We start from the raw sequence: 56100 nt of genomic DNA, 5'->3' as shown, positions 1-56100 counted from the left end.
CGGTTCGGCACAGTCTCGTTCACCCCGGTCCGATACACCCGATACACCCAATTCGACGCGTCAGTACTCACGCTCCGCGGACGAGCAGCAGGGCCGCACCGGGTATGCCCCGCGCCAGCAACCGGAGCCGTTCACCGAGGAGCGCAAGCAACCCGCAGCGCCTGCACAGCGCCGGCCGGAACCCGCTAGACCACAACCGGCTCGACCACAACGAGATTCGCGTCCACCGAAGGCCGCGAAGCCGCGCAAACCCAGACGCTGGGGTCGACGATTCCTGATCGTGCTGCTCGTTCTCGTGCTGGGAATCGGCGGCGTCGTCTACTACGTCGACAGCTCGTTGACGCGAGTCGACGCCCTCACCTCCTACCCTGGTCGCGTCGGAGACACCCCGGGCACCAATTGGCTTCTCGTCGGGTCGGATTCACGGGCAGGCCTCACGCCGGAGCAGGAGGCCACGCTGGCCACCGGCGGCGATGTGGGCCCGAGCCGCACCGACACGATCATCCTGATCCACATTCCCGAGGGCAGCGGGGCGACCACGATGGTCAGCCTGCCTCGCGATTCGTACGTGTCCATTCCGGGCAACGGCGAAGACAAGCTCAACGCGGCCTTCGCATTCGGTGGACCGTCGCTGTTGGTACAGACGGTCGAAGGCGCGACCGGGGTGCACATCGATCACTACGCCGAGATCGGCTTCGGCGGCTTCGCCGGGATAGTCGACGCGGTCGGCGGGGTGAACGTGTGCGTACAGAACGCAATCGACGATCCGTTGGCGGGCATCAACATTCCCGCCGGCTGCCAGGATCTCACCGGGTCCGAGGCGCTCGGGTTCGTACGGTCCCGCGCAACCGCGCTGGCCGATCTCGACCGGATGAACAACCAGCGGGCATTCATGTCCGCACTGCTCGAAAAAGCCACCAGCGCATCGACTTTCCTCAACCCACTGAAGCTGTGGCCGCTGGTGTCCGATACGGCGTCGTCGTTGAGCGTCGACGAGGGAGACCACATCTGGAACCTCGCCGCGCTGGCCTGGGCGATGCGCGGAGGTCCGGTGACCACGACGGTGCCGGTCGGCGGATTCCAGGACTCCGACGTCGGAAACGTGCTGTTGTGGGACGACACCCGCGCACCGGCATTCTTCGACGCCATCGCCCAGGATCGCGAAATTCCACCGGATCTGCTGACCGGCGGGCCCTGAGCCGCCGAATCGGTCGTTCCTGCAGGCTCCACTCCCACCCGAGACCGGTAGGTTATGGACCATGACACTGCCGTCTGCCCAGCCCGCCGTGACGCCCGGTGCGTCGTTCCACGATCTACTGCGTGCTCAGGTGCGGCACGAGTTCACCGCATCGCAGCAGTACGTCGCGATCGCGGTGTGGTTCGACCGAAACGATCTACCGCAGCTGGCCACGCGCTTCTACGCCCAGTCCGCCGAAGAGCGTCGGCACGCCATGATGATGATCCGGTTCCTCATCGACAATCGGCTCGACGTCGACGCGTCGAGCATCGGCGACGTGGTGACGGCGTTCGAGTCGGTGGTCGAGCCGGTGGAATTGGCACTGGCACAGGAGACGACGGTGACCGAGCAGATCACCGCGCTCGCGCGCGCTGCCCGGGCCGAGGGCGACTACATCGGCGAGCAGTTCACCCACTGGTTCCTCACCGAGCAGGTCGAGGAGGTGGCGGCGATGCAGAGTCTGCTCAACATCGTCCGGCGGGCCGAATCCAACCTGTTCGACATCGAGCAGTACGTCGCCCGAGAAATCGGTGGATCGGTGATCCGCGCCACCAATGCCCCGAAAGAGGCCGGGAGCGCGTAGCTTGCGCCCTGCTCAGAGCGGACATTTAGGATCCACTGTATTAGGCTACGTTCGCCTCAATAAGGTTCGACTTGGATGACAATGCCTCTGACCAGGCATATCGTCCTCGTCATGAGCGTAGATATCAAAGAAACCAGCCACACCAAGTTCCATGCACTTCTTCGCGACCAGATTCGCAACGAGTTCAACGCCTCGCAGCAGTACATCGCCACCGCTGTCTACTTCGCGAATGTCGACCTGCCGCAGCTGGCCAAGCACTTCTACGCGCAGTCGGTCGAAGAGCGCAACCACGCGATGATGATCGTGCAGTACTTCCTCGATCGCGACATCACGGTCGAGCTGACCGGCGTCGACGCGTCGAAGTCCGTCTTCACCGATCCTCGTGAGGCCATCGCCCTGGCGCTGGCGCAGGAAGAGACCGTCACCGACCAGATCATCGCGCTGGCGAGCACCGCACGCGAAGAGGGCGACTACCTCGGCGAGCAGTTCATGCAGTGGTTCCTCAAGGAGCAGGTCGAGGAAGTTGCCAGCATGAAGACCCTGCTCAACATCGCAGATCGCGCGGGCCACAACCTGTTCGACCTCGAGCAGTTCGTTGCCCGCGAGATGAACACCAGCGTGGTCGCCGATGCAGGCGCACCCACCGTTGCCGGCGGATCGCTGTAAGTCCCGCCGCAAGTAGCGCGCTCGTACGGGTGGCCGCCCGAACAAGGATTCTTGTTCGGGCGGCCACCCGATGTGCGTTTCCGAGCAATTCGTCTCGACCGCGTATCACGGCCGGGAGCCGTCAGCGCAACGTGACCTGACGACCGCGCAAGCCGTCGCGTGAGCGCAGCTGCGCTGCAGTGAGCGGAGCGTCGACAGCGAGAGCTTCGCTCAGCTTGTCTCCGAATTCCTTTGTGGGCGAAGCCCATTCGGTGGGGTGCATCTCGGGATCGAGATCGAACACCGGCACCAGCAATCCGTGCGTACGGAACGAACCGGCGTAGCGCGATCCCTCGCCCAGGTGCAGATCGCCCGCAGCGTGCAGCCGAGCGAGAGCGAGCATCACATCGTCTTCGCTCTCCGGCCGAACCCAGCGGATGTGCGCCTTGTCGCCCGCATCCACCCACCAGGCCGCGACGACGCCGTCCGCTTCGATCCGTGCCGACGGCATGATCGCTTGATTCGCACGCTCCACAGTTGCGGTCACATCGGCTGCGGGAGTGGCACTTTCGGGAATCCACCAGTTGAAGTCCTGATGGACGGTGATCTCGAGCAGCGCGGACGCGTCGAGCACCTCGGTCAACGCTGGGGTGCTGTCGGTGATCTTCGCGGCTTCGAGCGACTCGCCCGCGGAAGCAGTGGACACCCAGCCGAGTGCGCTACTGATATCTGCTGCAACGTCTTTCGACTGCGTCTGCACCTGCAGGCCGACAAATCCCTCGACGGTGCCCGCGTCTTCGCGCACCAGTGCCGCGACGGCACCGGGCAGCACCGTTGCCACCGTGATGGTGCGACCGTCCACCGTGATCGGCGCGGTGGCCGTTGCCGACGGGACGAACTCACGCAGCGCTACCAGATCGCATTCGGCGGCCAGGCCCTCGAACGGGCGGGTCGACGCCGAGTCGATGCTCGCGCGCTCGGCCTCACGCTGCGCCAGCTTCGCCGCTCGGTTGCTTCCCTGCTTCGGTCCACTGTTTCTTTTGCTCTTACCCACGCCCGAAAACCTACACGTTCTTCGATTCGAGCCAGGCTCGCGTTCGGCCGGGGTGGTTGGTGGCGATCCATCCGACACCGAGTTCGCGGCACAGGTCCACGTCCTCTTTCTCGTCGACGGTCCACACGTAACTGGCCCGGCCCGACGCGGCGGCGCGGTCGATGATGCTCGGGTGCTCCCGCAGCGCACGGATGGACGGACCGACCGCGGTGGCACCGACGGTCGTCGCCGCTCCTCCGCCGAGGTAGTGCGAGCTGTCGCCGAGGAGCACCGTCGGGAGCATCGGGGCAGAGCGCCGTACGCGCCAGACCGCCGACGGCGCGAACGACATGATGACCGCTCGCGAGTGGTCTGCCGATGCGGGCGCACCGATGCCGAACTTGCCCAGCTCCTCGAGTACCGCGCTCTCGATCAGCGAGCCGTAGCGCACGGGGTGCTTGGTTTCGATGAACAGCTTGACCGGCTTGCTGCTCCAGTCCAGCACGAGAGCGATGAGATCGTGCAGGGTCAGGAGTTCGGCGGGTTCGTCGGGTTCGCCGTAGTTCAGCTGCGCAAGTTCGGCGAAATTCATCTCGCTGACGATTCCGGTGCCGTTCGAGGTTCTGTCGACACGACGGTCGTGCACGCACACGATGTGACCGTCCTTGGTCAGCCGTACATCGCACTCGACGCCGTCTGCTCCCTCACGCAGCGCCAGGTCGTACGCCGCAAGAGTGTGTTCCTTCTTGGCCGCCGAGGCACCGCGATGCGCGACGACGAGCGGGCCGCGACGATCGGGACTCACGACGCCGTCACCGCTTCGTGCTCGACGGGCTCTTCCTTCGAGCGCTCGGGACCGTTCGCCTCGATGTCGGTGGCCTTGTTGCCCGTGGCCATGACCCATCGGGTGGGACGCGCCAGGGCCGATCCGCGCAGCGTGCGGCCCTCGAATCGGCGCATCACCGCCAGGGTGAGCACGGCCGAACCCGCAGCTACTGCCGCGACGACCGCCGACAGGAGAACTCCATCGGCCCGGGCCTGCAGGCTGCTTTGCAGATTCCACAGCAGTTGGACGACCACCAGCGCGTTGCTCGCGGCCCAGACACCCCACCAGATGCGCACCAGAAACAGCTCGCGGTGCACGTCGGCCTCGGTGTCACCCCGCAGGCGGGCCAGCTCGGTCAGATACACCCCGGGCATGACGATGCGCACGAGCGGCAGCATCGACAACAGCAGCATCCACCGCACCGATCGCGGATCGGTCGCGCCCGCCGCGGCGAAAGCGAGCCGACGTTGCCGGATCAACCAGCACGACGAGCCGACGAGAGCGAACAGGCCGACGACGAGCGAGCCGACCTGAGCGAAATACACCAACGCGTCGGATACGGCCAGGGTGATCGGCGAGACGAGTCGGGTGCGGTTGTACAGCAGAATTCCGTAGCGAAACACCTCGGCGAACGAGCCGAGAGCCAGCAGCAGCGCGGTGACGACGACGAGCAACTGCGCGTTCGCGGCGTACTGCTCGACGCGTCCCACCGGCCGACTCGCCGCCGGATCGCGCGGGATGTCACGCAAGCCCCAGGTAGGCGTCGAATCGTAGTGCGGCGTCGGCGTCGGGGCTGCGGTTCGAGTCGTGCGAGCGGACGTCGAGCGCGATGTCGCCGGTCGTGCGACCCAGCGGAAGTTTCGCCGGCCCTGCGCAGGTGCTTGGGTCGACACGGGCGAGAGCAGGACGCCGTGGCAGCGGGGGCACCACGTGCCCGGCCGTGCACCGACCGCCCAGCGAGTGCTGCAGCGGGCACAGACCTGGAACGCCTGTGCGCGTCCCCGCGGTGCCGTCATCTAGATGATTCTCGGTTCGTGGGAGTCGTCGTCGCGTTCGATCGGTCGACCTGCGGCCTGCCAGGCGAGCATCCCACCGTCGACGTTGATCGCCTCGAAACCCACTCGGTTCAGGTATTCGACGACGCGGGCCGACCGACCACCGGCTTTGCAGACGACGTAGACCTCGGATTGATTGTCGATCTCACCGGCGCGGGACGGGATGTCACTCATCGGGATGTGCACGGCATCGGGCGCGTGCCCGGCCTGCCACTCCTCGGGTTCACGTACGTCGAGTAGCAGCGCCGTCTCGGGAAACGGCACCGGGAGTCGGTCGACGGTGACGGCGGGCGGCTGCTCGGGGTGAGACACACCTCGATCTTGTCACGGCCTCGCGCGGGGCTGCCACCCGTGTCCCGACGACCCGAGCAAGGCGACGCTATGACCTACGTCACTCACGCCACAGAAGTTATCCACAGTATCCACAGGTTGATGCACAGAATCGGGGCCTGTGCCGGTTTCTATCCACAGGTCAGAGCGTCGAGTCGGTCTCGCGGTGTACCGAGTACCAACGCAGGTTGTGGATCGATGGTGATTTGACACAGCGACCGTCTGCGGTCCTGTGGAGTGGCTGTTTAGGCTGGCGAACATGACTAACCCGCCGCAGGTCGTTCCGCAGGCTCCCCTCCCGTCCGTAGAACTGCGCGTCTTCACCGAACCGCAACAAGGTGCCACGTACGACGACCTCCTCCGCGTTGCGAAAGCAGCCGAGGAATTCGGCTACGGCGCATTCTTCCGATCCGACCACTACCTCGCGATGAGCGGCGACGGCGGTCCCGGGCCCACCGACGCCTGGATCACGCTGGCAGGCCTGGCCCGCGAGACGTCGACCATTCGGCTCGGCACACTGGTCACCTCGGCCACCTTCCGCTACCCGGGGCCACTGGCCATCAGCGTCGCGCAGGTCGACGCCATGAGCGGCGGCCGCGTCGACCTCGGCCTCGGTGCCGGCTGGTTCGAGGACGAGCACAAGGCATACGGCATCCCGTTCCCGCCGCTCGGTGAGCGTTTCGACCGGCTCGAAGAGCAACTCGCCGTCATCACCGGACTGTGGGACACCCCCGTCGGCGACACGTTCTCGTACGACGGCACGCACTACCCCGTCACGGACTCTCCCGCGCTCCCCAAGCCGGTGCAGACCCCGCACCCACCCATCGTCATCGGCGGCGGCGGAAAGAAGCGCACCCCGGCACTCGCCGCGAAGTACGCCGACGAGTTCAACATCCCCTTCGCCTCGCTGGCCGATACCGAGACCCAGTTCGGTCGCGTCCGCGCTGCCTGCACTGCCGCCGACCGCGATCCGGACTCCCTCGTCTACTCCAACGCCCTCGTCCTGTGCTGCGGCCGCACCGAAGAAGACATCGCTCGACGCGCCGCCGCCATCGGCCGTGAGGTATCGGAGTTACGCGAGAACGGTGCCGCGGGCAGCCCCGCCGAACTGGTCGACAAGATCGGCAGCTTCGGAGCCGTCGGAGCCACCCGGGTGTACCTGCAGACCATGGATCTCACCGATCTCGATCACCTCGAACTCGTCGCATCCGAGGTTCTCCCGCAGCTCTGACCCCCGGGAACCGCCCGCCCGAGTCCACTCAACGTGACATTGACCCCCGAAAAGGCCACCAAATGTCACATCGAGTACCCAGGGGGCCTCGGTCAGGCAGCGGATCGAGCACGTAGGCGTGCGTAGGTCGAGCTGATGTGTCGAGCCGCGGGCAGTTCGATCCAGCGGTACATGATTTCGGCGAGTGCCGCCGTGCCGGCGAGGAAGGCCAGCACGGCGGCGCTGGGGCCCAGGTGCGGCTCGACGGTGGCGTAGATGCGGTAGAGCACGAGGGTGTGGATCAAATAGATCGCGTAGCTGCGCGTGCCGATCCAGTGGACGACGGGCCAACGGGTGATGGGCCCGTCGTATCGGGCCAGGATCAGGACGATGCCGGTGATGACCAGCAGGGTCCACAGGTAGGTGTCGCCCATCCAGAAGGTGTGGACGTCGATGGAGAGTCGGATGACTTCGATCTGCGCGATGACACCGACGACCACCCATCGCCAGCCGACCAGCTTCGCCCAGCCGAGGTAGATGATCTGGCCGAGGAACAGGGTCGGTAGTACGCCTGCGACCTTCGTCAGGAACGGGATTGTGTAGGGCTGCGGCAGGTAGAGGTTGTAGACGATGACCACAGCGCACAATGCAGCTCCGACCAGCGGCACCACGATGGGTCGGGTACGCAGCGGCCCGCGCATGGCGACGCAGTACAGGTAGAACACGATTTGCACGACGAGCGTCCAGGTGACGCCGAGGACGGCGACTTCGGGTCGGAGAAAGAAACCACCGAGGAAAAAGCTGAGCACGGCCTCGCCGTTGGTGATCCCGGGTTGACCGCTGAACATCCCGTTGAGGCCGAGTTTGACGAGGATGACCGCCAGGGCGACGGCGAACCAGAGTGCAGGGACCAGGCGGGCGAGACGCGCGACCATGAAGTCCCGACGCGAGTGCCGCATCGCCGATCGGGTGATCAGCAGGCCGGTGAGCAGCATGAACATACTGACGCCGACGAAGGACAGGTGCAGGTTCAGTCCGGCGTCCTCGATGAGGACCGTGTTGACCACGTCGATCACCCACCAGCCACCGCCGATGTCGTCGATCAGATAGAACGAAATGTGTGAGTACAGGACTGCGAAAACGGCGATGACGCGAAGGAGGTCGGCACCGTTCATCTGAACTCGGGGCGCGGTGACCGGCTCCACGACGGCGGAGTCCTCGACCGTATTTCGGCTCGGTCGGTCCCCTTCCACACCCGCGAGTTTAGGTTCCGTTCAACTTCAGGACCAATCCAGACCCGCTCCGCAACTGTTTCGTGATATTCGGAGCGAATTCGCAGCCGCGAATTCCGTTGCCTTGTTCACGTGAATTTATTCCGAGAAAAGCATCTCGGTTACAACGGTTGCACAAGGGGTAGGAATGAGATTGGGTTGAACCCTACGAAAGATCCGAAGTAGGACGAACGTGCCCGCATCACGCGATGGGTACGGCGTCGTTAGAGAAGGGAACCACGTGTCCGAGTACACCTTGCCCGACCTTGATTTCGATTACTCCGCCCTCGAGCCGCACATCTCGGGCGAGATCAACGAGCTTCACCACTCCAAGCATCACGCCACCTACGTGGCAGGCGCGAACACCGCCCTCGAGAAGCTCGCCGCAGCACGCGAGAACGACGATCACGCAGCCATCTTCCTGCACGAGAAGAACCTCGCGTTCCACCTCGGTGGCCACGTCAACCACTCCATCTGGTGGAAGAACCTCTCGCCCAACGGTGGCGACAAGCCCGAGGGTGAGCTCGGTGCCGCGATCGACGACCAGTTCGGTTCGTTCGACAAGTTCCGCGCACAGTTCACAGCTGCCGCCAACGGCCTGCAGGGCTCCGGCTGGGCAGTGCTGGGTTACGACTCGCTGGGCAAGAAGCTGCTCACCTTCCAGCTCTACGATCAGCAGGCCAACGTGCCGCTGGGCATCATCCCGCTGCTCCAGGTCGACATGTGGGAGCACGCCTTCTACCTGCAGTACAAGAACGTCAAGGCCGACTACGTGAAGGCGTTCTGGAACGTCGTCAACTGGGCCGACGTCCAGGCTCGTTTCGAGGCCGCCACCTCGAAGACCCCGGGTCTGATCTTCCCGTAGGTTTTTCGAGATTGCCGTAAGTCGCGCAATCGCAGACAGGGCCACCGCATCCGTTGCGGTGGCCCTGTCTCGTTCGAAAAATCATGCGCTCCCGGCTGCGGGAACCGACCGAATCGACGTGACGCCGTGGTCGGGCGTCGCGAACGCTTCGGAGCGGCAGGTCGTCCTGCGCGGGGTCTCGGGATCGGGCGTCACGTGTACCTGCACCGATCCCGACGCTGTCACCACGACGACATCGGACCCGCCGCTGGACGAGGTGACCTCCGTCGGGTGCACGTCGTCGATTCCGGTGAGGCCGTACTCGGTTCGTACTGCATGTTCGGCGATCTGAGCGGCCGTGTCGTCGGTGCAGCGGCCCCGGTAGTTGCGCAGGGTGAGCTGCCCGCGGTCGTGACCGTCCACCACTGCCTGCGCGTTCGCCGGGTCGAGGTTGCCGTAGTAGCTACCGTCCGGCAGTGCCACCATGCCGGCTGCGTATCGGTCCCCGCCCAGGTGCGTCGATTCCCATACCCGCCCATTCGGTCGATTCAGGGCAGCCGCTACCGGCCGACCGAGCACCGCACAGCACGGGTCCTTCTTGCCGTGCGTGCAAACGAGGTACAGCGGCTGGTCGACGCGAGTCCCGGTGCCGGGTGGGGTGCCTTCGGCGGCGGCTTCGAGCGGTAGTCGAAGTACTTGCTCGACAGTGTCGATCGCGTATTGCTCCAGCCATGCACCGCGGCGACCCGAATGAACCAGAAACACCCGTCGTGTATCGGTGGGTTCACGTCTGCCATGAGTTTCTCGCACCAGTTGAGGCCGAACCCCGACGGCCGTGCAGCGCCGCGAGAGTTCGGTACCGATCCGGCCCAACGGACCCTCCGGATCCCACGGTTCGCGACCCCACGGGCCCCGATGTTCGATCAATACCCAGCCTTCGGCCCTCGCTGCTGTTCCGCGGAGCGACTCGTTGCTTGCGCGCGCCACCGCAGCACAGCCCACCCAGCGTTCGGATGCAGGCACGTCAGCCCCCGATCTCCGACGCGGTGTCGATCAGAGCGCGGGCGGTCAGCACGTTGCCGAAGAGAAAATCCTTCGACGGCAGCTCGATCACCCGAGCACCGAGACCGGTGAAGAGCGGGTTCTGTCGTAGCTGTGCCACGGCATCCTCCGTCCCGGCGTCGGTCAGCAGGAGGATGTCGTCGGCCGCCAGTACATCGATCAATTCCGGACTGACGTCGACGGTCTGCACCGCGTCCGAACCGTGATCCCGCTGTGCGGGGGCTCGGTAGCCCAGATCGGCCAGAACCGAGTACGGGAACGATCCGTCCTCGGTCATGTATCGCAACGAGTCGGCTCGCACACGTGCGACGGTCAACGTGCTGTTCTCGCGAGGTGCGCGCGCCGCGGATTCGTCGACCGCTCGGCGATAGTCCGCCAACAAGCCGTCGGCGCTCTCCCTCCGGTCGAATATGTCCCCCACCTGCTGCAGAGTGTTCTGCCACGAGGCCGGGGTGTACTCCACGACGACGGTCGGGGCGATCGGGCGGACCTGGTCGTACAGCGCCCGGTTCTCCTCCCCCGTCGTTCGCATGACGATCAGGTCCGGTGCGGCGGCCGTGAGCGCCTCGACATCGATGTCGGAGTCGGCGGATCCGATGTCCACCGGTTCGTCGGTGAGCCGAGCACGTACGACGGGTGCGTAGTCGCCGGTCAGCGGCGGTTTCACCGCTGCGACGGGCTGCACGCCCAGAGCCACGACAGCTTCCAACGTGCGGTCGCCGTCGAGCACGGCAACGCGCTGCGGATCGACGGGCACACTCGTCTCCCCGAATGCATGCTGCACGGTGCGAACCTCGCCGCCGGTCTCCTCGGCGCTCGATGCCTCCCGACTGCACGCGGTCGCACCGATCAGTAGCGCACCGAACAGCAGGCAGACAACGGTTCGCCGAGCGGATCCTCTGTTTTTCACCGCAGCAGCGTATCGACCGCCGACCCGCCGTGGGGCGGCTACGTTTTCGGTTGGCACTCTCCCCATCTTGTGTGCCAGCCGTTTTCGGGTCATCCTTCTCCTTACCCAACGTCGTGTACCCGGCTTCTGCCTCGTACCTGTCTGGGAGGGATGCGCAATGGACGATCGAAATCTCATCGGTGTCTCGCCTTTTCACGCCGCCGGTCTGCTGCGCGGGTTCGTGATCTCCGGCCGTTGGCCGGACACCACCAAGGAGTGGGCCCAGTTTCTGGCGCTGGCCGTTCGGGTTGCGTCGATGCCGGGTCTGTTGGCGACGTCGACGGTGTTCGGGGTGCGGGAGGAGTTGCCCGAGGATCCCGAGCCCGGGACGGTCGGCCTGGTGGTGGCCGAGGGACCGGTGATCGGCGATTTCGCGTTGGCACCCGGACGGTTCTCGGCCCATCAGCCGGCCGCGTTGCTGATGTTGCATCCACCGTCGGAGACGACGCCCTCACTGCCGGAGTGCGCGGGCGCTGCCTCCGGTTGTGTTCTGCTGCCGGGTCTTCCGCATCTCGGCCTCGATCACCGGGCTGCATGGGTGGAGGCCGAATCCGACGGCACCGTGACATCGATGGTCAGTCGGGTCGGCCTCGATCCGATCAGCGATCCCGACACCGCAGTTTTGGCAATGCTCCTCGCCTCCTGACCGCTCCCCGCACACGATTTTTCGGGTGCCCAAACTTATTGGCGCATTGGACAATTCGCGAAACGGCACTTAGAGTCGTCTACAGCGAAGGGGAGTAGCCCCCAATCAACGTGTCGACATACTGGTCGTAAAACTGCGACCCGGCACCTGAACCGGTACATCCGGTGGGCGAGACCTTCGGTCCGTACGACGACCGAGGAGTCTTCTGTGCTGTCCGCACTGTTGTTGAGTTTTGCTGTCATTTTCGTGGCCGAGTTGGGTGACAAATCCCAGCTCATGGCCATGACATTCGCTCTGCGTTACAAGTGGTACGTCGTCATCGGCGGCATCACGGTCGCCACCACGATCGTGCACCTCGTGTCCGTCGCGGTCGGCCACTTCCTCGGCGTGTCGATCCCCACCGAGGCGATATCGATCGTCGGCGGCATCGCATTCGTCATCTTCGGACTCTGGACGCTGCGCGGCGACTCGTTGTCCGACGACGAAGGCGCGAAGGCCTCCCGCGTCACCAAGTCCGCCTTCCTGGCGATCGCTTCTGCGTTCTTCCTCGCCGAGCTGGGCGACAAGACGATGCTGGCGACCGTCACCCTCGCTGCCGACAACGACTGGGTCGGCGTCTGGATCGGCTCGACGATCGGCATGGTCGCGGCCGATGCGCTTGCCATCATCGTCGGTGCGGTTCTCGGAAAGCACTTGCCGGAGCGCATGATTCAGTACGGCGCAGCAATCCTGTTCTTCGTCTTCGGTGCCGTCCTGTTCTTCGAGGGCCTGATGCCGGGAACATCCGCACCGTACATCGCAGCAGGAGTGGTCGTGGCGATGTCCGCCGTCATCGTCGCGGTGCTTCGCGCCAAGGCGTCCCGCACCGAGTCCTCCGGCTCCGACGGGTCGCACGAGATCGAGCAGCAGACCACCACCGAAGACGCCTGACCTTGGTTTACACTCCTCCCTCGGAGGGGTGAATGGACGACGAGCAGCAGGTGGCCGGAGCCGACGCGGCGCACCGTTCGACGGATCGACTGATCAGAATTTTCGGCCGTTTCGTCGGTACCGGCTATCTGGTGTATCTGCTGCTGTTGATTCCCGATATCGGGCGCAGTAGCGACGCAGTTCCCGGTTGGTGGACCCCGGTCACCGTGGTGGTCGTGTTCGGCAGCGGTTTCGCGTTCGGTGCCTCCACCTTTCATCCGAGCATCACTGTCATCAGGATCGCCGGTTCGGTTGCGGCGGCGGCATTCCCGATCATGGCCCTGCTGTGGTGGGCCGCCTGGGACGGCACCTCCTTCGATCAGGCCGGGACATTTCTCGCGGCGTTCCCCGGCCTTGCCGCGCTCGCCGCTGCCACAGTGTGGCGTCCCGTTCCGGCGTTCGTCCACATGACCGTCGGCGTTGTCATCGTCCAACTCACCAATCAGGCTCTGCGAGAACCGTTCCCCCGCAGCAACATCGTTGCGGAGATCTTCTTCGCGATGATGTTCTGCACGGTGTTCGTGGCGGCCACACTCGCCGCGGTACGCACCGGACGCATTCTCGACGCCACCATCTCCGAAGCACACAACGACGCGGCACGGGCCGCTGCGGCCTCGGCGCGCGAAGTCGAGCGTGAGCGGTTCGACGCGTTGATCCACGACGAGGTCATGTCCTCGCTGCTCGCCGTCGCGCGCCATGGCCGCACCCCGAGTCTGGCCCGCCAGGCCCGGTCGGCACTCGCCCATCTGGACGATCTGACCACCGGCACCGTCTTCGACAATTTCTCCGCCGACGAGGCTCTCGCTCAGCTTCGTTCCGCCGCAACGACGGTCGACGAGTCGATCGAATTCACCGTACAGGCGGAAGAGCCCGAACGATCGGAGGACTACCCGGCCGACGTCGTCAGATCCGTCGCTGCAGCTCTCGCAGAAGCGCTGCGCAACAGCCGGATTCACGCACCGGCGTCGAACCGATCGGTCACTGCCCGCGTCGGCCCGTCGTCCCTGCAGATCACCGTTCGTGACGACGGTGCGGGCTTCGATCGGCGCTCGGTGCCGCCCCACCGACTGGGCGTCGCCGTCAGCATCGAGGGCAGGATGCGTCAGCTCGACGGCGGATCGGCCGACATCGAGTCCTCCAGCGCCGGCACCATCGTGCGGTTGGGTTGGAAAGGATGAACGGCCAGGACATCCGCGACCTGCTGTCGATGAAGTCGACGGCCGCGTATGCCGTCGCAGTGTTCTTCGTTCTCGCGTGTGCCGTGTGCGCCGGCGCAACGCTCGACGGGGTCTCGGCGGTGTGGCCGCCGTTCGCGGCGGTTCTCGTGTTCGCGGGAGCCGTCACCTTGTTGCTCGGCGCTTCGGGCGATCCATTAGGGGTGCGCTCGACAGCATTGCTCACCGTATCGGGTCCGGTCGCCGCGACCTCGGTCTTCGCGGTGCTACCGGTACCACTGACCGGAAGCCTGCAGACCTGGCCGTTGGGCATGTCCGTGGTGATCTACACCTTCATGTGCGTCCGCGGTCGCACACCGGCCGCGTGGCTCGGGTTGGTGCTGACCATGGCCGTCGCCATCGGGTGGGCGGCCGTGACGGGCCAGGGCGCGCTGTACGGGCTCTCGTTCAGCGCCATCAACGTCGCGCCGCTGTTGATGGCCACATTCTTCGCCTTCACCATCCGCCCCTTGGCCGCAGCAATCTTCGAGTTGCGCACGCAGTCCACGGTGCGTATCGCGTCCCGAGCCGCCGCGGCCGCCGTCCTCGAGGAACGAGACGCGCGTCTGGCCAGTCTCGACGCATTGGCCCGGCCGCTGCTCCAGCGCATAGCCGACGGCCCTGATCCCACCGACGAGGAAGTACTCGCGTGCGTCTTGCTCGAAGCGGAGCTGCGAGACTCCCTGCGCGCCCGCGGCCTGGTGCGACCGGACCTCGCTCGCGCCGCGAGATCCGCCCGGGCCCGAGGGGTCGAAGTGATGATGCTCGACGACCGAGCCCCGGCCACGTTGGACGACGACGCACGCGACCGCATCGTGGCCGCCGCGTCGAACAGCCTGGACGGTGCCCACGCCGGGTCCGTCACGGTCCGGCTCCTGCCTCCCGGACGCCCGGTCGCGGCCACCGTTCTGCTCGACGACCTCGGCGACAGCGCGCGGCGAATCGAGTACGACGACACCGGTCGAATCAGCAGCTGAACGCCGGGTTTGGGCCGAGACCGTCGTGGTTACCCTGCGGCGGACCAGTAGGTCTGTACAGCTGCTGCCGGTGAATGGAGCCCCGCCATGCCTCTCGATCGTCGATCGTTCCTGATCGGATCCGGTGCCGCCGCCGTGCCGCTGCTGTTGGCGGGGTGCGGCTTCGTCAAGTCCAGCCCGTCGCAGCAGGCCGAGGGCACACTGACGTTCACCACGTGGGGCACCGATGCCGAGTTGGCCGGCTTCCGCGCCTCGATCAGCGCATTCGAGGCGGCGAATCCCGGGTCCACGATCACTCTCAACGCGGTGCCGTACGAGCAGATGTTCACCAACATCGACGCCCAGCTGCAGGCGGGCAACCCACCCGACATCTTCCGCGTTCCGTATTACACGTTCGGCGCATACGCCGGCCGAGGCCAACTGCTGGATCTGTCGCCGCTCTTGGCGTCGGACACACGGGATCAGTTCACGCCGACAGCGTGGGCCGCAGTGCAGAACGGCGGAATCCCCTACGGCCTGCCGCACCACACCGATACCTCGGCAATCCTGGTGAACCGAAACCTGTTGTCGCAGGCAGGTATCGACTCGGTTCCAACAAATCTGGACGACGCCTGGACGTGGGACGAGTTGACGTCGATCGGCGATCGACTGCGTTCATCGCTGCCGACCGACAAGTATCCGTGGGCCTACAACTGGCAGGGCAACGGTGTCACTCGCTGGCTGAGTCTGCTGTTCCAGGCCGGTGGGTCCTTCCTGGCCGAGGACCAGAAGACTCCACTGATCGACTCCGACGAGGCGCGCCGGGCCGTCGAATTTTCGTCGTCCTTCTTCTCGAAGGGCTACGTGCCCGCCAACAACACCATCGCGTCGTCGAGTTACGCGAGCGAGGCGTGGTTCTCGCAGTCGGTGGCCATGGTCTGGTCGGGTGCGTTCCAATTGCCCGACGCCGATGCCACGGCCAGCTTCGATTGGACTGCCACCTATGCACCGCGAGATCGCCGGGGCGGCGGCGACTTCGGCGGCAACGCACTCGTCGCCACGTCGCAGACCTCGCAGCCCGAGTTGGCGGCGTCGTTCCTCGAGTTCGTCACCCAGCAGGAGCAGATGCGCAACTTCTGCAAGGCCGCCTCGCTGCTGCCCACGCGCACCGACCTGCTCAACTCCGACCTCGAATTCGACATCCGGTCGGAGCTGGCCCCGATCTTCGCGGCGCAGGCGACCACCGTGCAGCCGCAGGATGCAGCGCAGGTGGCCTCGCCGTCGATGTCGGGAATCATTCCGGTGCTCAAGGAGCAACTCGATCTCGCGTTCGCAGGCTCGCAGGACGCCGCTGCCACCGTGTCGGCCTTGCAGAGCGGAATCGCCGGGGTCACCGGCGCATGACGGCAACCATACCGACCACGACCAAGCGCGCCGGGGCCAGGAAAGAAGCATTCGCGGCCGCCGGATTTCTGGCCCCCAGCTACGCACTGTTGGCGGTGTTCGTCCTCGTTCCTCTCGTCGCCGCGTTCGTGGTCAGCCTGCAGCAGACGGACGGATTCGGTGCCGGGGAGTTCGTCGGTGCAGCCAATTACGCACGGCTGGTGGAGGATCCACTGTTCTGGCGGGCATTGATAAACACGCTGGTGTTCACCGCGTTGGTCACTCCGCTGTCGATGCTGTTCGGTCTGATCGCTGCGGTGCTGCTCAATTCCGCGTTACCTGCGCGGCCGTTGTGGCGCTCACTGGTGATCCTGCCGATGGCCGTCTCGGGTGTGGCGACCGGACTGATCGGCATTCTGGTGTTCGACCAGAACTCGGGCGTGCTCAACAATCTGATCGGTTTCCTCGGGCTGCCTGCTATCGATTGGCAGTCCTCGCCCGGGCCGGCTTTCGCGTCGATCGTCATCGCCACGGTGTGGTGGCGCACCGGGTTGAACATGCTGATCTACTTGGCCGGGCTCCAAGGTCTCGGTCCTGACCTGTACGAGGCGGCCAGGCTCGACGGCGCGAACGCATTTCAACGCTTCCGCAACGTGACGGTGCCGCTGCTGGGTCCCACCTCGTTCTTCCTGCTGGTGCTCAACGTCATCTACTCGTTCCAGGTGTTCGATCTGGTCTTCGTTCTCACCGGCGGCGGACCGGGCGGGGCGACGTCGGTGCTGGTCACGTACGCCTACGAGACGGGCTTCGTCACCCGCGATCAGGGTTACGCCGCGTCGATCGGCATGGTGCTGTTCCTGTTCGCCCTCACGTTCGCAGCCGCGCAGTGGCGCGCGAGCCGAACGAAGGATCTGGTCGAATGAGTGGGCCAAGGAACGCGTCCGCTCGCCGGGCACTGGTGCTGCGCACCGTGATCATCGCCGTCATCGGGCTGATCACCGTAGCGCCGCTGTATTGGATGCTCGCCGTAGCGTTCTCGACTCGCGGCGAGTTGCTGGGTGGGGGCGAGCTACGATTGTGGCCCCGCCGGGTGACGTGGGAGAACGTCACCCGCGTGTTCGATTCTTTCCCGGTCGCGACGTGGCTCGGCAACTCGATCGCCATTGCCGTCGTGGTCACGATCATCACCGTGGTCACGAGTCTGCTCGCCGGATATGCGTTCGCGCACTTGAAGTTCCGATTCTCCACGCCATTGTTCTTCGTCGCGCTCGCCACCTTGGTGCTGCCCGTGCAGGTGATCATGGTGGCGCTGTTCCGCATCGTCGTGGGGCTCGGCCTGTACGGCACGTACTGGGCGGTGATCCTGCCGAGCTCGGCCTCGGCGTTCGGGCTGTTTCTCGCGCGCCAGTTCATGCTCGGCATTCCGCGTGAGCTGCTCGAGGCCGCACGCCTGGACGGTGCCGGGCACTGGCAGATCTTCCGACGCGTGGTGCTGCCCTTGTCGGGGCCCTTGATCGCTGTCCTCGCCTTCATGAGCCTGCTGCAATCGTGGAACGACTTCGCGTGGCCGCTGATCGCGCTGCGGGAGAACGAGCTGTTCACGCTGCCGATCGGCCTGTTGTACCTGCAGGGCCAGGCGAACAGCGATTACGGTGCCACGATGGCGTTCGCGCTGATCAACGTCGTGCCGATGGCGCTGCTGTTCCTGTTCTTCCAGAAGTACTTCATCGCCGGATTCGCGCGCAGCGGGATCAAGTAGGTCCCCTTCAGGGCGCCTGAGGGTGGGTGAGGTGCCCCGCCGGTTATGGTGCAAGCGACTACGAGGTCGCAGCCTGTGCCGTGGCCCGCCACCGTGAGCGAAGGGGATCGTACGACGTGGAGATTTCAGGAACAGCAGCACTTGTCACCGGTGGGGCGTCCGGCCTCGGAGCCGCAACGGCCGCACGTCTGGCCGCCGCAGGCGTCACCGTGTTCGGCCTCGACCTGCCGCAGTCCATCGAGCGCGCCGGAGACAGCGTCCCGGCCGGGGTGACTCTGCTGCCCGCGGACGTCACCAGCGAAGCCGAGGTGGAGGCCGCACTGGACACCATCGTCGAATCCGGTGTGCCGCTGCGCATCGTCGTCAACTGCGCGGGCGTGGGCTGGGCGGGTCGCATCCTGTCCAAGAAGGGACCGCACGATCTCGAGCTGTTCCGCACCGTCATCACCATCAACCTGCTCGGCACGTTCAACGTGATGCGACTGGCCGCGAACCGGATGCAGTCGCAGTCGACCGTGGACGACGCGGGCCAGCGCGGCGTCGTCATCAACACCGCATCGGTGGCCGCATTCGAGGGCCAGATCGGCCAGATCGCCTACACCGCCTCCAAGGGCGGCGTGCACGCGATGACCATCACCGCGGCCCGCGACCTGGCCCAGGTCGGCATCCGTGTCAACACCATCGCCCCCGGCATCGTCGACACTCCGATGCTCGCCGGCGTCACCGAGGAATACCGTCAGGGCCTCGAGGCGTCGGTGCCGTTCCCCTCTCGCCTGGCTCAGCCCAGCGAGTACGCCCAGCTCGTCCAGATGATCGCCGAGCACGACTACCTCAACGGCGAGACCATCCGTATGGACGGCGCAATCCGCATGGCTCCGCGCTAGACAGCCGTCGCGTGACCCCGCTTCTCCAAGGCGGGGTCACGCACGAGCGCGCAGGTCCGCCACGGTCGGGATCTCCTTCTCGGCGCGGTCGGTCATCCACTCACGCAACACTTTTGTTGCCAGCACGTCGTCCTCGTTGTACACGAGCAGCCGCTCGCGCTGGGTGTGGTCGGGATCAGCGTCGTAGCCGACGGCCTCGCGGTACCAGCCCATCGACGCCTCTCCACCGGCCTCGTCGTCGCGCCATGCGAAACCGGCCACCGGGGCAATCTTCTTGAGCCCCTTGCCGTTCGGGCAGATGAACTGGTCACTGACGGCCTGGTAGACGTCCACCCACTGCTCGCTGTCGATGAACTCGCGAATCTGCGCCTCGGTGGGAACCCCGGGGACGTCGGCGAATCGGCGAGCGGAATCGAGCAACCATTTGTCTTCGGCTTGACGCGAATAGCAATAGGCGGCAAAGGTTTTACCGCGTGCGGCCGCGTCGGCCCTGACCTCCATCAACCAGTTCCAGAACACCGCGAACGAACGCCCCTCGTCGACGGTCGGCAGCGGATCCCACGTGACGAAACCCCGGTATATCGGCGGCGGCCCACCCGCCTCGGTGAGCAACGTGCCCCACAGGTAGGCACCGTGTTCCTGGTAGCTCTCCATATCGACGTCCACCTCGACGTCGGCGCGGTGCACCGAGACGGTCTCGGAGCGCCGGAGCAGAGGGACGTCGGCCCGCCAGGCCAGCGCCGCGGACACCGCGTCGTCGAAGTTTCCGAACGGCCACTCCTCGGGAGCCGGACCGCTCCACTGCGCCAACTCGTCGATGGTGCGCACACCTGCCGCGCGGAGCACGTCCGCCCGCGAACCCGATGCGACGAGTGAGACGTCACGAACGGCTTCGAGCTGCGGCTTGCAGTCGAACCACCATGCACACGAACGACATTCGCTCACCTGGGAAGGAACGGTGAATGCGCTGCCACGGGCCACGGCGAGCCGGTCTGCGAAGCGGGTGTCGTATTCGCCGAGCACCGTCGTCAGATCGTGGACCAGCATGCAGTCGCCGCGATAGCCCACTGCGCCGCCGACGGGCGAGGACGCTTCCAGTCCCTCGTGCACCAGCATGCGGTAGAGGTGGGCGAGCCGAAGCTGGTCACGCAACTGACTGCGCACCTTGCGGGTCTCGTCCACGGCCGGAGCCCAACGGTCCAGCGGTGTGGTTCTCGCGCCACGGCCCGGATCGGTGACCTTGTGGTTGACGACGATCACCGGGATGTACCCGCCGGCCGCGTCGCGCACCAGAAGTTCGCTGCGTCCGCGTCGACCGGTATCGCGTTCCAGAGGCAGTACCGCATTCCAGATTCGCTCGACTCCGGCCCGGCAGGCAGCGAGGGTGGCATCGGCCGCCGCACGGGCCGTCGGCTCGTCGATTTCGGTCCACTCCATCGGATCTGCCACGGCCAGCTGCGTACGGATGTTCTCGCGGTGCGCCTGCGCTGCTTCCCGGCGCTGGCGGACACCCGGATTCTCGGGTTCACCGCGCAGCAACGATCCGTAGGCGGTATCGAGATAGAGCCGATGACGGCAGCGCGTCAACGATCCGGCGTCGAGCAGCACGGGAGATGACAGCACGGGAGATGACCCTGACGCACCTCGTTGACCGTTCACACTCCAAGACACTAGGTCAGCCCTCCGACAGCCTGCACAGATCAGCGCCCGTTAGGCTGTGTGGAACCACCGTTTCCGCCGAGCAGTACATGTCAGGAGCCTTGTCGATGGGTTTGTTCCGTAAGCGTAAGGGTCGTGCCACTCGCAAGGCAGAGGCCAAGGCTCTCAAGCACAAGGCCACTCTGGAAGCGAAGCTCGGCGCGAAGAACGAGCGCAAGCAGCTGAAGTCGATCGCCAAGGCGCAGAGCAAGCTCAGCGCGGTGGAGGCGAAGTCGCAGAAGAATGTCGAGAAGGCGCAGGTGTCGGCTCTGCGGGCGCAGCAGAAAGCTGCCGCTCAGGGCACGCTCAACGTGGCGCAGATCCGTAAGTACCTCGGCATCGCTCGGCTGTTGCTTCCGGTGCTCGCTCCGATCGCCTATCGCGCGGCCACCGTCGTCCGGGGGCAGCTGGACAGCCGAAAGGCACAGCAGATGGGTGTCACGCCGGATCAGCTCAGCGAGTACACCGGCCACGGCGGCAAGCTCAGTGCCCGCATCGCCGGGGCAGAGAAGTCGCTGAGCACCATCGGTGCGCGTCACTCCGATCCCGAAACCAAGAGTTTCGGTGCCGCGATCAGCGAGCGCCTGGACGATCTGACGACCGCTGTGCGTGCATCCGAGCAGATGCCGCCCGCTCGCCGCAAGACCGCCCACGCGGCCATCTCCGCAGAGCTCGACGGCATCGAAGCCGATCTGCTGGCCCGCCTCGGCGTGCGCTGACCCCTGACCAACCGATGACCGACGCCTCCGCCTCACCACTGCGCGGCGGAGCTGTCGGTAGCGTCACCGCGGCGCTCGCGGTGGCCGCGCACGGCATGGCCGGCGGCGGTTGGCCCGACGGAGCCGCCCTGACTCTGCTTGTCGTCGTCAGCATCGGCGTCGGGGCCATGACGGCAGTACCGAGACGGTCGACGGTACTGCTCCCGGCCTTGTTGGGCGGCCAACTTCTCGCCCACATCGCGCTGAGCCTGAGCGACATGTCGGGCATGCTGCACAACCACTCGTTACTCCCCAGCACAGCGATGATTGCCTTCCACGCGGCCGCGTCCGTGGTCGCCACACTGTTGATCGCCGCCGCCGAACGCCTCTACGGACCGATCACATCCATCGTCCGCGCCGTTCTCGCGCTCCTCACTCCCCTTCCCGACGGTTCCGCCGTCGGTCGCGTCCGATTCTCCGTTGCGTTGCCGCCGATACACGGCACCGCGCTGGACTGGGCCATTTCTCGTCGCGGGCCCCCGATATCGGCGTACTGACCGATATCCCATTCCGCACTTCTCCACACAGAAATGACTCAATACTCATGAAGAGCTCTCTTTCCCGTGCCCTGTTCGTTTCCGGGGCCACCCTCGGCGCGTTGCTGATCGGCGCAGGCGCGGCATCGGCACACGTCGTCGTCTCTGCTCCCGACGCCGAGCAGGGCGGCTACTCGGTGCTGACGTTCCGTGTTCCCACCGAGTCCGACACCGCCTCGACCAGTTCGGTCAAGGTCACCCTGCCGGGCCTCAATTCTGCTCGTACGCAGCCCATCCCGGGTTGGACGTCCACCGTCGAGAAGGACTCGGCCGATCTCGCGGTGTCGGTGACGTGGACGGCGAACCCCGGTGCCGAGGTCGGCCCCGGTCAGTTCCAGCAGTTCTTGCTGTCGGCGGGCCCGCTGCCCGCGGAGGAGACCGTCTCCTTCCCGGCCACGCAGACCTACACCGACGGTGAGGTCGTCGAGTGGAACGAGCCCATGGCACAGGACGGCAGCGAGCCCGAATTGCCCGCTCCCACTCTGACTCTCGCCGCGGCCAGCGGCGAGGCGCACGGTGGCATGCAGTCGGCGACCACCGAGACCGCCGAGGCATCGTCGGAGGCGTCGACTTCCGACAACACCGCTCGCTGGCTCGCCGGCGTCGGACTGGTGCTCGGAGCCGTCGGCGCAGGCCTCGGCATCGGCGCAACGATCCGGGCCCGGCGCTCGTGAGGGCGCTGGCCTTTTATGCGAAGGCACTGGTCGTAGCGCTGCTGACGTTGCTGATCGCCGCCCCCATCGCGTCGGCGCACTCGCAGGTCACCGGATACAGCCCGGCCGACGGCTCCTCTCTCGACGCGTCTCCGGCCACGGCCTCGGTGACGTTCAACGAGGTACCGCAGTCGCAGTTCGCCACGCTGAACGTCGTCGGACCCGACGGCAACATCTGGTCGAAGGGCGACGCCCGCATCGAGGGCCAGAGTGTCGTCGTCGATGTCGGCGAGCTGGGACCGACCGGCGAATACACCCTCGCCTATCGCATCACCTCGGCCGACGGTCATCCGGTGAGCGGCACTGCGACGTTCACGCTGACTCAGGCGGGTTCGGGAACTCCGGGGGCACCGGCCGACGCGTCGGGCACCTCGGAAGAGGCCGAGAGCGGGTTCCTCGGCGGCTACGGACACATCGTGTTGATCGTGGTTGCCGTTCTGGCCTTCGCCGGCGCGTTGGGGTTCGCCCTGCGTAAGCCGAAGACCAAGAAGTAGGACGGGCGTGGCTGCGGTGAGCGAGAGAAGCGTTCGGCTCGTGCTCGCCGCCGCAGCCGCGTCGTTGCTGGGGGTGGCGGCCGCATTCGCGCTCGCGTACCCGACCTTCCCCGGCGGGTCGTCGTGGCTGCGGGTGGTTGCGGTGACCTCGGGTTCGGTGGTGTTGGGGTTCGGCGTTCTCGCTGTCATGGACGGCAATTCCGATTCCGGACGCCCCGCCGTCGACCCGCTGGTGATGTGGCGAGCGATCGGATTCCTGTCGGGGCTGTGGGCGGTGGCCGAGTTCGTTCTGCTCATCTCGGCCGCTGCAGATTCTGCCGGTCGCACACCGTTGACGTTGTCGCCGAGCGTATTCACCTCGTTCGCGACCGAGATCTCGGTTGGTCGACTGGGCACGGCGACCGTGATTCTTGCGCTCGCCCTGTGCGCCATCGGAGTGGCCGGCTATCGACGTGAGGCAGACTGGTCTCCGATTCCGGTGATCGTGTTGGCGTCCCTCGCCCTGGTCGCGCGCCCGATCACCGGCCACATGTCACAGTTTGCGTTCGGCTCCATTGCCGTTGCGGTGCATGTGTTGTTCGCATCGGTGTGGCTCGGCGTTCTCGGTGCGATGGCGCTGAGTCTGCGGAGCAAGTCCGCCTGGGCGACGCTGCTGCCGGTCTACTCCGGGATCGCCTTCTGGTGCGTATTCGCAGTCGCCGGCACCGGCGTGCTGGACGCGGTCCTCAAGCTGGACAGCATCGCCGATGTGGTCGAGACCGGTTACGGCCGAATCGTTCTCGCCAAGGTTCTGATCACCGTGATCCTCGTCGCGGTGGCCAACCGAATCCGCCGGACGTGGTTGCCCAGCGCCGCCGCGCACAGATCCACCGTGAAGTACTCACTGGGCCGTGCAGCCTCGCATGTGTGTCTACTGGCGGTGGCGTTCGGCCTGGCGGCGGCGCTGGCAACCACGGCGTAGGGCAGGAGTGGAGCCTGCGGAATGACCGGACAGGTCAGTCTGTCGGGAGTCTGTACTAGCCTGGGTGCATGCCGAAGTTGACTGTGGTGCCGGGTGGTTCTTCGGCGTCCGCGGCCGACGGTATCCCCACGGTCGCAGAGTTCTTCGCCGGCATCGGTCTCGTCCGAATGGGCTTGGAGCAGGCCGGTTTCGAGGTGCGCTGGGCCAACGACATCGAGCGCGACAAGCATCAGATGTATCGCCAGCATTTCGGTGACGATGCGGGCCATTTTCAGCTGGGCGATGTCGCCGCAACTCGCGGTCACGATCTGCCCGAGGGCTTGTCGTTGGCGTGGGCATCGTTTCCGTGCACCGATCTGTCGCTGGCCGGTGGCCGGGCCGGTCTCGCGGGCAAGAACTCGTCGACCTTCCGGCATTTCACGCGGGTGCTGAGTGAACTCGGTGCCGCGCGCCCGGAGGTGGTCGCGCTCGAGAATGTCGTCGGCTTGGCCACCAGTCACGGAGGAGACGATCTGGCTGCGGCGGTCCGGGAGCTCAACGAGCTCGGTTACTCGGTGGATGTGTTGACCATCGATGCTCGACGCTTCGTCCCGCAATCGCGTCCGCGCCTGTTCTTGATCGGTGCGCAGAATCCACCCGAGGATGCCCGCGATCCCAACAGTGAGCTACGACCCGATTGGCTGCAGGCGGTGTACGGCGATTCGACGTTGCTGACACATCGAGCACCGCTACCGAGTCCACCCATTCCGTTGACCAGTGGTCTCGGTGATGTCGTCGAGCGTATCGACTACCGAGACTCGCGGTGGTGGGATGCCGACCGTACCGCGGCGTTCGTGCAGTCGTTGTCGCCGATTCAGTTGCAGCGCATCGAGATTCTGAAGAAGGCCCGCAAGGTCAGCTACCGTACCGCCTACCGCCGTACTCGTAACGGCGTCGCGGTGTGGGAGGCTCGACCCGACGACATCTCCGGGTGCCTCCGTACCGCCCGCGGCGGCTCGTCGAAGCAGGCCGTCGTCAAGATAGGGAACGGCCGCTTGCAGGTGCGTTGGATGACGCCGGTGGAGTATGCCCGGCTGATGGGTGCCGGCGACTACACGCTCGATGGTCTGCGAAACAATCAGGCGCTCTTCGGTTTCGGCGACGCAGTGTGCGTACCCGTGGTCGCGTGGCTCGCCGAGCACTACCTGATGCCGCTCGTCACCGGATCTCTCGTCAATTCGACGGCCCTGAATTCTGCTGCGGCACATGTCCAGTCACGGTAGATCCTCACTGCGGGCGTCGGCCGTCGCGCCGCGAAAGAGCACCCTGCCGGCCGACGACGTGCAGTCCTTTCGCACAGCGCTACGAGAAGTGCTGAGCGAAAGGGACGATCAGGGGCGAGTGTGGTCGGCAGCCAAGTGGGGCGTGTACGCGTTCTACGATTACGACGGCGAACCGATCTATGTGGGACAGACCAAAGAGAAGCTCAGTGTCCGAGTGCAACGACATCTGACCAACCAGCGAACCGACGCCGTCGCGATGCGGGTACTCGATGTGTTCGAGGTCGCGGAGATCGAGATCTGGCCACTGTGGCAGTACGAGGACCTCAAGAAGTCCGATGGCGCAGAGCACTTCCGGGCTGCCGAGCGCGATCTCAATGCCCACGAGTACACGGCCTACCTCGAGGCCATCGACAAATCGCGACACAAAGCAATCCTCAACGAGAAGATTCCGCCGGTCTCGCAGCCCATTGCGCTTCCCGCATCGCTGCGTCGGTCGCTGATCTCCGAGCAGACCCGTCGCGAGCGCGGGCACCCCGACATCCGTATCGCGCGCCGCGCCGAGACAATCTCACGCTTGGCCGCCGTCACTCGTGAACGGGGAGAGGTCTCCGAGGGCCTACGACGCGTCCTCGTCGTGCAGGCGGTGCGGCTGGCGTACCTGTCGGCCGAGCGACTCGCCTTCGTCGAGGGGCATCCGATCCCCGATCCCGCAGCCATCGACGTCACCGCGCTGGTGGGCTCGGTGCTGCACGAGCGTAGCGATCCTGACGACCCCGAGGACACAGTAGAGACAGAGGGCAGCACCGAACCCGACGGCGAGCTGGACCTGTTCAGCGAATACTGACGAAAGTAGGCTCGCCCTGTGCCGCTTCCCCCTCACGTTGCCGATCTCACCAGCATCGATCTGTTGCTGTCGGTGGCCGAGCTCGGCAGTATCGGGCGAGCGGGGCGGGCTCACGGTATGTCACAACCGGCGGCCAGTTCCCGCATTCGTGCACTCGAGCGTCGTGTCGGCGCACCCTTACTGAAACGGGGCGCACGCGGAACGGTGTTGACCGAGTTCGGCGAGCTCGTCGCAAGTTGGGCCGCACCGGTCGTCCGGTCGGCCGAAGACTTGGCGACGGCGATCGCCGCGCTGCATGCCGAACGGATCGGCCACGTGCAGATCGCTGCGAGTCAGACTGTCGCAGAATATCTTCTGCCACGCTGGCTGGTCACGCTGCATGCGCATCTTCCGCACATCGTGCCGACCCTGAGTTCGGGCAACTCCACGGTGGTCGCCGAGAATGTGCTGGCAGGTAGCGCAGACATCGGTTTCATCGAAAGTCCCGAAATACCTGCAGGTCTCGATCATCGGACCATGGCCACCGACGAATTGGTGCTCGTGGTACCGCCGGGACACGCGTGGGTCAGCACCCCGCCCATCGCCCCCGAGATCGTCGCCACCGCACTCGTCACGCGAGAGACGGGCTCGGGCACGCGCTCGGCCTACGAAAATGCCTTGGCCGCAGCGGGGCTCGGGCAACCGGCGGCTCCGCTCCTCGAGGTCTCGTCGACGACGGCGATCAAATCGGCTGTCGGCGCAGGAATCGGCGGTGCCGTCCTCAGCTCACTGGCCGTTGCACCCGAGCTGGCCGCAGGAACGCTGATCCAGGTGCCGATCCCAGGGCTGACGCTGCGCCGAGAGTTGAGGGCGATCTGGCCGTCCGGTCGTATCCCGACCGGTCCGGCCGCAGAGTTGCTGGCTGTGGCCGCGAAGACACAGCCATAACCCCACGTTATGACCGGTGAACAAACCGGCGCCTACCGAGCGGGCGCGGCACCGCGCAGGCTGAACACATGACCGTGACAGTCCCCGCCCCGATCTCGACCGAGACCGAGACCGATACGCACCGCCGGACCTTCGAACACATCACCCCCAACTGGTTCGCCGCGGTGATGGGGACCGGCATCGTCGCCACCGCAGCCGCAACGTTGCCGGTGCAGTTCCCGGCTCTGCACATCTTCGCGGTCGCCGTCTGGGTCTGTGCCACTGCGGCGCTGGTCGTCATCGGCACAGCCTTCGCACTGCACTGGATCGGCCATCGCGACCGGGCCGTCGAGTACGCACGACATCCGGTGATGGTGCAGTTCTACGGAGCCCCGCCCATGGCACTGCTGACCGTCGGTGCAGGCGCCGGTCTCCTCGGAGCCGATGTGCTCGGCCCCTCGGCGTCGACCGCACTGTTCGCCATCCTGTGGATCACGGGAACGCCCGCGGGCCTGTTCACCAGCGTCGCCGTTCCGTATCGGATGATCACCACGTCCGATCACCGCAACGTCGCCGCCCTGCCGGCCTGGCTGATGCCTGTCGTCCCGCCGATGGTGTCGGCGTCGACCGGGGCGTTGCTGCTTCCGCACCTGCCCGAGGGTCAGTGGCGGCTGGCTCTGTTGTGCGCCTGCTACGCGATGTTCGGGCTGTCGTTGATCATCGGGATGATCACGCTGACGCTGATCTACGGACGTCTCGTGCACGGCGGTCTACCGCCCGTCGACGCGGCTCCGACGGTGTGGATCACTTTGGGACTGATCGGTCAGTCGATTACTGCGGCAAACCTACTCGGCACCGATGCATCGATGGTGTTCACCGGTTCACAGGCGTCGATCGCCGTCGGATTACACGTGTTCGGCATCGGCTACGGGCTGATCATGGGCGGCTTCGGAGTGCTGATGTTCGCGCTCGCCGCCGCACTCACCGTGTACGCGGCGCGCAGAAACATGGGATTCTCGCTGACGTGGTGGTCGTTCACGTTTCCCATCGGCACCTGTGTCACCGGAGCGACTGCCCTGGGTAGTGCCCTCGATTTCGGCGCCGTCCATGCCCTCGCCGTAGTGCTGTATGCGGCACTGCTCGCGGCCTGGATCACCGTCGCCACCCGCACCGTTCGAGGTGTTCTACGAGGAACTCTGTTGCACCCCAACTGACCTCACATGTGGGCGAGCACGTTCACCACATTGCCGCCCGCATCGCGGAAGAAGAATCGGCGTACGCCCCACTCCTCGTTGGTGATCTCGTAGACGATCTCGAGGTCCGCGTCGACTGCAGCTCTATAGGCCGAGTCGACGTCGTCCACCTCGATCGACGCCGACGGGTTCACCGGTCCGGTGGGGTCGGTGGTGATCAGACTCAGCTGCGCCGAGCTGTCGCCGGCCGGAGCAAGCGTCGCGATCCAACCGTGGTTCATCACGACCTCCATGCCGGTGACCTGGACATAAGCATCCAGCGTCGCATCAAGATCGGTGACCGTGAGCAGGGGCATCGCGCGCACAACGTCCATGTTCGGACTGTATCGCCGAAAACGTCCCCGCGGGGACGTCCGTTCTCCGCAACCGCCACACCGACCCGACTGCTCGTTCACCCCGACGACATGTGCAGTTCCCACAACACACGTCAGCGTGTCAGTTACGGTCGGAAGCATGAGCAGCTTCCGTGCTCGATATTTCTCAGGAGAAGTCTGAAGTGAACATCGTTTCTCGCGTCGCCGCCGGTGGAATCCTCGGTCTCGCAGCCGCTCTCACCCTTGCCTCCTGCTCCGAACCGGCGGCCCCCGAAAGCAGCGGCGGTACGAGCGGCACGCTAACGGTGTACACCTCGGAGCCGCAGGCCAAGATCGATGCTCTCAACGCCGAGTTCACCGCCGAGAATCCGGGCATCGACGTGCAGGTGTTCCGCGCGGGCACCGGCGATCTCAATGCCCGCATCGCCTCCGAACGGCAGACCGGTTCCATCGGTGCCGACGTACTACTCGCCGCAGACGCTCCGACGTTCGAGAAGTACAAGGCCGACGACCTGCTGCTGCAGTACACCCCGGCCGACGTCGATGCGCTCGATCCCAACGTCGTCGATCCCGACGGCTACTACGTGGGCACCCGCATCATCCCGACGGTCATCGCGTACAACACCGGGGCCGTCTCGCAGCCTCCGACGTCGTGGAAAGAACTGGCCGATCCGCGGTACAAGGGCCAGATCACGCTGCCCAATCCCGACGTGTCCGGCGCGGCAGCGTTCAACACCGCGGTGTGGCTCGGCCAGGAAGACCTCGGGCTTCCGTGGCTCACAGACCTCGTTGCCAACGAGCCCGTGGTCGCCGAGAGCAACGGTCCCGTCGCTCAGGCGGTCGCGGCAGGCACCCAGCCGGTCGGGATCGTCGTCGACTACCTGGTGCGCGAGCTGGCCGAGAAGGGCTCGCCCATCGCGGCGTCGTACCCCACCGACGGTGTCCCGTACATCTCCGAGCCGGCCGGCATCTTCAAGGACTCGGCCAACCAGGAGGCTGCACAGAAGTACGTGGACTTCCTGGTCAGCAAGCGCGGTCAGGAGATCGCCGTCGAGCAGCAGTACCTGCCGGTCCGGTCCGACGTCGGCACGCCCGAGGGCGCGCCTGCTCTCGACGACATCGCACTGCTGAACCCGGACCTCGACACCATCACCGCCTCGCAGCCCGATGCCGTCGCCACGTTCAACGATCTTCTTGGCTGACCGCGTCACCTGGGTACGCGCCTGCCTGTGGCTGGCCGTCCTGGCTCTGATCGGCGCACCGTTGGCCGCCGTTGTCTCGATCGGTCTGGGTGGCAACCACATTCAGGAGCTGCTCGACGGAGGAATCGCCTCGGCTGCGGCCAACAGTGTCGTATCTGCAGGTCTGTCGGCGGCAGCGGCGGTGGCGATCGCGACCATCATGGCCCTCGTTCTCGATCGCACCGATCTGCCCGGTCGCTCGGTACTACGTCTGATTCTGCTCAGCCCGTTGCTGATTCCGCCGTTCGTCGGCGCGATCGCGTGGACGGGACTGCTGGGCCCGAGCGGAATGATCAACTCGTTCTGGAGCGAGACGTTCGGCGGCGGACCGCTGTGGAACATCTACGGCGGTGACGGCGTGATCTTCCTGCTGACCGTGCACTCGTATCCGCTTGCGTACCTGATCATCTCGGCAGCGCTGCGACGAGTACCGGGCGATCTGGAACAGGCGGCTCGCATTGCCGGAGCATCACCGTTCCGGGCCATGCGCGACGTGACGCTGCCACTGCTGCGCCCGGCCCTGCTGGCATCACTGACGTTGACGGCCGTATCCAATCTTGCGGATTTCGGCATTCCGGCCCTGATCGGATTGCCCGAGCGCTACGTCACGCTCTCGACCATGGTGTACCGATACATCCAGTCGGGCACCGTCGATCGACCGCTCGAAGTGGTCTCGACCATCGGCATCGGACTCCTCGCATTCGCCGTGGTCGCAGTCGCGATCGATCGCATTCTCGGCCGTCGATCGATTCAGTTGGACGGCGCAGTCACGGCCCCACAGTCACTTCCGCTGGGCCGCAGTCGAATTCCGGCAGGCGTCGCTGTATGGATCCTTGGGCTGGCCCTGACGGTGCTGCCGATCCTGGCGCTGGCAACTCAGGCATTGTTGCCGGCCCCCGGCGTACCGCTCACCTGGGGAAATCTCACGCTGCAGAGTATCGAAAGTGCCGTCACTGCACCGGGAACCCTGGTGGGCATTCAGAATTCGGTGACGCTGGCCCTCGGGGCGGCTCTCGTCTGCGGATTCCTCGGCTTGGCCATCGGCGTGCTCACCACCCGCACCCGATCCCGCGACAACGTCGGCCTCGACCTGGCTGCCATGCTGCCGCAGGCAATTCCCGGCCTGGTCATCGCCGTCGGTTGGTTGATCATCGGACGCTACACCGGACTGTTCGACACCAAGTGGGTCATCCTGTGCGCCTACGTCATGGCGTTCCTCGCGATCGTCGTCCAAGCCGTCCGCGCGCCACTGAGTTCCACGCCGACGGCCCTCGAAGAAGTCGCGAGATCCTCCGGCGCATCCCATCTTCGGTCGCTGCGGGACGTGCCGTGGAAGATGGCGATCCCCGCCGCAGTCACCGGTGGGGTACTCGTCGCCCTCACTGCAGTGCGGGAGCTGACCATGTCGGTGCTTCTCGTCGCTCCGGGCACACAGACCCTCGGCGTGTCCATATTCAACCTGCAGCAGGCCGGCGACTACAACGCCGCCTCTGCACTGTCCCTACTCGTCGCGCTCGTCGGATTCGCTGGTCTGGGCCTGGTCGCCTCCACCCGAGCCGGACGCCCGCAAGTCCGACGCCGATAAGAAGGAATCCGATGTCTGCCATCACGATCGAACATCTCGGCCTCCGTTACCACGACGGCACGGTCGGCGTGGAGGGAATCGATCTCGACATCGCCGACGGAGAGTTCGTCGCACTCGTCGGACCGTCGGGCTCGGGGAAGACCACGCTGCTGCGCACTGTCGCCGGCTTCCTCACGCCGACCGCCGGTTCCATCTCCATCGGCCCGGATGTTGTGGCAAGCAAACACGTTTCGACGCCTCCCGAGGCTCGCAAGCTCGGGATGGTGTTCCAGCAGCATGCACTGTGGCCGCACCGCACCGTCGGCCGAAACGTCTCCTACCCGCTCGAATTGGCCAAGGTATCCAAATCGGAGCGTACGAAGAAGGTAGCCGACGTGCTCGAGCTCGTCGGGCTGCCGGGGCTCGAGAAGCGGGACCCGGCAACTCTCTCCGGTGGCCAGCGGCAACGCGTCGCGCTCGCTCGCGCTCTGGTCTCGTCGCCGCGGGCGCTGCTCTTGGACGAGGCACTCTCGGCGCTGGACGAGCCTCTACGCGATCGCCTTCGCCTCGAGCTTCGGGCGCTGACGCGCGCAGCAGGATTGACCGTCGTACATGTGACGCACGATCGCACCGAGGCCCTTGCCCTCGCAGACCGGGTGGTCGTCCTCGATCAGGGCACCATCGCGCAGGTCGGTACACCCGAGGACGTGGTGCGTGCCCCGAAGTCGGCGTTCGTCGCCCGCTTCCTGTCCGACGCCACCCTCGTCGACGGCACCGTCTCGCAGGGGACTTTCACCTCCGGCTCCCTCACACTGGCATCCGACGGCACCGGACCCGGGACACTCGCGGTCCTGCCGACCGACATCGATATCGTGTCCGACGGCGACATCAGTGGCACCGTGACCTCCTCGCTGTTCGGACGTGATGCCAGTGATGTGCTGGTGCGCAGCGGCGACGTCGGCTTCCGCTGCTCGGTACGCGGGCCGCGCCCGCAGGTGGGTGAGACCGTCGCGCTGACCGTCCGGCGGTCGTTCTTCTACGTGCACTAGCCGCCCTCGACCGCGGATCGGCTCCCCAGTTTCGGATTTGTGCCCGCAATCGGAGGCACAAATCCATATCCGGGGAGCTGATCCCCCGTGTGGATCTCCCCGAGCCCCAGCAGACCCGTCACTGTGATTCACCAGACAGGAATATTATTTGCTTAGCGCATGTATGTATATATATGGTTGCAGACAGCAAGTAAATCGAACTCAGTGTTGGAGTACTCATGGCAGTTCAATCCACGACGGCGGAGTCGCTGGTCGAAGAGGTTTTCCTCTTCGGGCGCACGCTGAAGCGGGCCGTGACCACCGGAGTCGAGGATTCACCGTTGCCGCAGGCGCTGACCGGAGTTCTGGCCATCCTGGCGACCGAAGGTGAATGCAGACAGACCGACCTCGCCAGCAGGCTCTGCGTCAGCCAGTCCGCCCTCAGCCGGCAGATCGCGGACCTCGTCGACCTCGGCTACATCGATCGGCATCCCGATCCGGACGACCGAAGGGCGTCCCGGGTCTGCGTGTCGGACGAAGGTCAGGCTCGACTGAAACAGATTTGGGACAGGCGAGCACGACGCCTGGCAGAGATGTTGAGCGAGTGGAGTGAAACCGAGGCACTCGATGCCCTCGATTCCATCCGCAAGCTCAACGACACGTTCACCGAAGACGCCCACGCCCAGCACCAGGACGTGGCCCGCATTGAATTGATTGCGAGATAAGACATGACCACAGCAGCGGAGAATCCGCCCAATCAGGCAGTCGCCGATCCCGATGCAATGTCGCATCGCCAGATCCTCGAAGCCCTCACCGGTCTGCTGGCCGCGCTGTTCACCGCGCTGCTGAGCACCACCATCGTTTCGACCGCACTCCCGACCATCATCGGTGACCTGAAGGGCTCGCAGACCGCGTACGCCTGGGTCATCACCACCGCACTGCTGGCCAACGCCGCGTCGACGCCCATCTGGGGCAAGCTCGCCGACCTGTTCAACAAGAAGGTCCTGGTTCAGAGCGCGATCGTCATCTTCGTCGCCGGCTCGCTGATCGCCGGCTTCGCGCACAACGTTCCGCTGCTGCTCGCCGCGCGTGTGGTGCAGGGCATCGGCATGGGCGGTTTGACGGCACTCGTCATCGCCATCATCGGCACCATCGTCTCCCCGCGTGATCGCGGTCGCTACTCGGGTTACACCGGCGCTGTCATGGCCGTGTCGATGTCCGGTGGCCCCATCCTGGGCGGCGTCATCGTGGACAGCCCCCTCGGCTGGCGCTGGTGCTTCTTCGTCTGCGTGCCGCTCGCTGTCATCGCCCTCGGCCTGCTGCAGAAGACACTGCACATCAAGACCGTCCGCAAGGACAACGTCTCCATCGACTGGCTCGGCGCACTGCTGCTGACCGCAGGCGTTTCCGTTCTCCTCGTGTGGGTTTCGTTCGCAGGCAAGGCGGACTACTACGACTGGATCTCCCGTGAGACCGCATACCTGGTCGGCGGCGGAGTTCTGCTGCTCGTCCTGACGATCATCGTCGAGGCTCGGCACAAGTCGCCGATCATCCCGCTCAAGATCGTCACCGAGCGCACCACCGGCCTGGCCATCGTCGCGTCCATCGCCGTCGGTGTCGGCCTCTTCGGAGCCACCACCTTCCTCGGCCAGTACTTCCAGACCGCTCGCGGCTACACCCCCACCGAAGCCGGATTGCTCTCGATCCCACTGGTGTTCGGCATGCTCGTCGCCTCCGTCGGCTCGGGTCAGCTCATCACCAAGTTCGGAAAGTGGAAGCCGTTCATCGTCACCGGTTCCGTTCTGCTGGTCGTCGGATTCCTGCTCCTGGGCACGATCGATCACGCCACCAGCCTGGTCACTGTCGGCATCTTCATCACCATCGTCGGCCTGGGTACCGGCATGTTGATGCAGAATCTCGTTCTCGCAGTGCAGAACACGGTCAGCGTGCAGAACGTCGGTGCAGCATCGTCGACGGTTGCCTTCTTCCGTACCTTCGGCGGCGCGATCGGCGTCTCGGTTCTCGGCTCCCTGCTGGCTACCCGAGTGGCCGAGAAGTCGGCGTCCGGTCTGGCTCAGCTCGGCGTGGACAGCTCGGCCAGCGGCGGCGGATCACTCGATCTGACGTCACTGCCCGCACCGATCCTCAGCGTCATCCGCACCGCCTACGGTGATGCGACCGGACGCATCTTCATGATCGCCGGCTTCGTTGCGATCGTCACGCTGATCGCAGTGATCTTCATTCCGAATCGTCCACTGCGCCAGACGATCGACATTGCCTCGACTCCCGCAACAGGACCGGTGGACGAGTCGAAGGATCAGTTCGCCGAGATCCCGTCCTTCGGTGCAACTCAGGAGTACGTCTCGACCGACTACGAGACAGAGTACGAAGCCGATCGACGCATCGAGAGTCGCCGCATCGAGGGTCGGCACGAGGCCCAGCCGGGGCAGCGCCCCTTCGAGGGTCTGAGCACCGACGCACGTGATCGACTGCTCGCCCTGCTGTTGCCCGAGCCCAAGGACACGTTGGCCGCACTCGACGAGGCCGAGACCATTCGCGCCGAAGTTGTTGCACTGCAACAGGAACTCGATGCGAAGATGATCGACTTCGACGCAGTGTGCGAGCGGCTTCGCCGCCTCGGACTCAGCGAGGAGCAGATCGCTCGGGTGTTGGGAGACAACCACATTCCCGACAGCCGCAATCACTACGCGAATGCCGGACTGAACGGCCACAGCGTCAACTAGGCCCAGCACGACGAAGAATTCCCCGCACCCCGTCAGGAGTGCGGGGAATTTTCGTTCTCTATGCTGACGGAACAGACCGCCCACCTTTTTCCCGGGAGCACCTTCCATGACACGTCGTTCCCAGTTGTCCGCCGCCGCGGTGCTCCTGGCAGCAGCCATCGCCTGCGGGGCGTGCGCGGCCGAGAAACAGCCGCCTCCGGCCGGCACACCGGTCGACGGTGCCACCGGCGCGGCACCCGGTCTGGGCTGGACCCTGTCGCCCTCGGACCTCGACGTGTCGGACGGACAATTCCGCGATCCCGTGCGAGGCAGCGAGACCGACTCGACGAAATCCGGTTCCATCACCGACGGGTCGACGGTTGTCACCCTCGTCGGCCGTCCGGACGGACGAGAGTACCTCGACGCCGCCCTGGTGGGTCTCGACATCGCCGACGGGGCGGTGCGCTGGCGTGTTCCCGCAGACGACATCGTGGGTTGCGGCAGGGAATTCGTCGACGGCCACGTCGTCTGCTTTCGCGGCAACGACGGCTCGGGCTCCGAAATCCTCACTGTCGACGGCGAATCCGGAGAGTCGACCACTCGGGACGCGGCATTCCCCATCACGAATCTGACGACGTCCGGCGGCCACGTCTACACCTCGCATGCGGCGGATAAGGCCGAGCCAACAGTGTCGCGCGGCACCGCGGACGCTCTCGACGCAGACTGGTCGGTGCAGTTCGATTCGGCGCAGTCGCTTTACGCCTCCACGCTGCACACGGAGAGCGGAATCGGACTGTTCGACGACGATCAGGGCCTGTTCGCTTTCGACCTCGACACCGGCGACAACCTCTGGTCCAGAACAGCTCCCGACTGCGCTCGGTCCGGCACTGCCTCGCTCGACGGCAACGTTCGGGTGGTACGGACCGACTGCTCCGACCCCAGCACGGTCACGGGCTCGGAGGTCGTCGATGCCGATGGATCCGCCGTCGCTGCAACGGATTCCGTCACCCTGCAGCAACCGTCGTTCGATTCTCCGGCCGAGTCGACACCAATACTGCTCGGCACCGGCGGATACCGACCGTCGATGCCCGATCCGGTGTGGACCAACGACGGTCTGGTCTGGGCTGTTCCAGCAGACATCTCCGAACCCGCCGCGCGATTCCTGGAAACGAACGGGCTCGCCTACGCCGTCGCGGGTTCGGTGGCGCTGCTCCGCAACAACGACACGGCCACCGAATCCGCAATCGACCTCGACACCGGAGCCACGTTGTGGAGTCGCGAGTCCGGCGGATTCGCCGAGGTCGGCGCACTGGACGGCGACGTCGCCACTCTTTTCGGCCCCGAGGTACTACGAGGCATCGACGTCAGAACCGGAAACATCTTGTGGGACATACCCACGACTGCACTCGACGACGAGGGAATCGATCTGCAGTCGTGGCCGATGTTCGATCGAGTCGATGCCGACTCGATCGACACCGACTCGATCTACAGCAGGGCCCTGAGCATCTCGGTCCTACGAAAGACGTAGAACCGCCTCGTCGTCGAGGTTGCGTGTCCTGTCTACCGACCCGGGATGTACTTCAGCGCCTTGACGAACGGCGGCATGATCTTCGCCCACAACTTCGGCGGAAGTCCGCGCGGTCCGCCGAGATTGAGCAGACGCGTCGTGGCGATCGTCTGCGATTCCGTGTACTTGAGCAGGCCCTCGGTGCCGTGTCTGCGACCCATGCCGGACACGCCCATGCCGCCCATCGGCGCACCGGTGGTTCCCCACGTCGGCGCGTAGCCCTCGTCGACGTTGACGGTGCCCGAATGCAGCCGCGCCGCAATGGCTTCGCCCTGCGCCTTGGTCTTGGCCCACACGCTGGCGTTGAGTCCGTACTCGGTGTCGTTGGCCTTCTCGATCGCCTCGTCGACGTCGGTGACGGGGTAGATCGACACCAGCGGGCCGAAGGTTTCGGTTGCCGCGCACTCCATGTCCTCGGTGACGTTCGCCAGTAGCGTCGGCTCGTAGAACAGCGGGCCGATGTCGGGGCGAGCCTTGCCGCCTGCGATCACGGTCGCGCCCTTGACCTTTGCGTCGTCGACGTGAGACGAGACGGTCTTGATCTGGTCCTCGGAGATGAGGCTTCCCATTTCGACGCCGAATTCGTAGTCGGCTCCGAGGGTCATGTTGCGCACCCGCTGACCGAACTTCTCGGTGAACTCTGCGGCGATCGACTTCTCGACGTAGATACGTTCGATGGAGATACAGAGCTGACCGGAGTTGGAGAAGCAGGCGCGGACGGCCGCGTCGGACACCTCCCGAAGGTTGGCCCCCTTGGCCACGATCATCGCGTTCTTTCCGCCGAGCTCGGCAGAGAACCCGATGAGACGACGTCCCGCCTGCTCGGCCAGCAGCTGACCCGTGGCGGTGGAGCCGGTGAACATGACGTACTCGGTGTTCTCCACCAATGCGGTTCCCACCACCGAACCCGGACCCGGCACCACGGCGAACAGGTCGCGGGGAAGGCCTGCCTTGTAGAGCAGTTCGACACAGGCGAGGGCGCAGTACGGCGTCTGACTGTCGGGCTTGAGTACCACTCCGTTGCCGGCCAGCAGAGCCGGAATGGCGTCGGACACTGCGAGGGTCATTGGGTAGTTCCATGGGGAGATGATCCCGACGATTCCCTTGGGCTGGTATCGAACTCGCGTCTTGGTCAGCACCGGCAGCATTCCGGTGACCTTCTTGGGTGCCAGCAGCTTCGCGGCGGTGCGCGCGTAGTGCCGCGAGGTCATCGCAATGTCGAGAACTTCCTCGAGAGCCGCGGCGCGGGACTTGCCGGTCTCGGCCTGCGCCATGTCCATCAGCTCGTTGCGGTGGGCGAGCACGAGGTCTCGGTACCGGTGGAAGATCTCCGCACGCTCGGACACCGGGCGCTTGGCCCATGCCGCCTGCGCTGTGCGTGCGCGTGCAATCGCTGCCGTCGCATCAGCAGCGGTACCGACCGGGATGGTCGCCAGCTCCTTGCCGGTGAACACCTCGGTGATGGTTTTCGTCGGCCGCGATTCGGCGTCGGGAATGGCGATGAGATCAGCGAGCCGAGAGAAGGTCGAGGCGGACGGTGCAGGCATTTCGATGTCCCTACTGGTGAGTAGTGTTCGGAGTAACAGACAACCTACCTGGTCTTCGGCTCAGTTCACAGGGTCGAAGTCGGCCTATCCTGTGGCACGATGGGCAGTGGTCTACCGGACGTCGGGGCGTACGGAGCTACTGGGGTGGGAAATACATGCGCAAGGCATTCGTTTTGGCCGGAGCTGCAGCATTGATGCTGTCGTTCGCAGGGTCGGCTCAAGCAGATCCACTTCAGGACTTCATCTCACCGCCGAGCGATCCCGATGCGTATCTCCCCACCTCACTCGGTGATCCATGGTTCGATCCGCCTGCCGGATACGAGAATCTCCAGCCGGGGGCAGTGCTCAACCGCCGTGATGTCGCGGTGACGCCCGGGGCGTCGTCGGTGCAGTTGCTCTTCCGCTCGACCGACTCCAAGAACCAGCCCATCGCGGCGGCGACGACGGTGCTGACTCCCGACGCACCGTGGACCGGAGGCGGTGACCGGCCCGTCATCGCGTACAACGAGGCAACGGACTCGCTCGGAAACAAGTGCGCGCCGTCGTACACCCTCCCGCGGGGCAACAACAAGGAGATCGATCAGGTACGGATTCTGCTCGATCGCGGCTACACCGTGGTCGTCACCGACTATCAGGGCCCCCGGCAGGCCTACTCGGCCGGTCTCGTCTCAGGACACACCGTGCTCGACGGGCTGCGCGCCTCCCAGAGCGCAGGAGTGGGCGCGGATGCACCGATCGGCATCACCGGCTACTCCGGCGGTGCCATCGCCTCGGGTTGGGCAGCGCAGTTGGCTCCCGAATATGCTCCGGAGTTGAACATCGCCGGCGTCGCGTTCGGTGGTCCGCCGACCGACTACAAGATTCTGCAGACGTCGTTGAACGGTCAGATCGGATCGGGCTTGTTCACGGCGGCGACAATCGGACTGTCCCGGGAGTACCCCGAGATGCGGCAGCTCGCCAACGACAACGGCAAGCGACTGGCTCTGGCGCAGAAGGATCAATGCGTAGATGTGTTGTCCTACACGGGACTACTGCTGTTGGATCAGCGAAACCTCTCCAGCGTCCCTGATGTCTTCGAGCACCCGATCACCAAGGCCGTCGTCGAGGAAAACCGGATGGGCCAGAAGAAGCCGGACGCGCCGGTGTACATCTACCAGGGCCTGCAGGACTTCCTCATCCCCAAGGAAGGTGCCGAGGCCGTGCAGGACCAATGGTGCGCCGCAGGCGCTTCGGTCCATCTCGAAGAGGTCCCGGGAGACCACACACTCGCCCAGTCCAACGGCCGTCCCGGCGCATACGATTGGCTCGCGCAACGTCTGGCCGGCGTGCCGACCTCCGGCTGCGAACGTGTGATTCGCTAGAGATCGGTCATCGGAGGCTTGACCCTCACGTCACGGGAGGCAGCACAGTGTCCTTCGTGAGTGATTCGTCCGCGAACGGTTCGGCAGGCATGCAGGTCGGCGCGGTCTCGAAGTTGGTGGGTGTCAGCGTCAGGACGCTGCATCACTACGACGAGATCGCGTTGGTGGTGCCGTCGGGGAGAACCCCCAAGGGCTATCGGACGTATTCGTCGGCCGATGTCGAACGGCTGCATCAGGTACTGACCTACCGCGAACTCGGGTTTCCGCTCGAGGTCATTGCAGCGTTGCTCGACGATCCGGCGGTGGATGCCATGGCGCATCTGCGTCGGCAGCGAGAGTTGTTGAACGAGCGGATCGATCACTTGCACGCAATGGCTGCGGCCGTGGACAAGATGATGGAGGCGAAGAAGATGGGTATGCAACTGACTCCCGAGGAGCAGCGCGAGATTTTCGGAGACAACTGGCCCGGCGAGGAGTACGCCGAGGAGGCCGAGCAGCGTTGGGGCGAGACCGACGAGTGGAAGCAGTCGCAGCAGCGAACGGCGTCGTTCACCAAGGACGATTGGAAGGCCGTCAAGGAAGAGACGGACCTACTGGAAGCGGATCTCGCTGCCGCCATGCAGCGGGGTGTGTCGCCGGATTCCGCCGAGGCCGGGGAACTGGCCGAACGGCATCGGGCTTCCATCGAGCGGTACTACGACTGCGGTTACGAGATGCAGGTGAACCTGGCGGAGATGTACATCGCCGACGAGCGATTTGCCAAGCACTACAACGATATTGCCGCTGGACTTGCGCAGTACCTTCGAGACGTCATTGTCGCGAACGCCGCCCGTCAGGGTTGACGCGGGCCATCGCGGACCGCTCGTGTGCGGTCGATCCACCCCAGACTCCATGCCTTTCGTCCGTATCGAGTGCATGTTGCAGACAGCGCGCGATCACGGGGCATCGATCGCACACGAGCTTGGCCTGTCGCTCCAGGTTTCTCAACGAGTATCCCCGCAGCCCCAGGGGCGGGTAGAACATCGAGACCGGCATCGAGCGGCAGGCAGCATTCATCTGCCAATCCCACTGTTCGGAGATCGGTTGCAGTGCTTGCGCTTTCATCGGCATTACCCGCCTCCTTCGGATCAGAGTTTCAGCAGTCGGCGGGCGTTGACGGATGTGGCCGCGCGCCAGTTCTCGAGTCCGCCGTTCGCAGCACCGGCGTCGAGTGATCGCAATTGCTCCTGCACGCCGGTGATCGGCGTGAAGCAGTAATCGCTGCCGTACACCAGCCGATCGGGTCCGACGGTGGACAACAGCGCGGGCAGCTGCCGCGGGACCGGCGTACCGGCGAGGTCGAACCACAAGCGCTGCAGTACATCCGGCGTCGTCGGCGTCCCCAGGCCGATCTGCGTCCTGAAGAAGTCGACCCTGTCCGCCAGTAGCGGCAGTACTCCGCCGCCGTGCGTGAACACCCAATGGATGTTCGGGAATCGGTCGACCACACCCAGCAGAATCAGGTCGACGACGGTTCGCGCTGTGTCGAAAAGGAATTCGATCATCGGTGCCGGGCGCCCGAGAGACACGGCAGCGGAATTCGGCGGCGAGGTCGGATGCACGAACACGACTGCCGATCGCGCATCCAATGCCGCGAGCAGTGGCGTCAGCACGGCGTTGCCCAGGTACATCCCGCCGGCGTTCGACATCACCGTCACTCCGTCGGCACCGAGCTGATCGAGCGCACGAATTGCCTCGACCGTCGAGTCGACGACGTTCGGGAGCGGCAGCGACGCAAAGAATCCGAGTCGGCGTTGACTCGCGACAACACCGGCCCCGAAGTCGTTGACGCGTCGGGCAAGGTCGGCCGCCTTGCCGTCGTCGCCGAAATGCACTCCGGGCGACGAGACGGACAGGATCGCTCTGTCGATGCCGCAGCCGTCCATCATCTGCAGGTGTTCGCCCACCGACCAGCTCGGCCACTTCGGCATGCCGTCGGGAAATGCGATGCCCGACGCGAGGGCTTCGCGCAGGTAGAAGTCGGGAACCATGTGCGAATGGACGTCGATCACCCCGGCTGCGGCCGGGCCGGTGGAAGCCGATGCCGTAGCGGAGGTCAGTGTCGTAGCGGAGGTCAAGGTCGAGAGGGCAACCCCGGAGATCGTCGCGGCACTGAGGGTGCCCAGCAGGGTTCTGCGATCGATCACAGTGGAAGTCCTTCTTGTCGACGCCTCCGACTCAACTGACGTTATCGTCACATATGAGATGAACCGCAGTCAACGGTGAGATCTACCAACGAAGACGGGACTAGCATTGCGCGATGACCACCGAACGCACGACGCCCACACCGCTGCAGTTTCTGGGCTATTCGTTCGGACGCACGCTGCCCGAGTCGATGCAGGACTGGGTTCGCAAGGATCTCGTGGGCAACGGCGCCCAGGTCCGCTACATCGCCCGATTCATCGTGCCGATCATTCCGTTACTGCTGCTGTTCCTGCTGATTCCGGGTCCGCTGTGGATGTCGCTCGCGATGATGTCGCTGCTGTTCATCCCGCTGGTGTACTTCTCGATTGCCCTGATGAACGTCTATCGGCGGCATCGCCTGCTGATTCACGGCCTCGACCCGCAACTGATCAACGCCAAAGCGCAGAGCCGCGTCGATCGCACTCGCGACGACTACGAACGGCGTCACGGCCGGGGCTGATGAGCGAGCGATAGTCTGTGCCGCATGACTTCACCTGTGGAATTCAAGGCAACAGCTGATCTGGCCGACGAGATCGGTCCCGAGATCCGCAGCTGCGACACCCAGTTCATCCAGTTCGGCAAGCACACCGAGTTCGCGGGACCGATTACCACCATCCGCTGCTTCCAGGACAACTTGCTGGTCAAGCAGACGCTCAGCGAGCCCGGCAACGGTGGCGTCCTGGTGGTCGACGGCGATGCGAGTGTTCACACCGCCCTCGTCGGCGACATCATCGCCGGCCGCGGAGTCACCAACGGCTGGGCGGGTGTCATCGTCAACGGTGCGGTGCGCGACTCCGCGATCCTGCGCACACTCGAGATCGGCGTCAAGGCGCTGGGGACCAACCCGCGCAAGAGCACGCAGACCGGCTCGGGTGAGAAGAACGTGCCGGTCAGCTTCGGCGGCGTCACGTTCAACCCGGGCGAGATCGTCTACAGCGACCACGACGGCGTCGTCGCGGTCTAGCAGCCCACTCGGCGGCAGGCCGTAATGCCTGCCGCCGTAGTGCTGTTACTTCACGAACGCGAGCAGCGCGTCGTTCACTTCCTGGAAGTGCGTCCACAGCAGTCCGTGGGGTGCGCCCTCGACCTCGACGTACGTGGCCTCGGGGAATGCCTGGTGGAACGGACGTCCCGTCGAATCGATCGGAAGGATGTTGTCCGCGGTTCCGTGCAGGATCAGCGTGGGCTTGCCGGATTCACGTACCTTCGCGACGTCCGCGCGGAAGTCCTCGAGCCAGGTGGGTACGACGGCGTAGGCCGCGACAGGTGCGCTGGTCGTGGCGGTGTTCCAGCTCGCGCGCACTGTGGCCTCACTGATTCGGCTGCCGAGGTTTTCGTCGAGGTTGTAGAAGTCCTTGTAGAAGTTCTCGAACCAGGTGAACCTGTCTTCGCGGGCGGCGGTCTCGATACCGTCGAACACCGACTGCGGAACGCCGGTGGGATTGTCGTCCGTCTGCAGCAGGAACGGCTCGAGGGATGCGAGGAATGCGAACTTCGCCACGCGGTCGGTGCCGTACTTCGCGGCGTACCGAGCCAGTTCGCCTGTGCCCATGGAGAATCCGACCAGGATGACCTCGTTGAGGTCCAGCTCGGTGAGCACCTTGTCCAGGTCTGCAGCAAAGGTGTCGTAGTCGTATCCGACGGTGGGCTTGCTCGACTGCCCGAACCCACGACGGTCGTAGGTGATGACGCGGTAGCCGGCGTCGAGTAGTGCGCGCGACTGACGTTCCCAGGAGTTGCCGTCGAGCGGGTAGCCGTGGATGAGCACAACGGGCTGTCCGGAGCCGTGATCCTCGTAGTAGACCTCGACGGGGGTGGAGTTCTCGGTTCCGACGTTGATGTACGCCATGATCCTGCCTTCCTGTGTCCTGAACATCGAGCGGGAGAACGGTCGTTCTCTCCACATGTGGACTACTGTAGAGAACGTTGGTTCTCTCGGCAAGGGGTAAGCGATGACCAGTACGGAAATCGGACGGGCACAGGTGGTGAACGCCGCGGACGAACTGTTCTATGCGCGCGGCATCCAGGCAGTGGGCATGGACGAGTTGCGCGCCAAGGCCGGCATCTCCCTCAAGCGCCTGTACACGCTCTTTCCCTCGAAAACGGCCATCGTCGCCGAGGTTCTTCGTGGTCGCACCCAGCAGTGGACCGACGGCATCCACGCCGAAGCAGAGCTACACGGATCCCCTCGTGAGAAACTGCTGTCGATCTTCGACTTCTTGGACCACTGGTTTCGCCAGGACGACTTCCGCGGGTGCGCCTTCATCAACTCCTTCGGCGAACTGGGCGCAACCATGCCCGAGGTCGCCGACGCCGCACATCAGCACAAGAAGAGTTTCATCGAGTACGTCACCCGCTTGGCCGTCGAAGCCGGATGCGAGCCGACCGTCGGGCTGCAGATCGCCTTGCTCGCCGAGGGTGCTCAAACTACCGCAGCCATCACCGAGCTGGCCGAATCTGCCACTGCAGCAAAGACTGCGGCCGGGGTGCTTCTGGAGTCGAGCGGACGGTAGCGCAACCCTGGTGCGGGCAGCGCTGGACATGCCACACTCGATGTCATGAAGGCTTTCGGCTCGGCAGTCCCGATTCTCCGCATCTTCGACGACGTCGAAGCGCGTGCGTTCTATCTGGACTATCTGGGCTTTTCGGTCGAATGGGAGCATCGATTCGAGCCGGATCTGCCGCTGTACATTCGTATTTCACGCGGAGAGTGCATCCTGGATCTGTCCCAGCACTACGGCGACGGCACACCGGGATCGTCCGTCTGGATACCGATCGCGGACGTCGTGTCGTTCAATGCCGAACTCGTGCAGAAGAACCACCCACGCAGTCGACCGGGAATCGACCACGACGGGCCGGGCGGTCCGACCATGACGGTCATAGACCCGTTCTCGAACAACCTCCGCTTCTGCCAGGTCGATCGCTGACGGCTCTTGCCAGCCGTCGCGGACGCTTGTACTGTCGTCGCCATGATGCACCCGCAGCCACTGACGACGACGCCGGTTTTCTTCCGGCGTCCGAAGTAGGCCTGCACCGCCCCTGTTTCGACGAACCCCGGGAGTTGTTCCCGGGGTTTTCGCGTATCTGGGCACTTCTTCTGGGCCACAGCAGAAGTGGAGTACCCATGAAGTCCGACCACAGCCCGCTCGGTCGCGAGTTGGATCTCTTTGCAACCAGCCCGGCCATCGGTGCCGGTCTACCCGTCTGGCTCCCAGACGGCGCAATCATCAGAGCGGAACTCGAGAAACTGGCAGCCGAGGAAGCAGCGCGCTCAGGCTGCCTCGGCGTGTACACACCGGTCCTGGCGAAACGCTCGCTGTTCGACAGGTCGGGCCACTGGGACAAATTCTCGGCCGATATGTTCCCCCCGATGCGTATCGGCGGTGAGGAATTCGTTCTGCGACCGGCCAATTGCCCACACCACACCCAAGTGTTCGATGCCCGTGGGCGCAGCTTCCGCGACCTACCGTTTCGCGTATCGGAACTGGGATCGATGTTCCGAAGTGAACTCTCCGGTGTGCTGGGCGGATTGACCCGAGTACGGCAGATCTCCCTCGACGACGCGCATGTGTTCTGCACCCCCGATCAGGTTGGAGAGGAAGTCCGACTGGCTCTCGACTCCATCGAAAGGTGTTACCGCGTACTGGGACTCGCCCCCTCGTTCAGGCTCTCGGTTCGGGGTGGGACTGGACGCTACCTGGGTGACACCGCGCAGTGGAGTGCCGCCGAAGGTCAGCTACGCGCGGCACTGGGTGATCGCGAGTTCACCATCGGGGAGGGAGATGCCGCCTTCTACGGGCCGAAGATAGATGTACAGGTCGCTGGTCATCAGGAGACTGTGTCGACCGTGCAGATCGATTTCAATCAACCGGAGCGGTTCGGCCTCGAATACACCGGATCCGACGGTGAGAAGCACCGACCGGTGATGATTCACCGTGGTGTTCTCGGGTCGATGGAACGACTGACCGCCATGCTGATAGACCGTCATGCCGGTCGAATGCCGCCGTGGCTCGCTCCGAGGCAGGTGGCCGTCATCTGCGTGGGTAGTTCGCAGTCGCGGGCGGCGCGGGCCCTGGTCGCCCGACTGCACGATGCATCGGTTCGCGCCCAGATTCTCGAGGAGGGTTCACTGGGCGGACGTATTCGGAATGCGCGACTTCATCGCGACCCGTACATCGCGGTCATCGGTGATCGCGAGGTCGACAGCAATTCCGTTGCAGTGTCGTACAGCGCGCTGAACGCGAAAACCGTACTGGACATGGACGTGTTCATCGAAGCCGTGAAACGCGATATTCGCTCTCGCGCTCTGCTGCCCACCATCCCGGACAGGGAGAATCACTGACATTTGACACTGAAATCCTTCGCTGAACGACGATAGCGTCGAAGACATGAGCAAGCTACGAATCCTCGCCGCCCTCACCGTGTCGACATCTCTGCTGGTCAGTGGGTGCACATCGTCCGACGAGCCCTCTGCCGTCGAAGCGACCACCACCACGCCCTCGAGCGGAACCATCAGAACCGACGACGTCCAGGCAGCGTTGGACGCCCTGGTCGACGCCGGATCCGTTGCCGCTGTTGCGCAGGTACGCGACGGCGAGAATTCGTGGTCGGGAGCCGCCGGCCTCGTCGAGCGCGATGGCACCGAGGCTGCGTCAGCCGACGACCCCGTCCGTATCGCCAGCGTCACCAAGGCAATGGTTGCCGCAGTGGTGCTCCAGCTCGTGGACGAGGGGAAGCTCGAGCTCGACCAGCCGGTAGACGAGCTGCTACCCGGCCTGCTGCCCAAGCCGGTCACCGTCCGTCAGTTGCTCGATCACACCAGTGGCGTTCCGGACTACTTCACCGGATTCGACTCTGCGGAGCAGATTGCGGCCCGCGCGAACGATGCCGTCACCGACGACGAGTTGATCACTCGAGCCCTGGCCATGCCCTGGACGAGCGAGCCCGGCCAGGAGTTCAGCTACACGGGCACCAACTACGTCCTGCTCGGACAGATCATCGCCGACCTGGACGGCAAGTCCATCGGACAGTCGTTGCAGGACAGGATCTTCGATCCCCTGGAGATGGCCGACACGACTTACCCCACCGACGCGGCCATCGCCGACAATGCCCTGCACGGTTACACGCTCGAGAACGGAACCTACACCGACGTCACCGATTTCGACGCGAGCATCTGGTCCTCGGGTGCCGCCGTGGTCTCGACCGTCGGCGACATGAATACCTTCTTCCGAGCACTGTTCGACGGCACTTTGATCCCGCAGAATCTGATCGACGAGATGCAGGTAATAACACCGTCCACCTATGGACTCGGCCTGCTGCTGGGCGGCGACGCGTGCAACCCGGGATCGGGCGAGCTCGTGTTCGGCCAGCGCGGCAATGGCTTCGGCTACAGCACACTCGCGTTCGCGAGCCCGAACGGGCAGCGCCAAGTCGCACTGTCGTGGACCTCCGCGGCACCTGACCCTGCGACCGATCCCCTGATCGAGTACGCCAGCACCGCGCTCATTGCCGGACTCGAGTCGACCTGCCCCGCGTAGCGGCTACAGCACACTCACCCAACCGTGTACCTCGTCGCTGGTGAGCGCGGCCTGGTGACGCTTACGGAGAGTCAGCGTCACTGGCCCGCTTTCCTTCGATCCGACTGCACGACCGTCGATTTCGTACACCGGGGCAACTCCCGCCGAGGTGCCACAGACGAAGACTTCGTCGGCGATGTACAGCTCGGTGAGGTCGACGGTTCGCTCCTGGACCGTCAGTCCTTCTTCGCGCGCCAACGTCAGGATGGTTCGCCGGTTGATACCGTCGAGAATGTCGCTGGTGACGTCGGGGGTGACGAGCACTCCGTTCCGCACGAGGAAAATGTTCGCGGCACTCAGTTCACAGACGTGGCCGTTGATGTCGAGAAAGATGCAGTCGTCGAAACCACTGTCGATCGCATCCTGTTTCGCCAGAACGGAATTGACGTACGCTCCGTTCACTTTGGCGCGGGACGGAATGGCGTTGTCCGGGATACGCCGCCACACACTCGTCTTCAATCGCATCCCGTCCTGCGGGACAATGGGATTGGCGTCGTACAGGAAGATGGACACCGTGGTGTGCAGGCCACGCACCCGCGTTCCGGGGATCGACTCGTCGACGTGGACGGTAGCTCGAACGTAGACCTCGGCCGTCGGAGCGTTGGCGGCAACCACGTCCCGCGTCGCCTGTACGAATCGCTCGAACGTCCACTGCGAGGCAAACGTGTCGATGCCGATGATCTTGCAGGATTCGACGAGTCGCTGATAGTGATCGAGCAACCGGAAAGCGGTACGCCCTTCACCGTCCACCTGGACCGGGAACACCGTGTAGACACTGAGCCCGTAGAGAACGGCCGAGGTAGCAACCCCGAGCGTTGCGTCCTGTGCGTCCACCAAGCGATCGCCGAAATACACCTTCGAGTGCGGAAGAGCCATGCGGTGATGCTAGTCGTGGGGCAAGTACGAGCGACAACGGTTTTCCCGTCGTAGTGTCGAGTACATGAGCGCACGCACCATACCGACCCGAACTCTCTGGAACGACGGCCCCGAGGTGGGCGCCATCGGCCTGGGCTGCATGGGAATGACCTGGGCATACAAGGCCGACGACCGGACGGAGACCCCCGACCGCGTCATCGGGCACGCCTTGGACCTGGGTGTGAGTTTCATCGACACGGCCGATGTGTACGGACCGTTCACCAACGAGGAAGTCGTCGGCAAGGCGATCGGTAGCCGACGCGACGAGGTGATACTCGCGACCAAGGGTGGTCTCGTCTCCCACGTCGGCGACGCCGGAGAGCCGGTCATTTCGGGCCCCAACGGCAAGCCGGATCACCTGCGTTCGGCAATCGACGATTCACTCCGCCGCTTGGGCGTCGACCACATCGATCTGTACTACCTCCACCGTCCGGATCCCGAAGTCGACGTAGAGGACAGCATCGGCGCGATGGCCGAGGCCGTGCACGCCGGAAAGGTTCGGGCGCTCGGTGTCTCAGAGTTCAGCGTCGAGCAGCTCGATCGGGCCCAGCAGGTGCATCCGATTTCTGCTGTGCAGTCGGAATTGTCCCTGTGGACGCGCGATCACCTCGCCACGTCGCTGAAGTGGACGCAAGACAACGGTGCGGCATTCGTGCCGTTCTCACCACTTGGCCGCGGCTTCCTGACCGGCAACTTCCGCGGAACAGTGCCCGCCGCAGACGATTTCCGTGCTCGCCTGCCGCGTTTCAGCCAGGACAACCTCGACGCGAACCTCGTGATCGTCGACGCCATCGCAGCCGTCGCCGACGAGCTCGGTGCGACGCCGGCGCAGGTGGCCTTGGCGTGGGTTCTGGCGCAGGGTGAGCACGTGGTCCCGATTCCCGGCACTCGACGCACCTCGCGTCTGGACGAGAACGCGGGCGCAGCCTCGCTCACCTTGAGCCCGGACCACCTGGCCACACTCGACGCTCTGCCGGCTCCCGCCGGTGGCCGCTATTGAGATCGTTCGCGTCGACCCTACGGCCGATCTGGGCGTCGCCGAGCAGATCCTCGCGGTGCAGAAGAGTTCGTATGCAGTCGAAGCGAGACTGATCGGCGACGACCGCATCCCGCTGCTGCACGAGTCGGTGAACGATCTGTGTGCTGCACAGGTCCACTGGCTCGTTGCGCGGCAGGGTGACGAAATCCTCGGTGCCGCAGCGTGGTCCGGGTCGGAGATCGACCGCCTGGTGGTGGCACCACACGCACATCGCCAGGGAATCGGACGAGCATTGGTCATGGTGGTTATCGAATCGATTGCGGGACAACGTATACAGGAGGCTACCGGGCGAGACAATGCACCGGCGCGCAGACTCTACGAGTCGTTCGGCTTCGTGCACACCGAGAACCAGCAGGTTCTGCAGGGATTGTGGCTGGCTCGCTACGAACTCGTGCATGAGCGGGACGAGCACGTCGACAGGGGACGGTTTTAGGGCCATCAAAACAAAGGGTAGCCTATCCCAATGCCCTCTCGAATTTTGTCGTCCGCAATGCTCGACCGCCGTGGGTTCTTCCTGGCTGCCGGGGCGGTTGCACTCGCTACCGCCTGCTCGCCTCGGGGCCAGGACGCGGCGGCCGCGACCTCGCAGGCAGTGCGGATGACGGGCGACGGATTCGATGTCACCGTTCCCGCGCGCCCCACCCGCGTGGTCGTGATGGAGGGACGGGGAGATCTCGAATTCGCTCTGCTGGCCGGATATCCCATCATTGCTACCGGCAACACCTTTCAGCCCGGCGCGCGTCCCGCGGGACAGTTCGAGGGATTGCTCGACGCGCAGACCCAGGTCATAGGTGGACCCGACGGTCCGACGGCAGAGGAGATCGCGGCGCTGTCACCTGACCTCATCGTGATGCGTGCCAACGGATGGCGACTCGACTGGTACGGAAACGACCAGCTCACCAAAATTGCGCCGGTTCTTCCCGTCGAAGTCAACGAGCCGGATTTCGAGCGGTACACCGTCGACCAGTTCTCGGCCATCGGTCTACTCGACACTGTGCAGCCGCGTCTGGACGAGTACCAGCGGACCATCGACGACGCGGCCGCGGTCACGGACGGTCGCAGAATCGCCCTCATCACCAGCGAACCGGTTGCCAAGGGATACGTCATCGTGTGGACCAACTACCTCGGCAACGCGGTCGCCACGGATATGGGATTCACTGTGCTGCAGAACAATCCCGAAGACGAGGAGGGGAACTACCGCCTGTCGGTCGAGAATCTGAACCAGATCGCGGATGCGGAGTTCATCTTCCACCAGACCACCGACCCAACCCAGATCGACGGAATCGCCGCATGGCAGAACCTCCCCGCCGTCGCCGCGGGTCGCAGTGCGGTACTGGACCCACAGCTGAACAACGGATTGGTCATCACCGCAACCAGTTTCGCGAACAGGCTGATCGAGGTTGTCCGCAACGCGGATTGAGCTACCTTAGGAGCCATGGTTTCTGCCGGTGCCGCGATTGCAATCGCTTTGTACGCCATGGCACTTGCCTCGATCCTCCGTGACCCCAGCACGGGGCTTGTGGCCGCGCTGCCGTGGGCATTCGTCGCGTTGATTCTGCCGATCGTCGGGCCGATCCTGTGGTTCGCCGTCGGTAAGCGCTATCCCTACGGGCCGAACGGCGGCAATCGATGACAGTTCAATATCCAGTCGCGTTGCGCAGGTCGATGTTCACCAGATGGCTCACTTGGTCGCGTAGCCACTCGACCGTGTGCTGATCGGGCGTCGGCGTGTGGGCCAACAGCGTCCAGCGCAGACGAGTTTCTGGTGTCAGGTCGAACTGCAACAGGATGTCGGGGAGACTCGGCCACGGAGAGCTCCAGACAACGCGGTCGAACTCGCTGCTCTCGACGATGCGAGGTAGCGGCTGATCCTCGAACATCACCGGCCAGGCGAACCCCTGATTCTTCGGATGCACATCTGGGCGCATGAGCGCCTTCCAGACGAAGAAGACCGGCGGCGACAACACCGCAGTCCTGCTCTCTAGAACCATCATCCGCTTACCGTACGCAGTAACGACTCGGGAGCTCTATTAATTTTCGGGCTTGACCTGTGCGGGCGGCGTCCGACGCGGAATTGCGCGACCTGATCGCTGCGATCGGCACCGACGGGGTGCAGGGCAACGGAGCTCGAATCGTGTACGCCCGCAGGGTGGCCCAGTCCTCCGCGCACCGCTGGTCCGTCCCTGGGCAACGGAGAAGGCCCGCCCCCGGTGTGTCGGGGTGCGGGCCTTGTCGGGTTCTGCTGCTGGTGTCTGCGTCAGGCCAGCTCGGCGGGTGGGGTGGTCGGGCGCCCTTCGGCGGTGTCACGGAGCCATTGCGGTACCTCGCGGCCGGTACGTTCGCGAAGCGCGATCGAGGCGCGGGCTGCTGCGGCGGCGACACTGCGCCGTTCGTTTGGGGTCCAGGTCTTGCGGGCCTCTGCGGTGGTCATCGTGGGTCCTCCTGCTCGTTCTGGTTGTCAGTGTCCTCGGTTTCGTCGGGTTCCGCCAGTGCACGTCGGGCGGATCGGTCGGCGACGGCGACGAGGACGTCTTGTTCGGTTGTGGTGATGAGCGGCGAGTCGGTGACGGAGGCGTAGATGTCCCACCCGAGTTCGGCCTCGGCGGGGTCGGCGCTGGTGGTGCGTTCGAGACACCATGTGATTCGTTGCCAGGCTTGGGCGCGTTTGTCGGCCACGGTGCGTTGGCGGACTGTCAGGGCGACGCCGACGACTGCGAGGACGCCGACGATCAGAGTGGCCCATGCTTGTGCAGGCACAAAGGGCGGTCCTCTCAGGCGGTGGTTGGTTACCGGCGTGGGGTGCCGCCGACGATGTCGCCTTCGATGTAGGTGAATCCGTCTACACGGCCGTCGCCGAGGGGCCGCCATGTACCGACGACAGACAGAGCTGTGCCGTGGTGCTGGTGTGGGTCGTCATGCGGGTTGTCGTGGTTCCTCGTCGCCGGTGTCGCCGGTGTCGTGGTGGTCGGGTGGGTAGAGGACTTCTTCGGGGTGGTGTGCGTGATTGATCAGCCCGCGGCGCTTGGGGTCCATTCCTGTGGGTGGGTGCCATAGGGTGCGGCCCGGATATCGATGTCCTGCTGTGGTTTTGGTGGTCGCCCACTTTCCTGGTCCGGTGCCGACGAGTGCGTGGTGCATGTCGCAGCCGAAGGTGAGGGCGTCGATGTCGGTGGGTCCGCCGTCGGTCCAGTCGTCGACGTGATGGGCCTGGCACCAGGTCGCCGGGCGGGTGCAGGAGGGGAAGCTGCAGCCGCGGTCGCGGGCGATGAGGACGATGCGTTGGTCGGCGGAGGCGATCCGTTTGGACCGGCCCAGGTACAGGGCTCGGCCGTCGTCGTCGAAGATGGTCAGGTAGTGGTGGGCGTGGGAAGCCATACGGATCGCATCGCGGATGGACACGCGGGATCCGGTGCCGGTCATCGCGTAACCACAACCGGCGTCGAGATCTTTCAGGGTCATGGTGACGATCGCGGTGACGGGCAGGCCTCGGTGGGTGCCGAGGGTCCCGGAGGCGAGTGTGTGCCGCAGTGCCATCTTCAGGGCGTCGTGACGGCGTTCGTTCTGGGTACGCGTATCCCGCGCAGCGGCAGCATCCCGCGTAGCGGTGTCCGGTGCGCCCTCGGTATCGGTTATGCCGTCCGGGTCAGCAGCGTCCTTGGGTGCCGCAGCGTCCTTGGGTGCCGTTGCGTCCTTGGGTGCCGCTGTGCCGTCGTGCGTTGTTCCACAACGACAGTCGACACCAATGCCGCAATCGTCGTCACTGTCGCTGTTCGTCTCATCCCACAGGCCTGCATCGCTGGAGTCTGCTTCGTGGGTGGTCGGCTCGTGCTTCGGCGCTGTGGCACTGCCGTTCTCGTCGTCGTGGACGACCGATGTCGGGTCGGCCGGATTGTTCACGCCCGGTTTCGCAGCTTTCGAGAACAAAGCCTCGAGATAAGCCCGCAGTTCGGAATCGACACAGAAGTTTCCTTCCGACATCCCGTCGGCACCCTGCTCACCGAGATAGAAGAACGCATCGCGTCGTTTGCGTGGCCTGGGCTTACCGTCCTCGTCCTCGTCGTAATCACCGTCGGGGTTGAGGATCGAGTCCAGGTGCGCCACCAACGGCGCGAAATCGTCGGGCCGCCGGGTCGAGGCGTACCCCACCAACTGCTGCTCGGCGAGATCGCGGGTCTGCGGATCCACACTGGCCGGCAAGTGCTTGAAGAATTCGCGGATCATCTGCACATGCTTGGCATCGAGCAACCCCGCCCTCAACGCTTCCGCGGTATGCGGCAGCAACGGCGGGAGAACCTCACCGGACAATGCCGTCCGATCGCCCAACTCCGCGGCCAGTCGCACTCGCGCCCCGGCGGTTCGTGGGGTGATCCGCAGCATCCACGCCACCGAGCACGGCACCGACCCCGGATACACATCTAGGCCGCGCTGATCGATCAACTCGTTGAGCCAGGTGTACGAATAGGCCGTCACGGATCGGGTGAGTGTTTCCATGCGTTGGATCACCGCGCGTCGGTCGGCGTTCGTCCACGACACCGACGCCTGCGCGGCCAATTCGGCGACCGCGGACTCGACGCGGTCCACCAACACCGACAACTCGGGATCGGACACGACAGGGGGAGGCGGCACCGTCTCGATGCCGTCCACCCCAGATCCGCCGTCCCCCGAAAGCATGAACAGAATCTATCGCGACCCACCGACAAGTTTTCGAACGCCAGTGCGAGCAGGCGGTGAAGAGGGTTGCGACTTCCTCTGGGATGCTGGTTCCTCAATCTGGCTGCGGGCACCGTTCACAGCGGCATCGAGGCAGTACCGTCTGGCTCATGACCGACACGACGCCGTGGACAAGGGACATCCCACCGATTCAGGGCCTGGGCTTGATGCGCCTGAAGGACGCCGGTTGGGGCGATCCGGACCGAGACCCCGGTGCCTTGGTCCGGACTGCCGTCGAGGCCGGCGTGACGTTGCTCGATACCGCCGAAATGTATGGCAACGAAGAACTTGTTGGTCGCGCCTTGGGGTCGCATCGTGAGCAGGTGACGCTCTGCAGCAAGTTCGGTGTCTACTGGGGCCAGTCGGGACGGTTCGACGACTGGTCGGTGAGAGCAGATCCGCAGACCGTCCACACTGCGATCGAGGGGACGCTCGGGCGACTCGGCGTCGACCACCTCGACATCTACTACCTTCACCACCGCAGCGACGACACCCCGATCGAGGAGACCGTCACCGCGATGGCGGAACTGAAGCAGGCAGGCAAAATCCGCCACCTCGGTCTGTCGAACGTCACCGTCGACGACATTCGACGCGCCCACGTAATACATCCCATTGCCGTTGTGCAACAGCAATGGTCGCTCGCCCACCGTGAGGTCGAATCGTTACTACCCGTTCTCGCGGATCTCGACATCACCCTCGTCGCACATTCACCGCTCGGCCACGGCAGCCTGACCGGCTCGGACAACACGCCCCTGGTCGACACCCTCGCAGAGATAGCGTCGAACAGAGGCGTGACACCCGGTCAGATCGCGTTGGCATGGGTTCATCATCGTGGCAATGAGACCGAGGCGAGGGTTGTTCCGCTACCGGGAACATCGAGCATTGCTCACCTACTCACGAATATCGCTGCGTCGCAACTGATTCTCGACAGCTCCGAGATCGGGCAATTGGACGCCGCCGCACAGATTGCGTCCTAGCCTCTTCTCGCGTGTGAAATGGGTCGACTCGACCACACCGAATATCGGTAGCGTCAGGTCCATGGCATCGAGCACCCACAGGCCGGAATGGTCGGACGACGATCTGCAACAGAATGTCTCGGAGGCCCTGTGGGTGCGCGACAACCTGAACATCGCCTCCACGACGACCGTGGGCTCGCTGGTCCCCACTGTGTTCGAAGCCTATGCCCGCGTTCTGTATCCCGCTCGCAGCGGCATGCCACACCGTACGATGCCGGCGAAACCCGTTGTAGCCTGGCATGTTCAGCTGATGTCCATCATCGAGGTACTCACTCGAAATACGACAACACCGAACGACTGCTGGTTCGCCGTCTGGGAAGGCAACACCGCTCTCGACGATGTTCGCGGTACGGCACCGACCGCGAACATCGCCGGTTACAACTATTTCCTGCTGAGGGGACCGGTCTCGCGAGCAACCGACACGTTCGAGGGACTGCCGCCGAACCTGTGGTGGCCCGCCGACCACGCGTGGTGCGTGGCTCAGCACTTCGACTTCCCCTGCGCCTATCTCGGAGGCAGAGCAGAGACCGTCGCGGATGTCCTCACGCTCACCGACATCGAATCCCAGCCGGTCCGCGTCAGCCAGATCATCACTGCGGCCTACGACGAGAAGCACTAGCCACCGGACCACCGACACTGCGTCAGAATTGTGCTCTCGGCGCTCCCATTCCCGGGTCGATTTGGAACGGCCCGCTGGCCGAGGGCGCTATTGGGAAATCGAAGATCGCTGTGGGGATATACACGGTGGCACAGGAATTGGGGATATCCACCACCCCGGACAGGCGTCCTTCGATCGGGGCCGAACCCAGCAGCAGGTACGCCTGCTCGGGGCTGTAGCCGAACTTGGTGAGGTAGTCGATCGCATGCATACATGCGTTCTGGTACGACAGGTCGGAGTCCAGATACTTCTGTTCACCGTCGACGGTCACCGAAATGCCCGAGAAGGCAATCCATTCCGAGTACTGCGGTGCGGTGTTGCCGGGCATGAAGATCGC

General features: G+C 64.8%; 61 protein-coding genes (2 of these 61 cut by a window edge). 42 read left to right on the top strand and 19 right to left on the bottom strand.

The genetic code is table 11. From position 1 onward, the window contains the following. The 3 genes from BH93_RS01715 to BH93_RS01705 form a co-directional block, all read left to right on the top strand. Window positions 1-1198 carry the 3' portion of an LCP family protein gene (locus BH93_RS01715; RefSeq protein ID WP_371832081.1) on the top strand. Its footprint begins 167 nt before the window's first position, so only the last 1198 of its 1365 coding nucleotides appear in the window; its start codon lies off the left edge, out of view; it ends in the stop codon at window positions 1196-1198. 61 nt (window positions 1199-1259) lie between these two features. Further along, entirely contained in the window at window positions 1260-1820 is a 561-nt protein-coding gene (locus BH93_RS01710; RefSeq protein ID WP_037152396.1) for a ferritin, read from the top strand. Window positions 1821-1931: 111 nt separating this feature from the next. Further along, a complete protein-coding gene (locus BH93_RS01705) occupies window positions 1932-2486 on the top strand; it encodes a ferritin (protein ID WP_032381166.1) in 555 nt (184 codons plus the stop codon). Window positions 2487-2607: 121 nt separating this feature from the next. On the opposite strand, the gene BH93_RS01700 is transcribed toward BH93_RS01705, so the two are convergent. From BH93_RS01700 to BH93_RS01685, 4 genes are read right to left on the bottom strand one after another with little or no spacing between them, the layout of a single operon-like run. After that, window positions 2608-3519: a DUF5926 family protein gene (locus tag BH93_RS01700; protein WP_037174834.1), complete on the bottom strand. Its 912-nt coding sequence runs from the start codon at window positions 3517-3519 to the stop codon at window positions 2608-2610. A 10-nt stretch (window positions 3520-3529) separates the two neighbouring features. Beyond that, a complete protein-coding gene (locus BH93_RS01695; RefSeq protein ID WP_037174835.1) occupies window positions 3530-4303 on the bottom strand; it encodes a glycerophosphodiester phosphodiesterase in 774 nt (257 codons plus the stop codon). Beyond that, a complete protein-coding gene (locus BH93_RS01690) occupies window positions 4300-5340 on the bottom strand; it encodes a DUF4328 domain-containing protein (protein ID WP_037174836.1) in 1041 nt (346 codons plus the stop codon). The genes BH93_RS01695 and BH93_RS01690 overlap by 4 nt, the downstream gene beginning before the upstream one ends. Next, the gene (locus tag BH93_RS01685; RefSeq protein ID WP_032381046.1) at window positions 5341-5691 is read right to left on the bottom strand and encodes a rhodanese-like domain-containing protein; all 351 of its coding nucleotides are present in this window, start codon (window positions 5689-5691) and stop codon (window positions 5341-5343) included. A gap of 277 nt (window positions 5692-5968) precedes the next feature. Here BH93_RS01685 and BH93_RS01680 point away from each other — a divergent pair, with 277 nt between their 5' ends. After that, entirely contained in the window at window positions 5969-6940 is a 972-nt protein-coding gene (locus BH93_RS01680) for an LLM class F420-dependent oxidoreductase (protein WP_052065335.1), read from the top strand. Between the two features lie 92 nt (window positions 6941-7032). Here BH93_RS01680 and BH93_RS01675 read toward each other — a convergent pair whose 3' ends face one another. Then, entirely contained in the window at window positions 7033-8094 is a 1062-nt protein-coding gene (locus tag BH93_RS01675; protein WP_080739132.1) for an acyltransferase family protein, read from the bottom strand. 337 nt (window positions 8095-8431) lie between these two features. Here BH93_RS01675 and BH93_RS01670 point away from each other — a divergent pair, with 337 nt between their 5' ends. Then, window positions 8432-9055 (top strand): superoxide dismutase, encoded by a 624-nt coding sequence (locus BH93_RS01670; RefSeq protein ID WP_032380929.1) that lies wholly within the window; start codon window positions 8432-8434, stop codon window positions 9053-9055. 81 nt (window positions 9056-9136) lie between these two features. On the opposite strand, the gene BH93_RS01665 is transcribed toward BH93_RS01670, so the two are convergent. Both BH93_RS01665 and BH93_RS01660 read right to left on the bottom strand, forming a co-directional pair. Beyond that, entirely contained in the window at window positions 9137-10057 is a 921-nt protein-coding gene (locus BH93_RS01665; RefSeq protein ID WP_037174840.1) for a sucrase ferredoxin, read from the bottom strand. Window position 10058: 1 nt separating this feature from the next. Then, a complete protein-coding gene (locus tag BH93_RS01660) occupies window positions 10059-11006 on the bottom strand; it encodes an ABC transporter substrate-binding protein (protein WP_037174842.1) in 948 nt (315 codons plus the stop codon). A 157-nt stretch (window positions 11007-11163) separates the two neighbouring features. Between BH93_RS01660 and BH93_RS01655 the strand changes: the two genes are divergently transcribed. The 8 genes from BH93_RS01655 to BH93_RS01620 all read left to right on the top strand — a co-directional run bounded on the left by BH93_RS01655 (window position 11164) and on the right by BH93_RS01620 (window position 18856). Then, a complete protein-coding gene (locus tag BH93_RS01655) occupies window positions 11164-11691 on the top strand; it encodes a hypothetical protein (protein ID WP_032401443.1) in 528 nt (175 codons plus the stop codon). Window positions 11692-11898: 207 nt separating this feature from the next. Then, on the top strand, window positions 11899-12621 hold the full coding sequence (locus BH93_RS01650) for a TMEM165/GDT1 family protein (protein WP_037174843.1): 723 nt from the start codon (window positions 11899-11901) through the stop codon (window positions 12619-12621). 32 nt (window positions 12622-12653) lie between these two features. Beyond that, window positions 12654-13838 carry a sensor histidine kinase gene (locus BH93_RS01645; RefSeq protein ID WP_155291021.1) on the top strand — a complete coding sequence of 395 codons (1185 nt, stop codon included), beginning with the start codon at window positions 12654-12656 and terminating at the stop codon, window positions 13836-13838. Continuing rightward, window positions 13835-14851 carry a hypothetical protein gene (locus tag BH93_RS01640; RefSeq protein WP_052065260.1) on the top strand — a complete coding sequence of 339 codons (1017 nt, stop codon included), beginning with the start codon at window positions 13835-13837 and terminating at the stop codon, window positions 14849-14851. The genes BH93_RS01645 and BH93_RS01640 overlap by 4 nt, the downstream gene beginning before the upstream one ends. A gap of 87 nt (window positions 14852-14938) precedes the next feature. Continuing rightward, complete coding sequence (locus BH93_RS01635; protein WP_037174845.1) at window positions 14939-16234, top strand: ABC transporter substrate-binding protein; 1296 nt, start codon at window positions 14939-14941, stop codon at window positions 16232-16234. Then, window positions 16231-17136, top strand: a complete 906-nt coding sequence (locus BH93_RS01630; protein WP_052065261.1) for a carbohydrate ABC transporter permease — start codon at window positions 16231-16233, stop codon at window positions 17134-17136. Before BH93_RS01635 ends, BH93_RS01630 begins: the two co-directional genes overlap by 4 nt. After that, window positions 17133-17972 (top strand): carbohydrate ABC transporter permease, encoded by an 840-nt coding sequence (locus tag BH93_RS01625; RefSeq protein WP_037174846.1) that lies wholly within the window; start codon window positions 17133-17135, stop codon window positions 17970-17972. The genes BH93_RS01630 and BH93_RS01625 overlap by 4 nt, the downstream gene beginning before the upstream one ends. A gap of 116 nt (window positions 17973-18088) precedes the next feature. Next, window positions 18089-18856, top strand: a complete 768-nt coding sequence (locus BH93_RS01620; protein WP_032380920.1) for an SDR family NAD(P)-dependent oxidoreductase — start codon at window positions 18089-18091, stop codon at window positions 18854-18856. 36 nt (window positions 18857-18892) lie between these two features. Here BH93_RS01620 and BH93_RS01615 read toward each other — a convergent pair whose 3' ends face one another. Further along, window positions 18893-20461 carry a TM0106 family RecB-like putative nuclease gene (locus tag BH93_RS01615; RefSeq protein ID WP_037175141.1) on the bottom strand — a complete coding sequence of 523 codons (1569 nt, stop codon included), beginning with the start codon at window positions 20459-20461 and terminating at the stop codon, window positions 18893-18895. Window positions 20462-20622: 161 nt separating this feature from the next. On the opposite strand from BH93_RS01615, the gene BH93_RS01610 reads away from it, so the two are divergent. The 9 genes from BH93_RS01610 (at window position 20623) to BH93_RS01570 (ending at window position 28242) form a co-directional block, all read left to right on the top strand. Continuing rightward, the gene (locus tag BH93_RS01610) at window positions 20623-21273 is read left to right on the top strand and encodes a DUF6474 family protein (protein WP_037174847.1); all 651 of its coding nucleotides are present in this window, start codon (window positions 20623-20625) and stop codon (window positions 21271-21273) included. A gap of 14 nt (window positions 21274-21287) precedes the next feature. Next, on the top strand, window positions 21288-21809 hold the full coding sequence (locus BH93_RS01605; RefSeq protein ID WP_037174848.1) for a hypothetical protein: 522 nt from the start codon (window positions 21288-21290) through the stop codon (window positions 21807-21809). Between the two features lie 47 nt (window positions 21810-21856). Then, on the top strand, window positions 21857-22522 hold the full coding sequence (locus tag BH93_RS01600) for a YcnI family copper-binding membrane protein (protein ID WP_037174849.1): 666 nt from the start codon (window positions 21857-21859) through the stop codon (window positions 22520-22522). Continuing rightward, on the top strand, window positions 22519-23055 hold the full coding sequence (gene mprA / locus BH93_RS01595; RefSeq protein ID WP_155291022.1) for an MprA protease, GlyGly-CTERM protein-sorting domain-containing form: 537 nt from the start codon (window positions 22519-22521) through the stop codon (window positions 23053-23055). The genes BH93_RS01600 and mprA overlap by 4 nt, the downstream gene beginning before the upstream one ends. A gap of 16 nt (window positions 23056-23071) precedes the next feature. Then, complete coding sequence (locus BH93_RS01590) at window positions 23072-24016, top strand: copper resistance D family protein (protein WP_242459092.1); 945 nt, start codon at window positions 23072-23074, stop codon at window positions 24014-24016. 68 nt (window positions 24017-24084) lie between these two features. Continuing rightward, a complete protein-coding gene (locus BH93_RS01585) occupies window positions 24085-25278 on the top strand; it encodes a DNA cytosine methyltransferase (protein ID WP_242459091.1) in 1194 nt (397 codons plus the stop codon). Continuing rightward, window positions 25262-26122 (top strand): GIY-YIG nuclease family protein, encoded by an 861-nt coding sequence (locus tag BH93_RS01580; RefSeq protein ID WP_052065264.1) that lies wholly within the window; start codon window positions 25262-25264, stop codon window positions 26120-26122. The genes BH93_RS01585 and BH93_RS01580 overlap by 17 nt, the downstream gene beginning before the upstream one ends. A gap of 18 nt (window positions 26123-26140) precedes the next feature. Next, on the top strand, window positions 26141-27049 hold the full coding sequence (locus BH93_RS01575; protein WP_037174850.1) for a LysR family transcriptional regulator: 909 nt from the start codon (window positions 26141-26143) through the stop codon (window positions 27047-27049). Window positions 27050-27117: 68 nt separating this feature from the next. Continuing rightward, window positions 27118-28242 (top strand): TDT family transporter, encoded by a 1125-nt coding sequence (locus BH93_RS01570; RefSeq protein ID WP_037174852.1) that lies wholly within the window; start codon window positions 27118-27120, stop codon window positions 28240-28242. A gap of 2 nt (window positions 28243-28244) precedes the next feature. Here the strand turns inward: BH93_RS01570 and BH93_RS01565 are convergent, their stop codons facing one another. Next, window positions 28245-28595, bottom strand: a complete 351-nt coding sequence (locus BH93_RS01565; RefSeq protein ID WP_037152660.1) for a VOC family protein — start codon at window positions 28593-28595, stop codon at window positions 28245-28247. 182 nt (window positions 28596-28777) lie between these two features. Between BH93_RS01565 and BH93_RS01560 the strand changes: the two genes are divergently transcribed. The 6 genes from BH93_RS01560 to BH93_RS01535 all read left to right on the top strand — a co-directional run bounded on the left by BH93_RS01560 (window position 28778) and on the right by BH93_RS01535 (window position 36679). Then, window positions 28778-29797 (top strand): ABC transporter substrate-binding protein, encoded by a 1020-nt coding sequence (locus BH93_RS01560; protein ID WP_037174853.1) that lies wholly within the window; start codon window positions 28778-28780, stop codon window positions 29795-29797. Then, window positions 29763-31421, top strand: a complete 1659-nt coding sequence (locus BH93_RS01555; RefSeq protein WP_052065265.1) for an ABC transporter permease — start codon at window positions 29763-29765, stop codon at window positions 31419-31421. Before BH93_RS01560 ends, BH93_RS01555 begins: the two co-directional genes overlap by 35 nt. Window positions 31422-31432: 11 nt before the next feature. After that, complete coding sequence (locus BH93_RS01550) at window positions 31433-32449, top strand: ABC transporter ATP-binding protein (protein WP_037174855.1); 1017 nt, start codon at window positions 31433-31435, stop codon at window positions 32447-32449. A gap of 218 nt (window positions 32450-32667) precedes the next feature. Continuing rightward, entirely contained in the window at window positions 32668-33153 is a 486-nt protein-coding gene (locus tag BH93_RS01545) for a MarR family winged helix-turn-helix transcriptional regulator (RefSeq protein WP_032380909.1), read from the top strand. Window positions 33154-33210: 57 nt separating this feature from the next. After that, window positions 33211-35172 carry an MDR family MFS transporter gene (locus BH93_RS01540; protein WP_155291044.1) on the top strand — a complete coding sequence of 654 codons (1962 nt, stop codon included), beginning with the start codon at window positions 33211-33213 and terminating at the stop codon, window positions 35170-35172. Between the two features lie 106 nt (window positions 35173-35278). After that, window positions 35279-36679 (top strand): outer membrane protein assembly factor BamB family protein, encoded by a 1401-nt coding sequence (locus BH93_RS01535; protein WP_080739116.1) that lies wholly within the window; start codon window positions 35279-35281, stop codon window positions 36677-36679. Between the two features lie 32 nt (window positions 36680-36711). On the opposite strand, the gene BH93_RS01530 is transcribed toward BH93_RS01535, so the two are convergent. Then, window positions 36712-38265: a succinic semialdehyde dehydrogenase gene (locus tag BH93_RS01530; protein ID WP_037174859.1), complete on the bottom strand. Its 1554-nt coding sequence runs from the start codon at window positions 38263-38265 to the stop codon at window positions 36712-36714. Between the two features lie 155 nt (window positions 38266-38420). On the opposite strand from BH93_RS01530, the gene BH93_RS01525 reads away from it, so the two are divergent. Both BH93_RS01525 and BH93_RS01520 read left to right on the top strand, forming a co-directional pair. Then, window positions 38421-39626, top strand: a complete 1206-nt coding sequence (locus BH93_RS01525) for a lipase family protein (RefSeq protein WP_037174860.1) — start codon at window positions 38421-38423, stop codon at window positions 39624-39626. Between the two features lie 89 nt (window positions 39627-39715). Further along, on the top strand, window positions 39716-40468 hold the full coding sequence (locus BH93_RS01520; protein ID WP_037175151.1) for a MerR family transcriptional regulator: 753 nt from the start codon (window positions 39716-39718) through the stop codon (window positions 40466-40468). Here BH93_RS01520 and BH93_RS01515 read toward each other — a convergent pair. Further along, window positions 40437-40649, bottom strand: coding sequence for a WhiB family transcriptional regulator (locus BH93_RS01515; RefSeq protein WP_242459265.1), 213 nt, complete (start codon window positions 40647-40649; stop codon window positions 40437-40439). The two genes, BH93_RS01520 and BH93_RS01515, sit on opposite strands and share 32 nt — an antisense overlap. Before the next feature lie 104 nt (window positions 40650-40753). After that, window positions 40754-41812, bottom strand: coding sequence for an amidohydrolase family protein (locus BH93_RS01510; RefSeq protein ID WP_242459090.1), 1059 nt, complete (start codon window positions 41810-41812; stop codon window positions 40754-40756). Between the two features lie 113 nt (window positions 41813-41925). On the opposite strand from BH93_RS01510, the gene BH93_RS01505 reads away from it, so the two are divergent. Together BH93_RS01505 and rraA are read left to right on the top strand one after the other, a co-directional pair. Next, a complete protein-coding gene (locus BH93_RS01505) occupies window positions 41926-42309 on the top strand; it encodes a DUF5313 family protein (protein WP_032401464.1) in 384 nt (127 codons plus the stop codon). Between the two features lie 24 nt (window positions 42310-42333). Beyond that, window positions 42334-42813, top strand: coding sequence for a ribonuclease E activity regulator RraA (gene rraA / locus BH93_RS01500; RefSeq protein WP_037174863.1), 480 nt, complete (start codon window positions 42334-42336; stop codon window positions 42811-42813). Between the two features lie 45 nt (window positions 42814-42858). On the opposite strand, the gene BH93_RS01495 is transcribed toward rraA, so the two are convergent. Further along, window positions 42859-43698: an alpha/beta fold hydrolase gene (locus BH93_RS01495; protein ID WP_037174864.1), complete on the bottom strand. Its 840-nt coding sequence runs from the start codon at window positions 43696-43698 to the stop codon at window positions 42859-42861. A 103-nt stretch (window positions 43699-43801) separates the two neighbouring features. On the opposite strand from BH93_RS01495, the gene BH93_RS01490 reads away from it, so the two are divergent. The 4 genes from BH93_RS01490 to BH93_RS01475 all read left to right on the top strand — a co-directional run bounded on the left by BH93_RS01490 (window position 43802) and on the right by BH93_RS01475 (window position 47386). Continuing rightward, window positions 43802-44362 (top strand): TetR/AcrR family transcriptional regulator, encoded by a 561-nt coding sequence (locus BH93_RS01490; protein ID WP_037174865.1) that lies wholly within the window; start codon window positions 43802-43804, stop codon window positions 44360-44362. A gap of 45 nt (window positions 44363-44407) precedes the next feature. After that, complete coding sequence (locus tag BH93_RS01485; protein WP_052065266.1) at window positions 44408-44776, top strand: glyoxalase superfamily protein; 369 nt, start codon at window positions 44408-44410, stop codon at window positions 44774-44776. 197 nt (window positions 44777-44973) lie between these two features. Continuing rightward, a complete protein-coding gene (gene thrS / locus BH93_RS01480; RefSeq protein ID WP_037174866.1) occupies window positions 44974-46191 on the top strand; it encodes a threonine--tRNA ligase in 1218 nt (405 codons plus the stop codon). A 46-nt stretch (window positions 46192-46237) separates the two neighbouring features. Next, on the top strand, window positions 46238-47386 hold the full coding sequence (locus BH93_RS01475) for a serine hydrolase domain-containing protein (RefSeq protein WP_052065267.1): 1149 nt from the start codon (window positions 46238-46240) through the stop codon (window positions 47384-47386). 3 nt (window positions 47387-47389) lie between these two features. Here the strand turns inward: BH93_RS01475 and BH93_RS01470 are convergent, their stop codons facing one another. Next, the gene (locus tag BH93_RS01470; RefSeq protein ID WP_037174867.1) at window positions 47390-48301 is read right to left on the bottom strand and encodes an aminotransferase class IV; all 912 of its coding nucleotides are present in this window, start codon (window positions 48299-48301) and stop codon (window positions 47390-47392) included. Between the two features lie 64 nt (window positions 48302-48365). Between BH93_RS01470 and BH93_RS01465 the strand changes: the two genes are divergently transcribed. From BH93_RS01465 to BH93_RS01450, 4 genes are read left to right on the top strand one after another with little or no spacing between them, the layout of a single operon-like run. Next, window positions 48366-49340: an aldo/keto reductase gene (locus tag BH93_RS01465; protein WP_037174868.1), complete on the top strand. Its 975-nt coding sequence runs from the start codon at window positions 48366-48368 to the stop codon at window positions 49338-49340. After that, entirely contained in the window at window positions 49327-49812 is a 486-nt protein-coding gene (locus BH93_RS01460; RefSeq protein WP_052065268.1) for a GNAT family N-acetyltransferase, read from the top strand. The genes BH93_RS01465 and BH93_RS01460 overlap by 14 nt, the downstream gene beginning before the upstream one ends. 30 nt (window positions 49813-49842) lie before the next feature. Next, a complete protein-coding gene (locus BH93_RS01455) occupies window positions 49843-50799 on the top strand; it encodes an ABC transporter substrate-binding protein (protein WP_242459089.1) in 957 nt (318 codons plus the stop codon). A gap of 15 nt (window positions 50800-50814) precedes the next feature. Beyond that, on the top strand, window positions 50815-51012 hold the full coding sequence (locus BH93_RS01450) for a PLDc N-terminal domain-containing protein (protein ID WP_037174869.1): 198 nt from the start codon (window positions 50815-50817) through the stop codon (window positions 51010-51012). Between the two features lie 4 nt (window positions 51013-51016). Here the strand turns inward: BH93_RS01450 and BH93_RS01445 are convergent, their stop codons facing one another. The 4 genes from BH93_RS01445 to BH93_RS01430 all read right to left on the bottom strand — a co-directional run bounded on the left by BH93_RS01445 (window position 51017) and on the right by BH93_RS01430 (window position 54050). Next, window positions 51017-51373, bottom strand: a complete 357-nt coding sequence (locus BH93_RS01445; RefSeq protein WP_037174871.1) for a hypothetical protein — start codon at window positions 51371-51373, stop codon at window positions 51017-51019. A gap of 263 nt (window positions 51374-51636) precedes the next feature. Next, window positions 51637-51810, bottom strand: a complete 174-nt coding sequence (locus BH93_RS01440) for a hypothetical protein (protein WP_155291023.1) — start codon at window positions 51808-51810, stop codon at window positions 51637-51639. Next, window positions 51807-52136, bottom strand: coding sequence for a hypothetical protein (locus BH93_RS01435; protein ID WP_032380891.1), 330 nt, complete (start codon window positions 52134-52136; stop codon window positions 51807-51809). The genes BH93_RS01440 and BH93_RS01435 overlap by 4 nt, the downstream gene beginning before the upstream one ends. Before the next feature lie 156 nt (window positions 52137-52292). Beyond that, on the bottom strand, window positions 52293-54050 hold the full coding sequence (locus BH93_RS01430; protein ID WP_052065270.1) for an HNH endonuclease signature motif containing protein: 1758 nt from the start codon (window positions 54048-54050) through the stop codon (window positions 52293-52295). 149 nt (window positions 54051-54199) lie between these two features. Here BH93_RS01430 and BH93_RS01425 point away from each other — a divergent pair, with 149 nt between their 5' ends. Further along, window positions 54200-55066, top strand: a complete 867-nt coding sequence (locus BH93_RS01425) for an aldo/keto reductase (protein ID WP_052065271.1) — start codon at window positions 54200-54202, stop codon at window positions 55064-55066. Window positions 55067-55127: 61 nt separating this feature from the next. Continuing rightward, on the top strand, window positions 55128-55724 hold the full coding sequence (locus BH93_RS01420) for a hypothetical protein (protein WP_037174872.1): 597 nt from the start codon (window positions 55128-55130) through the stop codon (window positions 55722-55724). A 22-nt stretch (window positions 55725-55746) separates the two neighbouring features. On the opposite strand, the gene fmdA is transcribed toward BH93_RS01420, so the two are convergent. Continuing rightward, window positions 55747-56100: the 3' end of a formamidase gene (gene fmdA, locus BH93_RS01415; protein ID WP_037174873.1), read on the bottom strand. 900 nt of this gene lie beyond the right edge of the window; only the last 354 of its 1254 coding nucleotides appear in the window; the start codon falls outside the window, past its right edge; it ends in the stop codon at window positions 55747-55749.

Origin of the sequence: Rhodococcoides fascians A25f (assembly GCF_000760935.2) — a bacterium.
In the GTDB taxonomy this organism is placed as follows: Bacteria; Actinomycetota; Actinomycetes; order Mycobacteriales; family Mycobacteriaceae; genus Rhodococcoides.
Note: the sequence above shows the minus strand (reverse complement) of the source record. Positions and strands in the feature narration are given on the sequence as shown.

Excerpts from the sequence above, each read along its gene's own strand:
- BH93_RS01710 (WP_037152396.1), top strand. The coding sequence starts at position 1,260 with ATGACACTGCCGTCTGCCCAGCCCGCCGTGACGCCCGGTGCGTCGTTC.
- BH93_RS01705 (WP_032381166.1), top strand. The coding sequence starts at position 1,932 with ATGAGCGTAGATATCAAAGAAACCAGCCACACCAAGTTCCATGCACTT.
- BH93_RS01690 (WP_037174836.1), bottom strand. The coding sequence starts at position 5,340 with ATGACGGCACCGCGGGGACGCGCACAGGCGTTCCAGGTCTGTGCCCGC.
- BH93_RS01680 (WP_052065335.1), top strand. The coding sequence starts at position 5,969 with ATGACTAACCCGCCGCAGGTCGTTCCGCAGGCTCCCCTCCCGTCCGTA.
- BH93_RS01675 (WP_080739132.1), bottom strand. The coding sequence starts at position 8,094 with ATGAACGGTGCCGACCTCCTTCGCGTCATCGCCGTTTTCGCAGTCCTG.
- BH93_RS01655 (WP_032401443.1), top strand. The coding sequence starts at position 11,164 with ATGGACGATCGAAATCTCATCGGTGTCTCGCCTTTTCACGCCGCCGGT.
- BH93_RS01645 (WP_155291021.1), top strand. The coding sequence starts at position 12,654 with ATGGACGACGAGCAGCAGGTGGCCGGAGCCGACGCGGCGCACCGTTCG.
- BH93_RS01640 (WP_052065260.1), top strand. The coding sequence starts at position 13,835 with ATGAACGGCCAGGACATCCGCGACCTGCTGTCGATGAAGTCGACGGCC.
- BH93_RS01635 (WP_037174845.1), top strand. The coding sequence starts at position 14,939 with ATGCCTCTCGATCGTCGATCGTTCCTGATCGGATCCGGTGCCGCCGCC.
- BH93_RS01630 (WP_052065261.1), top strand. The coding sequence starts at position 16,231 with ATGACGGCAACCATACCGACCACGACCAAGCGCGCCGGGGCCAGGAAA.
- BH93_RS01625 (WP_037174846.1), top strand. The coding sequence starts at position 17,133 with ATGAGTGGGCCAAGGAACGCGTCCGCTCGCCGGGCACTGGTGCTGCGC.
- BH93_RS01610 (WP_037174847.1), top strand. The coding sequence starts at position 20,623 with ATGGGTTTGTTCCGTAAGCGTAAGGGTCGTGCCACTCGCAAGGCAGAG.
- BH93_RS01605 (WP_037174848.1), top strand. The coding sequence starts at position 21,288 with ATGACCGACGCCTCCGCCTCACCACTGCGCGGCGGAGCTGTCGGTAGC.
- BH93_RS01600 (WP_037174849.1), top strand. The coding sequence starts at position 21,857 with ATGAAGAGCTCTCTTTCCCGTGCCCTGTTCGTTTCCGGGGCCACCCTC.
- BH93_RS01585 (WP_242459091.1), top strand. The coding sequence starts at position 24,085 with ATGCCGAAGTTGACTGTGGTGCCGGGTGGTTCTTCGGCGTCCGCGGCC.
- BH93_RS01580 (WP_052065264.1), top strand. The coding sequence starts at position 25,262 with ATGTCCAGTCACGGTAGATCCTCACTGCGGGCGTCGGCCGTCGCGCCG.
- BH93_RS01570 (WP_037174852.1), top strand. The coding sequence starts at position 27,118 with ATGACCGTGACAGTCCCCGCCCCGATCTCGACCGAGACCGAGACCGAT.
- BH93_RS01565 (WP_037152660.1), bottom strand. The coding sequence starts at position 28,595 with ATGGACGTTGTGCGCGCGATGCCCCTGCTCACGGTCACCGATCTTGAT.
- BH93_RS01555 (WP_052065265.1), top strand. The coding sequence starts at position 29,763 with ATGCCGTCGCCACGTTCAACGATCTTCTTGGCTGACCGCGTCACCTGG.
- BH93_RS01550 (WP_037174855.1), top strand. The coding sequence starts at position 31,433 with ATGTCTGCCATCACGATCGAACATCTCGGCCTCCGTTACCACGACGGC.
- BH93_RS01545 (WP_032380909.1), top strand. The coding sequence starts at position 32,668 with ATGGCAGTTCAATCCACGACGGCGGAGTCGCTGGTCGAAGAGGTTTTC.
- BH93_RS01540 (WP_155291044.1), top strand. The coding sequence starts at position 33,211 with ATGTCGCATCGCCAGATCCTCGAAGCCCTCACCGGTCTGCTGGCCGCG.
- BH93_RS01535 (WP_080739116.1), top strand. The coding sequence starts at position 35,279 with ATGACACGTCGTTCCCAGTTGTCCGCCGCCGCGGTGCTCCTGGCAGCA.
- BH93_RS01530 (WP_037174859.1), bottom strand. The coding sequence starts at position 38,265 with ATGCCTGCACCGTCCGCCTCGACCTTCTCTCGGCTCGCTGATCTCATC.
- BH93_RS01525 (WP_037174860.1), top strand. The coding sequence starts at position 38,421 with ATGCGCAAGGCATTCGTTTTGGCCGGAGCTGCAGCATTGATGCTGTCG.
- BH93_RS01520 (WP_037175151.1), top strand. The coding sequence starts at position 39,716 with ATGCAGGTCGGCGCGGTCTCGAAGTTGGTGGGTGTCAGCGTCAGGACG.
- BH93_RS01515 (WP_242459265.1), bottom strand. The coding sequence starts at position 40,649 with ATGTTCTACCCGCCCCTGGGGCTGCGGGGATACTCGTTGAGAAACCTG.
- BH93_RS01505 (WP_032401464.1), top strand. The coding sequence starts at position 41,926 with ATGACCACCGAACGCACGACGCCCACACCGCTGCAGTTTCTGGGCTAT.
- rraA (WP_037174863.1), top strand. The coding sequence starts at position 42,334 with ATGACTTCACCTGTGGAATTCAAGGCAACAGCTGATCTGGCCGACGAG.
- BH93_RS01495 (WP_037174864.1), bottom strand. The coding sequence starts at position 43,698 with ATGGCGTACATCAACGTCGGAACCGAGAACTCCACCCCCGTCGAGGTC.
- BH93_RS01490 (WP_037174865.1), top strand. The coding sequence starts at position 43,802 with ATGACCAGTACGGAAATCGGACGGGCACAGGTGGTGAACGCCGCGGAC.
- BH93_RS01485 (WP_052065266.1), top strand. The coding sequence starts at position 44,408 with ATGAAGGCTTTCGGCTCGGCAGTCCCGATTCTCCGCATCTTCGACGAC.
- thrS (WP_037174866.1), top strand. The coding sequence starts at position 44,974 with ATGAAGTCCGACCACAGCCCGCTCGGTCGCGAGTTGGATCTCTTTGCA.
- BH93_RS01475 (WP_052065267.1), top strand. The coding sequence starts at position 46,238 with ATGAGCAAGCTACGAATCCTCGCCGCCCTCACCGTGTCGACATCTCTG.
- BH93_RS01470 (WP_037174867.1), bottom strand. The coding sequence starts at position 48,301 with ATGGCTCTTCCGCACTCGAAGGTGTATTTCGGCGATCGCTTGGTGGAC.
- BH93_RS01465 (WP_037174868.1), top strand. The coding sequence starts at position 48,366 with ATGAGCGCACGCACCATACCGACCCGAACTCTCTGGAACGACGGCCCC.
- BH93_RS01455 (WP_242459089.1), top strand. The coding sequence starts at position 49,843 with ATGCCCTCTCGAATTTTGTCGTCCGCAATGCTCGACCGCCGTGGGTTC.
- BH93_RS01450 (WP_037174869.1), top strand. The coding sequence starts at position 50,815 with ATGGTTTCTGCCGGTGCCGCGATTGCAATCGCTTTGTACGCCATGGCA.
- BH93_RS01445 (WP_037174871.1), bottom strand. The coding sequence starts at position 51,373 with ATGATGGTTCTAGAGAGCAGGACTGCGGTGTTGTCGCCGCCGGTCTTC.
- BH93_RS01440 (WP_155291023.1), bottom strand. The coding sequence starts at position 51,810 with ATGACCACCGCAGAGGCCCGCAAGACCTGGACCCCAAACGAACGGCGC.
- BH93_RS01430 (WP_052065270.1), bottom strand. The coding sequence starts at position 54,050 with ATGCTTTCGGGGGACGGCGGATCTGGGGTGGACGGCATCGAGACGGTG.
- BH93_RS01425 (WP_052065271.1), top strand. The coding sequence starts at position 54,200 with ATGACCGACACGACGCCGTGGACAAGGGACATCCCACCGATTCAGGGC.
- BH93_RS01420 (WP_037174872.1), top strand. The coding sequence starts at position 55,128 with ATGGCATCGAGCACCCACAGGCCGGAATGGTCGGACGACGATCTGCAA.